We start from the raw sequence: 57,671 nt of genomic DNA, 5'->3' as shown, positions 1-57,671 counted from the left end.
GGCCGGTATTCTGGGGATTGCCCTTCAGCGCCTCGCGATTGCGCCGGCCAAACAGGCCGATGTGGTTACCCTGATTATTATCACCATTGGCGCATCCATCTTTATTCGCGGTATCGCACAGGTAATCTGGGGCAAGGAGTACCACGTGATGCAGAACTTCAGCACCGACCAGCCTATCCGGGTGTTTGGTGCGGTGCTGAACAGCCAGAGCCTGTGGGTTCTGGGTATTGGCGCGATCCTGGTGGTGGCTTTGGTGCTGTTCTTTACCAAAACACTGATTGGCAAAGCAATTCTGGCAACCTCCATGAACAAGGAGGCGGCGCGTCTGGTGGGTATCCGCACCCAGATGGTGCTCATGCTGGCATTCATGGTGTCTGCGTTGCTTGGCTCGGTAGCCGGTATTGTGGTAGCACCGATTACCTTCACTTCCTATGACATCGGGATCATCCTCGGACTGAAAGGCTTTGTTGCCGCAGCTATCGGTGGTCTTGGCAGCGGTGTGGGTGCTGTTGTCGGTGGCCTTGCCCTTGGCATTGTTGAAGCCATGGCAGCCGGTTACATTTCATCCGATTACAAGGACGCCGTCGCGTTTTCCATGATCCTGCTGGTACTCTTCTTCATGCCCCGGGGACTTTTCGGCGCCAAAGTAGTGGAGCGTGTCTGATGTTGAACCGGTTTATGCAGTCGCGCCTCCGGGGCCTGCTGGTCCTCGCGTTCATCCTGATTATCCTTCCGGCATTTCTGGGCAATCCGTTCCATTATGAGCTGGTCATCCAGATGGCCATCATTGCCGCCACCGTAATCGGCCTGAACCTATTGGTGGGCTTTGCCGGCCAGATCAGCCTCGGCCACGCCGGCTTCTTTGGCCTGGGTGCTTACTTCACGGGTATCGCAACCGGGACTTACGGCTGGTCTTCTGTCCCTGCGCTGGTGGTCGGTGCCATTGTAGTTGGCATCATTGCCTGGATTGTGGGTCGCCCGATCCTGCGTCTGAAGGGGCATTACCTGTCCATGGCAACCCTCGCGGTGGGTTTCATTATTGCCATTATTCTGAACAACGAGCGTGCCATCACCGGCGGTCCGGACGGCATGCCGGTTCCGGCCTTCGATCTCTTTGGCTGGGAGCTCAGTACCTTTGGTCAGTATTCGTTGTTTGGGCTTGAGATCTCGGGTGTCCAGGCCTGGTATATCCTGGCCAGCGTGGTGCTTCTGCTGGCGGTCTGGTTTGCCCAGAATCTGATCGAATCGCCCATTGGCCGGGCGTTACGCTCCGTGAAAGGCTCGGAAGTGGCTGCCAGTGTGGTGGGCGTTGACACTGCGAAGTACAAAAGCCTCGTATTCGTGATCTCCGCGATCTATGCCAGCGTCATGGGCGGCCTTTACGCCCATTTTCAGGGTTTTATCACCCCTGCGGTGGCAAGCTTCGAGTTCTCCATTCTCTTTATCACCATGGTCGTCCTTGGCGGTATGGGTTCCACGTTCGGTGTGATTCTGGGTGCCGTGGTATTGAAACTGTTACCGCAGGTTCTGGCGGATTTCCAGGAACTGGAAGCCGTGATGTTCGGCCTGATCCTGATGCTGACCATGATCTTCATGCCCAAGGGCCTGTTGCCCACCATCACCGCAGTCGTTTCCAAAAGAATGCGCAGGAAAGCGGGAGGTAAGGCATGACAGCACTGGTTGAAGTAAAGGGGCTGGATAAGGCCTTTGGTGGTGTTCATGCGGTGGAAGGTGTCAGTTTCGCCGTGGAGGCCGGGCAGGTCTATTCCGTGATTGGCCCGAACGGTGCCGGCAAGACTACATTGTTTAACCTGATTACCGGCCTCTATGTCCCCACGAAGGGTGAGATTCTGCTGAACGGCGAGAGTACCGCCAGGCTGGCACCGAACCAGCTTGCGGAGCGAGGCATGTGCCGGACCTTTCAGCAGATGCAGGTCTGTATGAACATGACCGCCATGGAAAATGTGATGCTCGGTCGGCACCTACAGCTCAAGAGCAGTCTGCTCACTACGCTGTTCCGGTTGCCGGCTTTGCGTCGGGACGAGGAGTCTGCCTATAAACGCGCCGCGGACCTTATGGAGTATGTGGGTTGTGGCGAGTACGTGGGTGCCGAGGCCTCTGCGATGTCCTACGGTGCGCTCAAGCGGCTCGAGATTGCCCGGGCACTGGCGGCCGAGCCAAAGGTCATCCTGCTGGATGAGCCGGCAGCAGGCCTCAACGCTGTCGAAACGGCGGCTCTGGAAGACCTGATCCGGAAAATTGCCGATCAGGGCACCACCGTGATGCTGGTTGAGCACGATATGAAACTGGTGATGGGGATATCCGACCGGTTGCTGGTGCTTAACTATGGTCGCGTTCTGGCCGAGGGTACGCCCGAGGAAATCCGTCAGAACCCGGACGTTATCGCCGCCTATCTGGGTGGCTGAGCAAGGAGACATTTCACATGAGCGAGCAACACACTGAAATGGCGCCTGCCCGGTCACGCAGTGAGCAGGCCGTGCGAATTATTGTTCAGGAACATCAGGCGCTGTGGCGGATCCTGGATCTGCTGGATCAGCTTCTGAGCGATATGAACGTCAACGACCAGCGGCCGGATGAGCGGCTGCTCAGGACGATCTTTGATTACATTCAGCACTTCTCCCGGCGGGTACACAGTACGCCCACGGACATCGAGCTCTACAAGCGGCTCAGTGAGAAGTCCCCCGAGACAGCGCCCCTGCTTGAGAAGCTGGCCAGGGGCTACGTGATTGGCCATGAAAAACTGCTGGAGTTGCGCAAGCTGCTGGCAGCGTGCGAAGAGGGCTGGCCGGAAGGTCGGGAGGAATTCAGTCATGCCCTGGCACGTTTCACTGAAGCCTTGCGCAAGCATATCCGCAAGGAAGAGGGCGTGGTTATTCCCCGGGCCCGGAAACTGCTGACCGAGCAGGACTGGCAACAGATCATCGAAGCGCGGGATGTGGAAAACGATCCCCTGTTTGGTGAGCGGGTGCGGGAAGAGTTCCGGGAGCTGCGTCACCAGATTGTCAGCTATACCCCGGAAAAGTTCGGGGGGCTGGGCCTCAAACACGCCGACCGGGTGTCTGCGCCTCATGCAAAGCAGGAAATGCTGTCCATCAAGGGGCTGGTGACATCTTATGGCCAGATCGAGGTGCTGCATGATGTGGATATCCACATCAACAGTGGCGAGATCGTGTCGCTTGTCGGTGCCAATGGTGCCGGCAAATCGACCCTGCTGATGACCATCTCCGGGTTACAGCCTGCCGACCGGGGCGCTATAACCTTTGAGGGCAAGGACCTGGCGAAGATCCCTGCTGATCAGCGTGTGGCCGATGGCATTGTGCAGGTGCCTGAGGGCAGGCAGGTGTTCAAGGACCTCAGTGTCCACGACAACCTGCTGCTGGGTGCCTACACCCGGGGCAGGACACCCGAGGCGATGGACGATCTGGAGCGCATGTACACCAAGTTCCCCATCCTTCGCCAGAAGCGCCATAACCTGGCGGGTGAGCTCTCCGGTGGCCAGCAGCAGATGCTGGCGATGGGCCGGGCCCTGATGGCCAAGCCAAGGCTGCTGCTTCTGGACGAGCCCAGCATGGGCCTGGCGCCGTTGATCATCGAAGAGATTTTCAACATCGTCAAAGAGCTGAAGGAAGAGGGCATTACCATCTTCCTGGTGGAGCAGAATGCCTCACAGGCGCTGGCACTGGCTGACCGTGGCTATGTGCTTGAAACCGGAAAAGTAGTGATTGAAGGCACTGGCCGGGAACTGCTCAGCAACGAGAAGGTGCGTGAGGCCTACCTGGGGATGTAATCGCCCTGTTTTTTCACGGCACCAATAAAAGGGGACAAATTTATTTTTTGCATATTTTTTTGCGTTGCCTGATTAATTAATCGGGTCGCGCCGGCGAGCTGACGCAGACAAAAGCCACGAAACCCTGCAGATACAGGGCTGGGCATGTACCAAGGCCATTTTCAAAGAGCATCGAAAACAGCTGAACCATTCACCTGTTTTATCGCCATGTTAATAGCAACGAGGGATAGGCCACGACGTGTTAGAGTTCATCATATAAAACTGATCAATAAGTGATTTAATATTTAAAACCAACAATTCAATAGAAAATTTAATATCCTGTTCGTTATAGAGGGCGTTATTCTGACTAGGCCTATTTACCAATCCAGCTCCAGGCATACCAGCTAATCGCCCCGCTCGCTCAACCAAACGGCTAATACCGTAGATCCTAGACAGGATACGCCCAAATATGACCATTTCAGCTTGCGAGTAGCGTTCAATACTGTCGCCTATTTTCTCCTTCAAAGGAGGTAAATATTTTAAAGATTGCTCCATGTATTTATCGGTTTTTGCGAATTCATAAAACGATTTAAATTCATTATCAATCATTTTTTGCTTAACAAGATTTGCTAAGTGTTGGCACAACAAATCATTGTTACCATCAAATAGAGTGTAAACTCTAGAATCTAATAATGCGTATGCTGCAATATTATTTTTAGTCCCAATTCGGTATCCATCTCCTCCACAAAGTTGTTGATAATCTATCGCCGACTCCAGCATAAGTTCAGTAGAAAGCACCTTTGTCGCCAATGAGGCAAACATACTTTTATCTATATCAGCTCGATAGTCCTCATTAATTAAAAGATGATAGTAGAGTGAATTACATATAACATAGTTTCCTTTTATTGTTGATAGTTTATATTTTACATAATCTATATCGTACAACGTCCCCTGTCCTATTCTTCGTCCTTCAGTATGCGCTTTTGCCTCAATTAATAATCTTCTCAAGAATCCACTTGACATAGCAGCTTTACTAAACCGAGAGGCACATAAAATCTCTGCTGCATCAAACAGATTATCTCGGTACTTGCAAAGTCTTCGATGGCCCGGAATATAGGCATCAATATCATTCAATCCATAACCTAAATTTTTTAAACCTAAGCTATCATATATCTCTTTTGTAATAAATCCACCATCAGATCTTTTGTGAACAAAATAGGAAAATTCTTTTTTATCAGGTTTTTTAGCACAAATGATCCACCAATCAGCTTGGGCGCTAAAAGCTTGCCAGTGTTTCATACCACGAACTCGATAGCCTTCCTTTTCTTCGCTATATGTTGTTTCCATTCGTGCCAGATTTGATCCACATGTAGGCTCAGTAAACGCGAGTCCTCCGATAACAGGGTTCTGTAAGAAATCTTCAAACACCTCATCCTGAACCTGCTGTGTACCACTCAAACTAACATTTCTTAGAAACAGCACAGTCACAATCATCGTATACATTCCCAGCGGTAAGTTATATTCTGATAACATTTCGATGATTTCACATATTTCCTTATGGCTCTCACGCCCTCCATGTCGCTTTGGAATTGCTGGAAGGCATACACCTGATTTCAGCAACTTTCCCCAATTTTCTTTTGAAAGAGGCTTTTGAGGTAATATTTTACTATCGAATTGTTCAAATATTTCCTGTATATTTTCTAGAAATTTATCCGTGTCAATTTCAGTTATATCTGCTGTGGACTCAATCATCATTATTTCTCCAATTTATTTTGAAAAATGGTGAAAGTTGTAATTTTTTGGCTTTACTGATTTCCCGTGTAACATTGTTTGAGAAATCGAAATGAACCATGGTGCAGGTTCCAGTCGCTATTACCTCTCCAAGCTGGCGCGCTTCTTGTGTAATCGTAATTGATGACCTTCCAATTTTGTCTATTTCTGTATCAATAATTACCTCATGAGAAGCTCGTATTTGATGTAGAAAGTCAATTTCATATCGTCGTAAAATAAGCGACAAATCAGACATATTTTCTGTACTACTGAAATATCGAAAGATTGGTGACCTGCCTTCTTCAAACCACACAGGTACTGCTGAATTGGTGACGTGCCCAAGGACGTCAACTTCCGAAAACCGTGGTGAGATAGATATGCGCATAAGATACCTTTTTTGTTAAATAAATTCGTACATCAAGATAATTGGAAATAAATCTGTGCTACTAACAGTTCTTATACATTTCCCTCTCTCAATCTCCTATCCGCTTTGATGGCACGTCGAGCAGCAGCGGGGGTGCGAACTAACCAAGGTAGAATCGCCGCGACTCCCAATAAAGCTGTGCCTAGCCACAATGAGCTGTTCAGCCCATAGTGGTCTGACAATGCCCCGGCAGCATAAGGGCCAATCGTCTGCCCGATTGCGAAAGAAAGATTGAATAGTGCCATCGCTTGAGCAAACCGGGAGGCCGCCAGGTTCTGTCGCAACAAGACGGCAATGGCAGCAGGAGCAATAAATACGCTCACTCCAAAAACGACTGACGAAGTGAGCACACTGATATGACCACCAATCAATGGAATCAATGTACCGAGTAGTGTTACCCCACAACTGATCGATAAGATCTGAGCACCCGGCAGGCGGCTTAATGGGCGCTGCCATAGAAAAGCCGATACCAGAATTGCAACACCCAGTAGTGTCCAGGCAGCAGTGCCAAACTGCCAAGACAAGCCTTGCCCACGTATCCAGGCAAAGATGAACGTCATGTAGATGATGTAGCTGGTAGCGAAGAAGAAGTAAGCCACCAAGCAGACACCAAGATGAGCCAAAGGTAGAGGCTCCGTCATATTTTCTGTCACCGTCACCGTCTTGGTTACAGCAGCCTCGTCGGTACACTGCGCCAATCGTAATGGCCATATGGCAGCAATGGCGCCCGCCACGCCCAATGCCAACCATGCAGTAGGCCATGCACTGTTACCGATTATCGCCAGTAACGGATTAACCAAAAAACCCGACAAGACAATGCCGATGCCAGCACCACCAAAGAACAGCCCTGTGGCGGCACCACGTTGTCGCGCTGCGTGCCGGTAGTAAAACAGCACTAATGCAATACCACAGGCGGACACCCAAGCCGCGCCAATACCATTAAGAATACGCTGTGTACTCAGCCAGCCAATATTCGCGCTCAGGCCCGTGACCGCTAGTGTCAAAAAACACAACCACAGCCCCACCACGAACAGAAGTCGGGCACTAAACCGACGTAACAGCAGATATCCGGAAGCTGCCCCCAATACATAGCCAAGTGCGTTGGCACTATTGAGCCAGCCGGCTTGGGCGTAGCTCCAATGCAAGTCAGCCGACATTCCCGGCAACAGTAAGGCATAAGCAAAACGCCCCAATCCATTGGCCAGTGCCATCGACAGGCCAAAACCGAAGGCCGGCCAAAGGGATAAACGCGGAGTGTAGTGTGATCCCGTGATCGAACAAGCCGGTGTGGAGCTCATACGGGATTCCTTCAAAGCGACTATAGAGTTGGTATTAGAGCTGATATTGTGCAAACTCCGAAGTGTCTAAAGAGACAAAAAACAATCCGGAATAGACATGTCAAAATTTACGATTGCGGTATTGGACGGAACACTCGCTGCGAGCGTCGGTGGGTCATTGGACGTACTCGACTTCGCCAACCGCGCCGCCACCTATCTGAACAAGGCTCCATTGCATTGGCGAGTGGTTGGCAATGGCCATCACGTACACTTGAGCAATGGACTCACACTTCAAGTGGAATCGCTAATCCCATCAATGGATCTGGGGCAAGACATACTGATCATCCCCAGCTTGGGGCTTGACGGCATCGCGGGAGAGGATGGATATTCACCTTGCGGGCTCAACGCTCGTTATACCGCCTCCACCGCACTACAGCGGCTGGCGATGCCCGACGTACGAAAGCTGATACAGCTCGTCCGTACGCATTACGACCGAGGCGGGAGTATTTGCGCCAGTTGCTCCGGAGTGTTGGTGCTGGCTGACGCGGGGATACTCGCGGGCCACCGCGTGACCACGCATTGGGCGCTGGCGCGCCTGTTCCGGCAACGCTATCCCGAGATCCAGCTCGAACCTGCCAGTATGGTGGTGGAGGACGGACGCATCACGACCGCAGGTGCGGCAATGGCACAAGTCGACCTGATGTTGCATGTGTTACGCATAACCATCGGCCGGGAAGTGGCCGAGTCAGTCATGCGCTATCTTCTGGTCGATAGCCGGACGACTCAGGCACGGTACATGGTTTGGCAGCAGCTGGATCGTGCCGATGATGATACCGTGAACCGCTTCGAAGCATTGATAGAATCCAGCTTACCCGATGCGGTTACGATAAAAGAGGCAGCACACCGCCTCAACATGACGGGAAAAACGTTGGCCCGGAGAATTGCTGCGGCTACAGGTTGCTCGCCGCGCGTCCTGATTCAAACCGTCCGGATGCGTCACGCCCAGCGCCTTCTGGAGATGACCGATTTACCCGTGGATGAGATTGCGGAACGAGTGGGTTATGCTAACGCTACCGCGCTACGCAAGCTGACGCTAAAAATGACGGGACTACCTCCGGCGTTGTTGCGTAATCGCCATTGAGGGTTAAAAACGTATAGCTACCGTAAAAACTCACCGACCCACAAAAATTCGGAAAACCGGGACAGGTCGCAAGACCCGTCCCTCTTTTATTTGCCTGTGACTTTCTCCCTGGGGTCCAAGACCGGGAGAAGGTCCGGGCAGCCCGGTGTTACCCGGGCTTTTTGGCAACCAGTGTCAGGATGTCGTAGCTCGCAACCATTTCGTCATTCTGGTTGTGAACCTGAACATCCCAGACCACCACACCCTGGGGGTGTCCGTCCGGTGATGTCCGGCCCTGATCGATCTTGCGCTTGCAGGTCAGCCGCGCCCGGATGGTGTCGCCCGGGGCAACCGGCTCGATAAAGCGCAGGGTGTCCAGGCCGTAGTTCGCCAGGACCGGACCTTCGCCCGGATAGACGAACAGGCCCGCTGCCGCGGAAAGCACAAAATAGCCGTGGGCAATGCGCTTGCCGAACTGGGAGTCCCGCGCCGCGATTTCATCAAAGTGCATGTAGAAGTGATCGCCGGACAGGCAGCCGAAGTTGACGATGTCCGCTTCGGTAACCGTGCGCCGGTGAGTCAGCAGGGATTCGTTGATCTGCAGATCCTCAAAATGACGACGGAATGGGTGCACTTCGGTTTCGATCAGATCCGCACCACGCACGTATTCGCGGGTGACTGCTGCCAACATGGTCGGGGAGCCCTGAATCGCAGTTCTTTGCAGGTAATGATGTACCGCGCGGATGCCGCCCAGCTCTTCACCACCGCCGGCGCGGCCCGGGCCACCATGCTTGAGCATGGGCAGTGGCGAACCGTGGCCTGTGGATTCCTTTGAAGCCTCTGCGTTCAGCAGGTGCAGACGCCCGTGGTAGGCGGCGAGCAAGGGTACGATCTTGCCGGCAATCGTGGGATCGCGGGTGGTCAGGGTGGTGACCAGTGAGCCCCGACCCTTCGAGCACAGGTCAACGGCATCCTCGATAGTGTCGTAGGGAATCACGGTGGCTACCGGGCCGAAGGCTTCGATGTCGTGGGCACCACAGCCATTTTCCGGGTTCCGGCACAGCAGCAGGTGTGGCTCGATGAAGGCGCCTTTCTCAGTGCCATCGCCGGTTGGCCTGAAGCTGCCGTCGCCACCGATGACCCGTTCGCTGGTTTTCAGCAGTTCCTGGATGTTGGCTTTGACGTCTTCCAACTGGTCGATGGAGGCCAGGGCGCCCATGCGAACGCCTTCCATGGAAGGATCGCCCACGGTGACTTTCGACAACCGTTCTTTCAGCTTGTCGCAAACCGCGTCTACCCGGTCTTTCGGCACCAGGATCCGGCGGATCGCGGTACATTTCTGACCGGCCTTTGCCGTCATCTCGCGGCCCACTTCCTTCACAAAGATGTTGAATTCTTCGTGTTCCGGGGTCACATCCGGCGCCAGTATGGCGCTGTTCAGTGAATCGGCCTCGGCATTGAACGGAATCGAACGGTTGATGATGTTCGGATGATTCTTGAGTTTGCGGGCGGTGGCAGCTGAGCCGGTGAAGGTAACCACGTCCTGCTCTTCAAGATGCTCGAACAGATCGCCGGTACTGCCAATGACCAGTTGCAGGCTGCCCTCGGGCAGGGCGCCGGATTCCTGCATCAGGCGAACCGCCAGTTCGGTCACGTAGCAGGTGGAGGTGGCCGGCTTCACAATGGACGGCATGCCCGCCAGGAAGGTGGGCGCGAATTTCTCCAGCATGCCCCACACCGGAAAGTTGTAGGCATCAATGTGTACCGCAACACCGCCCCGGGGTACCAGGATGTGGGTACCGGCAAAGTGGTTGTTCTTGCCAAGCGGCGTCACCGGGCCTTCGTGCACTACGTTACCGGACGGCAGTTCTCGCCGCCCCATGCTGGCGTAGGAGAACAGGGTGCCGAAACCACCATCAATATCGATGCCGTTATCGGCTTTGCTCGATCCGGTATGCATCGACAGTGCGTAAAGCTCTTTTTTGTGTTCCTGCAGGTACATGGCCATGGCCTTGAGGGCCAGGGCGCGCTCCTGGAAATCCATGGCCATCAGGTTCTTGCCGCCGACCTTGCGGCCATATTCAACGGCTTTCCTGAAATCGAGGGTGTCGTCGTGGGTATGGGCCACGATGTCGCCGTTAATGGCGCTGGGCAAGGCCTTGGCGGCCTTCTCACCGACCCACTGGCCGGCAATGAAACTTTTCAGGACTGACATGGGAAACTCCATTAGTGTCTGAAACGCCAAGGCAAGCCCCGCGGAAACGGGACTTGCCTTGCTCGTGTCTTACTGTTGGCTGGCCCGAAGCTACATCTCGTCGTAGTTCAGAACCACCTTGTCGCTGATCGGGTAGCACTGGCAGGAAAGCACGTAACCGGCTTCCACCTCGTAGTCTTCCAGGGCAAAGTTCTGGTCCATCTCCACTTCGCCTTCGACAACCTTGGCGCGACAGGTGGAGCAGACACCGGCCTTGCAGGAGTAGGGCAGATCAGCGCCTTCCTCGTTACCGGCTTCGAGGATGCTCTTGGTATCACGAACCAGCGGGAAGGTCAGGGAGCGTCCATCGGCAATCACGGTCACTTCGCTGACCGACTTCGGATCAACGCGGGCGGGGTCCCTGTCTTTCCGAGCCTGGGGCACGCCACCGGCCGGGGTAAACAGTTCGAAGTGAATCCTGTTCTTGTCCATGCCATGCTTCAGCAGTGAGTCCTGCACGGTTTCGGTCATCAACTGCGGACCACAGATGAACGCAGCAGTCAGGTCTTTGGCATTGATCCAGTGGTCGAACAGTTTGTCGCACTTCTCGTGATCAATCCGCCCGTTGTACAGGTCAATGTCCTGTTCTTCCCGGGTGAAGATGTACACCAGGTTCAGGCGGGCCATGTACTCGTTCTTCAGATCCTGAAGTTCATCACGGAACATGGTGCTGCTGGTGGCCTTGTTGCCATAGAACAGCGTTACCTCGCTCTTGGGCTCGGTTTCCAGAGTGGTCTTGATGATCGACAGGATCGGGGTAATGCCACTACCGGCGGCGACCGCCAGATAGTTGCCTTCCCGCTCGGGATCCAGTTCGATGGAAAAATGGCCCTGGGGCGGCATGACTTCCAGCGTTTCACCGGGCTTCAGCTGCTCATTGGCAAACGTGGAGAAACGGCCACCGGGCATCTTCTTGATGGCGATGCGCAGTTCCTGATCGTTGACACTGCGGCAGATCGAGTAGGAGCGGCGAACTTCCTCGCCATCCATTTGGGTTCTGACAATCAGGTGCTGGCCCTGCTTGTAGCTGAACTTGTCCGCCAGGTCTTCTGGCAGATCAAAAGCAAGTGATACGGCGTTTCTTGTTTCAGGTCTGACCTCTTTGAGGGTCAGTGGGTAGAATTTGTTCATGATCGTATCGGCTCTAGATGCATTTGAAATAGTCGAAGGGCTCGAGGCATTCCTTGCAACGGTAAAGGGCTTTGCAGGCGGTGGATCCGAATTCGCTGATCCGCTCCGTGTCCTTGCCACCACAGTGGGGGCAGGCAATGACCTGCGGTCCCCCGAGCAGGCTCATCTTGCTGGAACTGCCCTCGGGCGGAGCGATTCCGAACGCCCGAAGTTTCTCTTTGCCTTCGCCTGTGATCCAGTCGGTGGTCCAGGCAGGGGTCAGCACCTGATTGATCTTCGGATCCCGGAAGCCTGCGGCACGCAGGGCTTCGGCAATCAGTTCCTCAATCAATTCGGTGGCCGGGCAGCCGGAGTAGGTCGGGGTTACATCAACGGACAGCTCGTTGCCGTCCCAACGGACAGCGCGAACAATGCCGAGCTCCACGACACTCACGGCCGGCACCTCGGGGTCTTTGACCTCTTTGAGAAGTGCCCAGATGTCATCCTCTGTCAGCAGGTCGGGGCGGGCGTTTGCCGGCACCCGATCACTGGCAATCAGGATATCGACGGCTGACCGGGTGTCTGAATCACCATGTTGTGGCATCGGGATAGGCCCTCTGCAGGAACTGCATTTCTGCCAGGATGAAACCAAGGTGTTCGGTGTGCTCGCCGTGCTTGCCGCCCATGTACATCCAGGCGTCTTCATCGCCCGGCGTCAGGGTGGCCTGGGCAAGCACCTCGTTGACCATGCCGCGCCAGTCTTTGGCCAGCTGGTCGGGGTCCGGGCCAATGCCCGCCTCGGCCATGACACGGTCGGTGTCGTCCGGGGTGATCAGTTCGCCGGTGAAGCGCCAGAGAATATCCACGGCATCCTGCATGCGGCGGTGGCTTTCTTCGGTGCCATCGCCCAGGCGCTTGACCCACTCGGATGACCGGCGCAGATGATAGGTGGCTTCCTTCAAGGCCTTGGCGGCAATACCGGCAATGCGCTCATCGCTGGATGCCGTCAGGCTCTTGAGCGTGAAGTAGTGCCACACGTCAAAGAAGAACTGCCGACCCATGGTGACCGCATAATCCTCATTGGGCTGCTCGGTGAGCAGCAGGTTGCGGTAATTATGGGCATCACGGCGGAACGCCAGCTTATCCGCGTCACGACCATCGTCGATCAGCTCGGCGGCGTACTCGTACCAGTTGCGGGCCTGGCCGACGAGGTCGAGGGCAACGTTCATCAGTGCCATCTCCTCCTCAAGCGCAGGGGCCTTGCCGCACAGTTCGCACAGGCGCTGGCTCAGGATCATGTCGGAATCCGCCAGGCGCAGCAGGTATTCCTGTAATGCTTCTGCTTGTGTCATTGGAACCGCTCCTTACATGTGTCCGACTTCATCAGGCAGCTTGTAGAAAGAAGCGTGCCGGTAAACCTTGTCTTCCGACGGGTCGAAAAGCACTTCCTTTTCGTCGGATGCGGAGGCCGTGATGGTGTCGGAGGGAACCACCCAGATGCTTACCCCTTCGTTTCGGCGTGTGTACAGGTCACGGGCGTTTTCCATGGCCATCTCGGCGTCAGCGGCATGCACGCTGCCCACGTGTTTGTGGTTCAGGCCGTGCTTGGATCGCACAAAGACTTCGTAAAGGCGCCATTCAGACATATTGTATTCCTCCGGTATCAAGCGGCTTGTGCGCGCTGTTTTTGTTTTTCGGCATAGGCGACGGCGGCTTCACGGACCCATGCGCCCTCGTCAATGGCTTTCTTGCGAGTGTTGATGCGCTCGCGGTTGCAAGGGCCATTGCCCTTGAGAACGTCATAGAATTCCTGCCAGTTGATTTCACCGAAATCGTAGTGGCCGGTTTCTTCGTTCCATTTCAGGTCCGGATCCGGCGCTGTGCATCCCAGGAATTCAAGCTGCGGAATCGTCTGGTCAATGAACATCTGGCGCAGTTCATCGTTGCTCTTGCGCTTGATTTTCCAGGCCATGGACTGCTGTGAGTTCGGGGATTCGTCATCGTGCGGGCCGAACATCATCAGCGCCGGCCACCACAGACGGTTGATCGCGTCCTGCACCATGGCTTTCTGCTCCTCGGTGCCTTCGCGCATCATGTCCAGCAGGATCTGGTAGCCCTGGCGCTGGTGGAAGCTCTCTTCCTTACAGATCCGGACCATGGCTCGAGAGTAGGGGCCATAGGAAGTACGCTGAAGCACAACCTGGTTGACGATCGCGGCGCCATCCACCAGCCAGCCAACCGCACCCATATCGGCCCAGTTGAGGGTTGGGTAGTTGAAGATACTGGAATACTTGGCCTTGCCCTGATGCAGTTTCTCGATCTCTTCATCGCGGTCTGCACCGAGGGTTTCCATGGCGCTGTAGAGGTACAGGCCGTGACCTGCTTCGTCCTGGATCTTGGCCATCAGTTGGAGCTTGCGCTTCAGGGTGGGGGCCCGGGTAACCCAATTACCCTCGGGCAGCATGCCGACCACTTCGGAGTGGGCGTGCTGGGAAATCTGGCGAATCAGGGTTTTCCGGTAGCCTTCCGGCATCCAGTTCTTGGGTTCGATCTTGGTTTCGGCGTCGACCTTTTCCTGGAACTCGCGCTCTTCAGGCGACATCTCTTCTTTGGTTTTCAGGCGCTTGGCGCCGGTTTCAACGAGCTGGGCGTACATAAACAAATACCTCCGGATCTGGCTTGTTGTTCTGTTATCCGTGAACAGCGATGCCCTCAGTTTGGTCTGAGGGCCATTGACTTGATACTATATGATACTGAATAAATATCAAGGATTCTCTTTGCGTGTCATGTTAAATAAAAAAGCTTCAAAAAATAATCTTAAGGTACTGATTTTAATTATTAAAAACATGATACGTGAATAAATTCTATTGAGATCATCGAAAGTAAAGTAAATTTAAATCGGTGGTTCCGGGGTGTTGCTGACGGGCAACGGCGAGAGCCAGCCGCAATGATTGCGGGCTGACTCTCCGCCGGTCTGCGGGCTTACTTGTTCCGGCGGTCAAACACATGCCTGGCTTTGCCTTCCGAGCGAGCCAGGCAGTTGGTCTCCACAACCTCGACACGGGTGCTGATGCCAATATAGGACTTGATGTGGTGAGCCAGTTCCTTGGCCGCCACGGCACGGCTCTCCGCATTGTCGGGAGCGCCCGGTTTCAGCTCGGCCCGGATATCCACACAGTCCAGATTGCCTTCCCTGTAAACCTCGATCTCGTAGTGCGGTGCCAGTGCTTCGCATTTCAGAACCTGCTCCTCGATCTGACTCGGGAACACGTTGACACCACGGATAATCAGCATGTCGTCGCTGCGGCCGGTAATCTTGTCGATCCGGCGCATGGGGCGTGCGGTTCCGGGTAGCAGGCGGGTGAGATCCCGGGTGCGGTAGCGCAGAACTGGCAGGGCCACCTTGGTCAGCGAAGTGAACACCAGCTCGCCGTATTCACCATCGGGCAGCACTTCACCGGTGTCGGGATTGATGATTTCGGGATAGAAATGGTCTTCCCAGATGGTTGGGCCATCCTTTGTTTCGATACACTCCATACCCACGCCGGGGCCCATGACTTCGGAAAGGCCATAAATATCCAGAGCCTCAATGCCAAGACGCTCCTCGATCTCGGTGCGCATGGCGTTGGTCCAGGGCTCGGCACCGAAGATGCCGAGGCGCAGGGGCAGTTTGTGCGGGTCAATGCCCTGCCGCTCCATCTCGTCGGCGATGTTCAGCATGTAGGACGGCGTGACCATGATGATGTCGGGCTCGAAATCCTTGATCAACTGGACCTGCTTCTCGGTCTGGCCGCCGGACATGGGGATGACGGTACACCCAAGCCGCTCGGCCCCGTAGTGGGCGCCAAGGCCACCTGTAAACAGGCCGTAGCCGTAGGCAACATGGACCTTGTCGCCACGGGAGCCGCCGCCGGCCCGAATGGACCGTGCCACAATGTCGGCCCAGGTATTGATATCGCTCTGGGTGTAACCGACCACGGTCGGCTTGCCCGTGGTGCCGCTGGAGGCATGCACCCGGACCACGTCGGACAGGGGTGTGGCAAACATGCCAAACGGGTAGTTATCGCGCAGGTCCGCTTTGGTGGTGAACGGTACTCTGGCCAGGTCATCCAGAGAGTTGATGTCCATCGGCTTGAGACCGAGATCGTCAAAGGCTTTGCGATAGAAGGGTACGTTGGTATACGCATGGACCAGGCTCCAGCGCAGCCGCTGCAGCTGTTCATGACGGAGCTCGTCAATGCTGGCCGTCTCCATGCGGTCAAGTTTGCCAAGTTTTTGTAATGGTAAGCTCATGATTCTGTCCTGCTTTGTTCTTGTAAGGTGGTCGTTCTGGTCCGGGCGGTGGCGTCAGGCCACGGCATCTGTCCGTTCAATGATCAGTGCAATACCCTGGCCAACGCCGATGCACATGGTGCAGAGGGCGTAACGGGCTTTCCGGCCTGCCGCGTGGCGGCGCTCCAGTTCGTTCAGGGCGGTAGTGACCAGCCGTGCACCGCTCATGCCCAGAGGGTGGCCCAGGGCGATGGCGCCCCCGTTCGGGTTTACATGCCCGGCGTCATCCGGCAGCCCGAGGTCGCGGGTGACGGCAAGGGCCTGGGCGGCGAAGGCTTCGTTCAGTTCAATCACGTCCATATCGGCCAGTTCAAGACCTGCGGTCGCCAGAACCTTGCGGGTGGCAGGCGCGGGCCCGAAGCCCATAATTCGTGGCTCAACGCCGGCGGTGACCATGGCAACGATCCGGGCGCGGGGCTTGAGGTTATACTGCTTGAGGGCATCGGCGCCTGCCAGCAGCAGTGCGCAGGCACCGTCGTTCACACCGGAGGCATTGCCGGCAGTAACCGTGCCGTTTTCGCGGAACGGGGTTGGCAGCGAGGCCAGCTTTTCCAGACTGGTTTCACGGGGGTGCTCATCGGTATCCACCACCAGTGGGTCCTGCTTGCGACGGGGGATGATCACCGGCGTGATTTCCGCGGCCAGTCGGCCTTCCTTCTGGGCTGCGGCGGTGCGCTGCTGACTGCGCAGGGCGAAGGCATCCTGGTCTTCCCGGGAGATGCCGAAATCGGCCGCCACGTTCTCGGCTGTTTCCGGCATGGAATCGATCCCGTACTGCTTCTTGAGCAGCGGGTTGACAAAGCGCCAGCCCATGGTGGTGTCGAAAATCTCTGCCTTGCGGCTGAATGCGGACTCGGCCTTGCCCATCACAAACGGAGCCCGTGACATGGACTCGACACCGCCGGCAATCATCAGTTGGGTTTCGCCGGTGCGGATTGCCCGGGCGGCACTGCCGACCGCATCCATGCCCGAACCGCACAGGCGGTTGATGGTGCTGCCCGGTACATCCACTGGCAGACCAGCCAGAAGCAACGACATGCGGGCCACGTCCCGGTTGTCTTCGCCGGCCTGGTTGGCGCAGCCATAGAGCACATCGTCAATTTTAGACCAGTCCATATCCGGATGGCGCTCGGTCAGCGCCTTGATGGGGATGGCACCCAGGTCATCTGCGCGCACGGCGGAGAGCGCACCGCCGTAGCGACCGATGGGGGTACGGATGGCATCGACGATATAGGCCTCTTTGAGAAGATTGTCCGCGCTCATAAATTATCCTCCGAATTGCGTACGGTGCCACGAACCTCGTAGGAGCGGCCCCGGAACAGGGCAACCTTGCGGCCGTCCTGGTTGGTTAATGTGATGTCGTAAACGCCGGTGCGGCCGCCGCGGGCCTGCTCTTCGGCAGTGGCGGTCAGCCGGTCGCCTTCTTTGGCGCCGGACATGTAATCAATGCTGCAACTGGAGGCGACGGTGGCCCGGTCATAGCTGTTGCAGGCGAAAGCAAAAGCGGAGTCGGCCAGGGTGAACAGATAGCCGCCGTGGCAGGAACCGTGGCCCTGGATCATGTCGCCGGTTATGATCATGGTCAGTACCGCTTTGCCCGGGGCAACGGACTCAATGTTCATGCCCAGCTTCTGGCTGGCTTGATCCCGCGCGAACATGGCTTTTGCGCATTCCTCGGCGAGTGTTTGTGGGTTCATCTTGCTCATGAATAAAACCCCTTCTGTGCGAATGCATTCTTCCGAAGCAGCAGGGCAGGGCGATAGCGATCTTCTGCGTAGCTGTTCTGGATGTTAGTCAGCACGTTAAACACCTGGCCGGCCCCGAGCCGGTCACTCCAGCTCAGCGGACCATCGGGATAGTTCAGGCCCGCTTTCATGGCCAGATCGATATCCGCGACCGTCGCCACGCCGTGCAGGGCCGCATCGGCGGCTTCGTTGGCCAGCATGGCAACGGTGCGCATGACGACCAGTCCGGGGTGATCGGCGATCAGGCTGACGGCAATACCCGCTTTTTGCAGTAAAGCACAGGCACAGGAAACCGCCGCCTCGGAAGCCTGGTCGGCCGGAGCCAGGGCAAGTCTGGTGGCTTTGCTGTAGTCGAAGGCCAGGTCAAAAAGTACCAGGTTGGCGATGCCGTCGCTGGCGGCGCGCTCGGTGGCCATGCGACCATCGGTGAGTGCCAGCACGGCATCGCCGAACCGAATCTGGCCCGGGCCGTCGCGCTCGATAATGGTCAGGCCGGCTGCTTTCAGTCGCTCCAGCAGCGGGGCGGCGACGCCGGGATTGCCTTCGGCAATGACCACGGACTCATCGGATTGATGTGCCGGCTCGGTCTTTGGCTGCGGCTTTTCCGCGCTCTCGCCATAGGGATAGAAACCCTGGCCACTCTTGCGACCCAATCGGCCAGCTTCCACCAGCTCCTTCTGGATCAGTGAAGGCAGGAAGCGCGGGTCCTGATAGTAGGAGTTGAACACAGAATTGGTCACGGCGTAATTGACGTCGTGGCCGATCAGATCGGTCAGCTCAAACGCGCCCATGCGGAACTGGCCGGCTTCGCGGATGATGGCATCCAGCGTTGCGGCATCGGTGGCCTGTTCCTGCAGCAGGCGCAGGCTCTCTGCGTAAAACGGACGGGCAACACGGTTAACGATAAAGCCGGGAGTTGAGGTGGCATAGACCGGCTTCTTGCCCCAGGCGCTTGCCGTGGCGTGAACCGTCTCAGCGACGGTTTTGCTGGTGGCCAGGCCCATCACTACTTCTACCAGTGCCATCAGGGGTGCCGGATTGAAGAAGTGCATACCCACCAGGCGCCCGGGTTTTTTCATTCCGGCGCCGAGGGCGGTGACGGAGATGGACGAAGTGTTGGTGGCGAGGATCGTGTCCCCGGCACAGAGTTCTTCCAGCTTAGCCAGCAGTTGGCGTTTGATTTCGAGATCCTCAATGATAGCTTCAATCACCAGCCCGGTATCGGCTGCTTCACTAAGGTTTTCAATCGGCTGGATCCGGCCGATGATGGCGTCCAGCTCCTGCTGCTGCATCTTGCCCTTATCGACCCGACGCTGGAGCTGTTTGGCAATACCGTCACGGCCTGCCTCAGCAGCACCTTCTCTCTGGTCGTGCAGGTAAACATGATGGCCTGCCTGGGCGGCTACCTGGGCAATACCGGAGCCCATGGCCCCGGCGCCGATGACGGCAACTTTGGTTTGGGTGTCCAGTGCCGGCATGGCTTATTTCCCCTTGAAGTTCGGCGTGCGTTTTTCCATGAAGGCGGCAACGCCTTCGCGGTAATCCTCGGTCTGCCCGGCTGTGCGCTGGAGGTCCCGCTCCAGATTGATCTGCTCTTCAAAGGTATTGCTGGCGCTGGCGTGCAGTGCGCGCTTGATCAGGGCGAGGCCCTTGGTGGGCTGGATGGCGAAATGCCGGGCCAGTTTCATGGTTTCTTCCATGAGCTGCTCGTTATCCACGCAGCGCCAGATCATGCCCCAGTTCTCGGCCTGTTCGGCACTGATTTTTTCTCCCAGCAGTGCCATGCCTTTGGCCCGGGCCATGCCGGCCACGCGGGGCAGGATCCAGGTGCCGCCCGAGTCGGGTACCAGGCCCAGCTTGCAGAAGGCCTGAACGAAATTGGCGGAGCGAGCCGCGAGGGTGATGTCGCAGGCCAGGGCGATGTTGGCTCCGGCGCCGGCCGCCACGCCATTGACGGCGCAAAGCACCGGCATCGGCAGATCCCGCAAGCTGCGCATCAGCGGGTTGTAGTAGTTCTCCAGTGAGGCGCCGAGATCCGGCATTTCCTGGTCCGGGGATACGCTGCGGTCTGAAAGATCCTGACCGGCGCAAAAACCCCGGCCAGAGCCGGTAATAACCAACACCCGGACAGACTCATCCTTGCGCACAGTGCTGATGGCATCGCGCATGCGTTCGTGCATTTCGACATTGAAACTGTTCAGGTTGTCTGGGCGGTTCAGGGTTAGCAGAGCCACGCCCTGATCGATTTCAAGAAGAATGCTCGGCTGAGTCATGGCGTTGTTGTCCTGTTGTTTGTGTTTGTTTTGGGGGATAGCTTGAAAGGCGTCTTGGACCGGTACGGCGCTATCAATTGCGAAAAATGAGTATATCTTAGAATTGATACTCGTCAAGGACTGTGCTTTTCAGATTATGTATCGCTTTGATCTTAACTTATAAAGTGTGGTTTCTATGTCTATGAAATAATTTATCAAATTTCAAATGTGGTTGGTTTGGATCAGATTTTTCCCTGCTATTTTGTGTTGCAAGCCCCTTTCAGGGCATGCAAATTTCTCCGGAAAACGATAATGTGATACAGAAAACGAATTACAAAAACGTTTTGGGTCCCATTTCTGTCGGCCTTGCTCAGGAGAGCGTTATGCCCAGTTACAGTATAGAAGGCGTTGTTCCCGTCGTTCACCCGTCTGCCTACGTGCACCCGACAGCTGTGCTGATCGGCGATGTCTGGATCGGTCCGGATTGCTATGTCGGGCCGGCGGCGTCGCTGCGCGCCGATTTCGGCCGGATTATTCTCAAGCAGGGTTCGAACGTTCAGGACACCTGCGTAATGCACGCCTTCCCGGGCATGGACACCATCGTTGAGAAGAATGGCCACGTCGGGCACGGCGCAATCCTCCATGGCTGTGTTGTTGGCGAGGACGCCATGGTGGGCATGAATGCGGTGGTGATGGACGAGGCCCGTATAGCGCCCCGTTCGATTGTTGGAGCCTGTGCTTTTGTGAAGGCAAAGTTTACTTGTGAGCCGGGATCACTGGTTGTCGGATCGCCGGCGAAAGTGATGCGGATGCTCAGCGACAAGGAAACCGCCTGGAAGAAACAGGGAACCGAGGAATACCAGAGACTGACACTGCGCTCCCTGGCCAGCCTGGAGGAAGTACAGCCACTTGCAGACGCTGAAGAGGACCGGCCCCGGGTGGATGCCGGGGGGTACAAGCCGAAGTACGAGCAGTGATGGGGCGCCATGGGGCCAGACCTTCCATTGGCCGGGCCCCATGCGATATCAGGACAGGTGATGGACCGGCTGCAATCCGTAAACAGGCGTTTCCAGCCCCTCCATCCGCGCTTTCAGCTGTAACGCCAGGTACAGCGAGTAATGTCGAGACTGGTGCAGGTTGCCGCCGTGGAACCAGAGTGCTTCCTGCTGGGTTGGTTTCCACATGTTACGCAGCTCGCCCTCCCATGGGCCGGGGTCTTTGGTAGTATCCGAGCCCATGCCCCAGCATTTGCCGACCTTGTCGGCGACCTCCTGGGAAATGATGCGGGCGGCCCAGCCATTCATTGAGCCGAATCCGGTGGCATACACGATAAGGTCTGCGGGCAGTTCGGTGCCGTCGGTCAGGGTCACGGATCTGGGGTTGATGCGCTCAATGGTCACACCGCTTTTCAACCTGATTTCCCCCTGGGCCACCAGTTCCGAGGCGCCGACATCAATGTAATAACCGGAGCCCCGGCGGAGATACTTCATAAACAGGCCGGAGCCATCATCACCAAAATCCAGCATAAAGCCGGCTTTCCCAAGTCGGTTGTAGAAATCCGCATCCTGTTCCTGCACCTGCTCGTAAACCGGCTTGTGGACGTCAGGCATGATTCGGTAGGGGAGAGAGGCGAAGGTCAGATCCGCCTTTTCGGTAGTGATGCCATTCTCTACCGCCTGTTCGGAGTAGAGGCCTCCGAGCGCCAGATCCATGAGCGTATCGGACTTGATGATATGGGTGGACGAGCGTTGAATCATGGTAACGTCGGCATCGTTTTCCCAAAGGGCGGCACATATATCGTGGGCTGAATTGTTGCCGCCGAGAACGACGCATTTCTTGCCCTTGTAGGCTTCTCCGCCCGGATGTTTGCTGGAGTGATGCTGCTCACCCTCGAAGCTGTCCATGCCGGGAATGTCCGGAATGTTCGGGATGCCAGACATGCCCGTAGCCAGCACCAGTTGCTTCGGGCGCAGAGTCACTCGCTCCCCGTCCCGGATCACATTAACGATCCACTCCTGTTTGGCCTCGTCATACTGCGCGCCGGTGCATTCGGTCGAATTCCAGTAGTTCAGCTCCATGATCCTGGTGTACATCTCCAGCCAGTCCCCGATCTTGTCCTTGGGGCAAAACACTGGCCAGTGCTCCGGGAATGGCAGATACGGCATGTGGTCGTACCAGACCGGATCGTGCAGGCAAAGGGATTTGTAACGGTTGCGCCAGGAGTCGCCCGGCCTGGGGTTGCGCTCAATGACGATGGTTGGTACATCCAGTTGTCGTAGACGGGCTCCCAGCCCAATACCGCCCTGGCCGCCACCGATAACAACACAATAGGGCTGTTTGCTGTAACCGAGCTCCCGCTCCTCTTTCTGCCTGGCGTCCAGCCAGGTCTTCCGGGACTTGGCGGCCCCATGCTGTGCGCCATTGGGTCGGAGATGTTTGCGTTTTTCCGGGAATTCCCGCAATTCCTGCATGGTGGTGAGCAGGGTCCAGGCTTTTCCGTTACGGAGCCGCAGATGTCCTTTGCAGAATGCGTCAGCGGTTTCGAAGGTGATCCAGGCTTCTGTTATCCCGTCCTGTTCAGTCGCGTCTTCGGCAATCTGCCAGTTATGGGGGTGGCGGTCCATGGCCATGCTGGCGAGCATGTCCCGGATCTCGGTCCGGCCCTCCATAGTCTTTATGTTCCAGGTCATCGAAACGAGGTCTCGCCAGAATCCTTCGTCCTCAAAGTGGTTGGCAGCCTGTTCGGGGGTGTTTGATTGCAGGGTCTCGTTGAAACCTGCGAGCCATTGTTCGATGCGTTGAGTTGGCGTAACCGGGTGTTGTGCCATGTTCGTTCTCCATGCTGCATAGTTTTTGTTCGCAGACTGGCTACTGCAGTTGCTGTGCCACATCGTGGTCTCCGCCCCCCCCCCTGGGGCGTGCAGGTGCCTGAAAGCCTTGGTGTCTTCTGAAAAACGCAAGGAGCGGATGCTCAAAGTGCCGGCCAGCACTCCTTGCCCGGGGCGTTACATTTGTCAGACACTGCAGGCCGTTGGGTTTACAGGTGTAATACAGAAGCTGGTACTAAGGAAGGATGCGGCGGGAGGTGTAAAGGGTATAAGCTTGAGTAGCGTTGCAGTAGTCCCTCTGACAGATGACAACAACAAGACCCCATCGGTTCAGGAGCTTTGCATGACCACGCAACAACTTGCCCAGCGTCATCATATTGATACTGTTCTCAGTTACGCTGAGGGAGACCGGTCGAAACAGGCATCCCCGGCGACGGAGCTGATCGGGCGATCGTGGAAACGCTGTATTAAGGAGTACGGGCTTGATCCCAGTCGGCCCCGCAGCGCCCGTATCGTTACGCAACAAACCCTACGCGAACATCAGGATTCGGTAGATGAGTTCCTCAATGTTGCCAGAGCCGGTGTGGAGCAGTTGTACGGCATGGTTTCCCAGCTCGGTTACGTCTTGCTGCTGACCGACCATCGGGGGATCACTGTGCAGTACCTGGGCGACCGGCGGTCCGATAAACGTCTGCGCCAGGCAGGCCTCTACCTTGGCGCTGACTGGAGTGAGCAGTATGCGGGCACCTGTGCCGTTGGAACCTGCATACAGGAGCAGCAGGCGCTTACGTGTCATCGGGTTGATCATTTTGATGCGAGTCATATCAGCCTGACCTGCACGTCTGCGCCAATCCGGGATCCTTCCGGGGAGCTTCTGGCGGTTCTGGATATATCCGCCCTGGATTCACCCCGGGCCAGCTACAGCCAGACCTTTGCCCTCAACTTGACTCAGCTATACGCTCGCATGATTGAGGATGCCTATTTCCTTCGCAAATACCGCAACCAGTTGATTTTCCGTTGTGATGTTTCCCGGGAGTTTGTCCAGGTCAACGGCCAGCATCTCTTTGCCATCGACGAGAATGGCGGGGTCGAAGCGTGCAATACTGCCGGTCGTTTACTCTTATGGGATACACCTGTACAGAACATCGTGGGCCAGGAGCCCGATCTTACCCAATTGTTCGAGTGCCAGTTGGAAGATATCTGGAGCATTCCCTACGATCAGGATGATCAGGTGCGGGCTTTTCGACACCAGGGAAGCGGGAGGACCTTCTTCGCCGCCCTGATACAGCCCCGGATTGGCTCACCGAGACCGGTCAAGACAGCCACGCTGCCTGCGGATGAGAGTGTTCCCGGGCTGGATGCCCTTGCCGCTGACGATCCGGTTATGCGTCGTACCCTCGGACTGGCCAAACGGCTTAGAAACCGGGACGTTGGTTTGCTGATACTGGGTGAGACTGGCACCGGCAAAGAGGTTCTGGCCCGGGCGATCCACGACTCCGGCAACCGGTCCAGACGGGCATTCGTGGCTGTCAATTGCGCGGCGATTCCGGAATCACTGATCGAAAGTGAATTGTTTGGTTATGTTGCCGGTTCCTTCACGGGGGCGCGGACCAAGGGTATGCGCGGGCTGATTCAGCAAGCGGATGGCGGCACGCTGTTCCTCGACGAGATTGGCGATATGCCGCTGCAGCTTCAGACCCGATTGTTACGGGTTCTGGCCGAGGGCGAAATTCTGCCAATCGGTGCGGACCGGCCTGTGCGCGTGAACTGCAGGGTCATCGCTGCAACCCACCAGGATCTGTCCCGGTTGATCGAGCGTGGTGACTTCCGCGCAGACCTTTACTATCGACTCAATGGTGCCTCCCTGAAATTGCCGCCGTTAAGACAGCGGGCGGACCGCCCCCATGTTATCCAGTCGGTGCTGGAAAACCTGATTGTCACCGGAAGCCTTCCGGAGGTCCGGTTGCGTGCCGATGCCGTGAGTGCACTTCTGGCTTTCGACTGGCCGGGAAATATTCGCCAACTGGTCAATGCCCTGACCTTTGCTGAGGCGACATGCGATGGTAGTGAGATAACCGCTTACGATCTGCCGGAGGAGTGCGTATCTGATCGCATGCCACCCGTGGCTGATGACCTGCCCGGCACAGATATCGAATCGACCCCCTTGCTGGATGCGCTGTATGCCAATCAGTGGAATATTTCCGAGGTGGCCCGGCAGTTCGAGGTCTCCCGGCCAACGATTTATCGCTGGGTTGAACGGCAGGGAATTACGCTGCCCCGCTTTCTGGGGAAAGGTAATACTACCGGCAGGAAGCCTTAGGGCGCGGCTTGCCGTACGTCAGATGCCTGCATCCCTCACGTTTTCCATCACCACAAACGTGCTGGTCTGGAGCACGTGGGGCAGTGCCGATATCTCCTCACCCAGGACCTGTCGGTATTCCTGCATGTTCCGGGTCCGGACTTTCAGCAGGTAGTCGAAATTGCCGGCAATCATGTGGCATTGCTCCACCGCGGATATCTGCTTCACGGCTTTATTGAAGGCCGCCAGGGCACCGCTGCTGGTGTCGTTCAGGGTGACCTGGGCAAAGGCGATGTGGCTGAGGCCCAGCTTGGTCTGGTTGACCAGGGCCGTGTAGCCGGTGATGTAACCCTGTTCTTCCAGCCGGCGCATCCGTACCTGGCAAGGGGTTTTGGAAAGGCCCACCCGGGACGCGAGCTCGGTAACGGTGATCCGGGAATTTTTCTGCAACTCGCGAATAATGGATTTGTCAATTCTGTCCAAATCGGCCATGTGGTCGGTTCCAGGCTGGATTATTGGCTAAATCATCCGGTAAATATAATCAAAACTCCTCGATTCCGAAACTATACGGTCAAAGCGACTTCCGGGGCTTGCGTATACTGTCAGCTACGCTATTGCCGAAAGAACGTGTAAAAAGCCCGGAGAGTTTCGATGACCGATCCGCACACATTACAAAAACAAACCCTGCTGGAACAGCTTGCCGATGTCCTTCAGAACCAGTCCGCCGACAATGACGATTCCCTTGAACTGCGTGAGATTGTGGCCCGGATGGTTCAGGAATCCCGATCATGGGACGACGATCTGCACGCCGAGCTCGTTCGGGTTTTCGGAGCATCCCTGGGGGGACGTTACGCCCAGGTGTTCAGTGGCGGGTTTCCCTCGGCCTACCGGGCCAGGTTTCCGGTAGCGGAAGCACTGGCCGATATTGAACAGATCCAGTCCATCGCCGTCAGCACCGATGTGCCCATGCGCTTTTACCAGCCCCGGGATTCTTCCGAAACGGGATTTCACTTCAAGCTATACAGCGAGGGGCAGCCGGTTGTTCTGTCCGATGTGATCCCGATCCTCGAGAACCTGGGCATGCGGGTGCTCGGTGAACATCCCTACCGGGTGCGGCGCCGGGACGGTGAAACTTTCGGCGTCAGTGACTTTACCGTTGAGCTCCATGCCCGCTGCCGGGATGCCGACCTGGACGCAGCCAGGCCGCTGATCCAGGGGGCTTTCCGGGAAATCTGGAATGGCTTTGCGGAAAACGACGATTTCAACCAACTGGTCATGCTGTGTAACCTTGGCTGGCGTGAGGTGGCGCTGCTCCGGGCCTATGCCCGCTATATGAAGCAACTGCGTTTCGGCTTCAGCCAGCCCTTTATTGCAGAGACCCTGGCCCGCCACCCTGGCATCACCTCCATGCTGGTTGCCTTCTTCCAGAAACGGTTTGATCCTCGGTTGCAGGGGAGAAAGAAAGGCCGGGTCTCAGCAGGCAAGGTTGAGGCAGAGATACTTGACGCCCTTGAAGCGGTAGCGAGCCTCGATGATGACCGGATTCTCCGGCGCTTTTTCGTGCTGATCCGGGCTACGCTCCGAACCAGTTATTTCCAGCGCCAGGAGGATGGCGGATTCCGGAGTTACCTCTCGCTGAAGCTGGACCCTTCCTCCATTCCGGACATCCCCCGACCGCGGCCGAAATTCGAGATTTTCGTTTACTCGCCACGGATTGAGGGTGTTCATCTGAGGTCTGGCCCTGTCGCCCGGGGTGGCTTGCGGTGGTCTGACCGGATTGAGGATTACCGCACCGAGATTCTCGGCCTGGTAAAAGCCCAGCAGGTAAAGAACTCGGTAATTGTGCCGGCAGGTGCCAAGGGTGGCTTCGTGGTGAAGCAGCCGCCGCAGGATGGGTCCCGGGAAGCGCTGCGGGAGGAGGGCGTTGCCTGCTATCAAACCTTTATCAGGGGGCTTCTGGACATTACCGACAACCTGGAAGACGGCAGGGTTGTGCCCCCGGAAAGCGTGGTCCGTTACGACGGCGACGACACCTACCTGGTTGTTGCCGCAGACAAGGGAACCGCCACGTTTTCTGACATTGCCAACACGCTTGCCGCAGAATACGGCTTCTGGCTGGGTGATGCCTTCGCCTCCGGCGGCAGTGAGGGCTATGACCACAAGAAAATGGGGATTACCGCAAGGGGCGCCTGGGAGTCGGTAAAGCGACATTTTCTGGAAAAGGGCACAGGCACCCAGGCGGACGAATTCACTGTGGTGGGCATTGGCGACATGGCAGGCGATGTGTTTGGCAATGGCATGCTGTTGTCAGAGCGGATTCGCCTGGTTGGCGCCTTCAATCACCAGCATATCTTTATTGATCCGCAGCCGGATACCGGGGCGTCTTTCCGTGAGCGTCAGCGCCTGTTTAATCTGCCGGGGTCAACCTGGGCCGACTATGACACACAGCTGATCAGTGATGGTGGCGGTGTGTTCGCGCGCTCCATGAAGTCCATTCCGGTGTCTCCGGAGATGCGGCGGATGCTCGGTACCAAGGCCCGGACGCTGCCACCCGCCGAGTTGATCAGCGCCCTGCTCAGGGCGCCGGTGGACATGTTGTGGAACGGTGGTATTGGCACCTACGTGAAAGCGCCCTTTGAATCCCATGAAGATGTGGGCGACAAGGCCAACGACGCCCTGAGAATCGACAGTAACCAGCTGCGTTGCAAGGTGCTGGGTGAGGGTGGCAACCTTGGCGTGACCCAGCGGGCGCGGATTGATTTTGCCCGCCTCGGCGGCTCCGCCAACAGCGATTTCATCGATAACGCCGGTGGAGTGGACTGCTCGGACCATGAGGTCAATATCAAGATCCTTCTCAATGATCTGGTACACCGGCAGCGGATGACCCTGCGCGAGCGTAACGGGATGCTCCGGGCAATGACCCCGGAAGTGGCGGACCTGGTGCTGAGAAACAACTATCGGCAGGCCATGGCGCTGAGCCTGGCGCAGAACACAGCGGTCGCCAGCGCGGATCAGTATGAGCGGCTGATGCGGCGGCTGGAGACTGAGGGCAAACTGGACCGCGGCCTTGAGTTCCTGCCCTCCGATGAAGAACTGCAGGTCCGCCGGGAGCGCGGTGCCGGCCTGACCCGGCCGGAACTGGCGGTACTGGTGTCCTACGCCAAGATCGAGCTGAAACAGGCTTTGGTGGCAGCTCCAATTGTGCATGACCCCCGGTTTAATGCTGCGCTTCACTCGGCGTTTCCGGCGTCCTTGCTGGCGGCTTTTCCGGAAGCGGTAGGTGCTCATCCGCTGCGGGCCGAAATTTCAGCAACCCAGATTGCCAATGATCTGGTGAACCGCATGGGAATCACCTGGTTCGACCGGATCCGCAGTGCCACCGGCGCGGATGCGGGCCGGATTGCCGCGGCTTACCTGATCTCCCTCCGGGTTCATGACGTAGACGCTCACTGGGAAGCCATTGAAGCGCTGGACGGAAAAGTCAGCGCGGATGTGCAGGCAGAGCTGTTTGCCGATGCCATCCGCCTGGTGACCCGAAGCACCAGTTGGCTGTTGCAGAACCGTCGCCAGGCGCTGGACCCGGTGTCGTGTATTGATCATTACCGGGCGCCGCTTGCCGATGTTCTGGCCTCCAAGGAGCGTCTGGAATCGGTGATTCCTGCAAGCCGCTGGCACGAAAGCTATGCTGAGTATTGTGAGCGGAAGGTTCCGGAGGGTTTGTCAGCCTGGTGCGCTTCCGCGGAAAGCCGTTACTGGCTGATGGATATGATCGAGATTTCCCGTCAGTTGGGCCAGGATCTGGGATCTGTTGCCTGGGTCTATTTCAGGCTTGGCGAAAGTCTGAACCTGACCTGGCTGGACCGGCAAATGCGGGCATTCCGGGCAATTGGCCACTGGCAGGTGCTGGCGACCATCCACTACCGGGATGAACTGGATCACCAGTTGCGAAACCTTACGCTCAGCGTGTTTTCCGAGCCGGTGGAGGGTGACGGAACCCCGGTCGAGCGGCTTGATGCATGGCGAGATGACAAACAGGCGTTGCTCGGCCGGTGGCAGCGCATGCTGAGCGATATGCAATCCGCAAGCGATGTGGATTGTGCCGTTTTCTCGGTGGCGCACGGAATGCTGAGAGAGCTGGCCGCAAAAGCCGGATAGCGGGAATGGGTCAGGCAAATCACCTAAAGAATACTATTTTTCGAGAAAATTATTAAACTCTGATCCATATAAAAAAGATGTAATGTCGTGCATGCCTGGTTTTTAAAGAGAAATAGTCTTTGTTGATCTCGGTAGAATGCCGGAGAGACAAACAACTAAGAGGGTACAGCTATGAGACCGCAGCAATCAGAGACGCCGGAGCTTGGTGATAGCCGGCAGGCGATCCGTGAATACATTCTTGCGGATGAGCACAAGGTGATCCACGAGATGATTGCTGGCGCCCAGTTGTCCCAGACTGAACGGGATGCCATTTCCGCCCGTGCCGCCGGCCTGGTGCGTAGCGTCCGCAAGAATGCCAAGTCCACCATCATGGAGAAGTTCCTGGCGGAGTATGGCCTGACCACCAGGGAAGGCGTTGCCCTTATGTGTCTGGCCGAGGCGCTGTTGCGCGTGCCTGACAACACTACGATCCACGAACTGATTGAAGACAAGATCACGTCGGGTGCCTGGGGTAGCCACGTGGGTAAGGCGTCGTCATCGCTTATCAACACCGCGACCGTCGCCTTGTTGATGACCAGCAACCTGCTCAAGGATTCCGAGCGCAACACCGTGGGCGAAACCCTGCGCAAACTGCTCAAGCGTTTTGGTGAGCCGGTGATTCGTACTGTGGCCGGCCAGGCGATGAAGGAGATGGGCCGCCAGTTCGTGCTGGGCCGCGACATCGATGAAGCCCAGGACGAAGCCAGGGGTTACATGGCCAGGGGCTATACCTATTCCTATGACATGCTGGGTGAAGCTGCCCGCACGGATGACGACGCCAAGCGCTACTACGACGCCTACTCCAACGCGATCAGCAGCATCGCCAGGGCGAGCAAGGGCGATGTGCGCAAGAATCCGGGCATTTCCGTGAAGCTGTCGGCCCTGTTGGCCCGTTACGAGTACGGCAACAAGGAGCGGGTGATGAACGAGTTGCTGCCCCGTGCCCGCGAACTGGTCAGGAAGGCGGCGGCCGCCAATATGGGGTTCAATATCGACGCTGAAGAGCAGGACCGTCTTGATCTGTCCCTCGACGTCATTGAAGCGCTGGTGTCAGACCCCGAACTGGCCGGATGGGATGGCTTTGGCATTGTGGTTCAGGCTTACGGCAAGCGCTCTTCCTTCGTGATTGACTGGATTTATGGGCTGGCCGAGGCGTACGACCGCAAGATCATGGTGCGCCTGGTCAAGGGCGCTTACTGGGATGCCGAAATCAAGCGTGCCCAGGTGATGGGCCTGAATGGTTTTCCGGTGTTTACCCGCAAGGCCTGCAGTGATGTCGCGTTCCTCTCCTGCGCCACCAAACTGCTGAACATGACGAACCGCATATACCCGCAGTTCGCCACTCATAACGCCCATTCCGTCTCCGCCATTCTGGAGATGGCCAAAACCAAAGGCGTGGACAATTACGAATTCCAGCGTCTGCACGGCATGGGCGAGTCCCTGCACAGCGAAGTGCTGAAAGTCAGTGGTGTGCCCTGTCGCATTTACGCGCCGGTTGGTCCCCATAAGGATCTGCTGGCGTACCTGGTGCGTCGACTTCTGGAGAATGGGGCCAACAGCTCCTTCGTTAACCAGATTGTCGATACCAGCATAACTCCGGAAGAAATCGCGAAAGACCCGATTGTCAGCGTGGAGGAGATGGGCGACAACATCTCCAGCAAGGCGATCGTGCACCCGTACAAGCTGTTTGGCGAGGAGCGTCGCAACTCCAGGGGCTGGGATATTACCGATCCGGTTACCGTGGACGATATTGAAAAGGGCCGGGGTGCGTACAAGGACTACCGCTGGAAGGGTGGCCCGGTGATTTCCGGAGAGGTGGCAGGCACGGAAGTGCAGGTCGTTCGTAACCCGGCGGATCCGGATGACCTGGTCGGGCAGGTAACCCAGGCCTGTGACGCCGACGTGGATACCGCCATTACCGCCGCTGCGGCCGCGTTCAAGAGCTGGTCCCGGAAGTCCGCTGAAGAGCGGGCGGCCTGTGTTCGCAAGGTGGGGGATCTATACGAAGAGAACGTCGATGAGCTGTTTGCCCTCACTACCCGCGAGGCCGGGAAGTCGCTGGCGGATGCCATTGCCGAAGTCCGCGAGGCCGTGGATTTTTCCCAGTATTATGCCAATGAAGCGATCCGCTACAAGGACCGTGGCGACGCCCGCGGTGTCATGTGCTGTATCTCACCCTGGAACTTCCCGCTGGCGATTTTCACCGGGCAGATCCTGGCAAACCTGGCGGCGGGTAACACTGTGGTTGCCAAGCCGGCCGAGCAGACGTCCCTGCTGGCGGTGCGGGCCGTTGAACTGATGCATCAGGCGGGTATTCCCGAAGATGCCGTCCAGTTGCTTCCGGGTACCGGTGCCACCGTCGGCGCGGCGCTGACCTCCGATTCCCGTGTCAGTGGTGTTTGCTTCACCGGCTCCACCGCAACCGCCCAGCGCATTAACAAGGTCATGACCGAAAACATGACCCCGGACGCGCCGCTAGTGGCGGAAACCGGTGGCCTGAATGCCATGATTGTGGATTCCACCGCATTGCCGGAGCAGGTTGTCCGTGACGTACTGGCGTCCTCGTTCCAGAGCGCCGGCCAGCGTTGTTCGGCGCTGCGCATGCTGTACGTGCAGAAGGACATTGCCGACGGTCTTCTGGAAATGCTTTACGGCGCCATGGAAGAGCTGGGCATTGGCGATCCCTGGTTGCTGTCCACGGATGTGGGGCCGGTGATCGATGAGAATGCCCGCAAGAAGATTGTCGACCACTGCCAGAAGTTCGAGCGTAGCGGCAAGCTGCTGAAGAAACTGCCGGTTCCCGAGAAGGGGCTGTTTGTGTCTCCAGCAGTACTGAGCGTGAGTGGCATTGAGGAGCTGGAAGAAGAAATCTTCGGGCCGGTACTCCATGTGGCCACCTTCGAGGCGAAGAACATCGACAAAGTGGTGGATTCGATCAACGCCAAGGGCTATGGCCTGACATTCGGTATCCACAGCCGGGTTGACCGTCGGGTGGAGCGCATCAGCAGCCGGATCAAGGTGGGTAACACCTACGTGAACCGGAACCAGATCGGCGCCATTGTCGGCTCCCAGCCGTTCGGTGGTGAAGGCCTGTCCGGTACCGGTCCCAAGGCTGGTGGTCCGCAGTACGTTCGTCGCTTCCTGAAAGGTAAGACAGTCGCGCGTGAAGCTGACTCAAGCGCCAAAAAGGTTGATGCAAAACAGCTCCAGAAGCTGATTGGCCAGCTCGACAAGCTGATCGCACCGAAGCCGGAAGCCCGAATTGAGACCCTGAAGCCCATCTTCGGGGATGTTCCCGCGCCGCTGGATGCCTACGTGGAAGCGCTGCCGGGGCCAACGGGCGAGACCAACCGCCTGTCCAACCATGCCCGCGGTATCGTGCTCTGTCTGGGGCCGGACAAGGAAACCGCTCTGGAGCAGGCCGGTGCCGCGTTGTCCCAGGGCAATAAGGTGGTGGTGATTGCACCGGGTGTTCAGGATGCCGTGAACCAGGCTGCGAAGGCAGGGCTGCCGATTACCGGCGTGGAAGGGCTGCTTGAGCCGGAAGCACTGGCCACGGTTGATGGCTTCGAGGCGGTGGTGAGCTGTGGTGTGCAGTCCCTGCTGAAGCAATACCGTGAGGCACTGGCCAGGCGTGACGGGGCACTGCTGCCAATGATTACCGAGCACACGCTGGATCAGCGGTTTGTGATTGAACGTCACTTGTGTGTCGATACGACCGCCGCGGGCGGTAACGCCAGCCTGATTGCCGCCTCCGAATAAGCGGCGGCAATCAATACCAGACGCGCCTGGTGTCAGTCAGCCCTGATGCCGGGCGCGCCTGTTTTCAGGCGCCTGTTAAACAGCAGTCGGCGGGCTTCGGCCTCGGCCACATCCGAAGGGTAGAAGCTGACCGATGTGCCAGGTGCCCTCTGGGACAAAAGACCGGCATCCAGGGCACTCAGGCAGCCTATTTTCGGGTAGCCGCCAATGGTTTGCCGGTCCTTCATCAGGACAATCGGCTGGCCGTCGCTGGGCACCTGGATGGCGCCATAGGCGATCCCTTCCGACACAATCCCGTCCAGATCCGAATGAATGGCATCGCCTTTCAGGCGGTACCCCATCCTGTCGATATTCTGGCTGACTTGGTAGTCGCCCGAGAAAAACTTCATGCGCTGGACCGCCGGAAAATCTCGGTACTGATAGCCGGGAATCACACCCAGGCTCAGGTGCTGGCGGTAATCGGGAATTTCCGGTTCGGGAAGGAGCGCCGCAACGAAGGTTTCAGCCCGGTCAAACTCCAGGCGATCACCTTTCGCGAGCTTTGCTCCATGCCCATCCAGGCCGCCCAGACCTTCACGGCTGACTGTGGCGCAGCTGCCCAGCTTCATGGCCGGTCGAAACCCGCCACTGACCGCCAGGTAGGCCCTTAGGCCGCTCACCGGTGCGGTGAAATCCAGGCGGTCGCCGCAGCTGATACGATGGGTCCGCCAGGGGGCAATTTCCCGGTCATTGATTCTGGCTCCGAGGTCGGCGCCAGTGATGGCAATACAGGCGTCGTGCTGCGCCAGCAGACTGAACCTGCCAAAGGTGATTTCCACCTGGGCCGCGTTGAGGTCATTATCCAGCAGACGATTTGCCCAGAAGAACGCAAACTCATCCATCGGCCCGCCTGTTGTTACGCCTATATGCTGGTAGCCGTAACGGCCGGAATCCTGAATCAGGGCCAGCATTCCGGGTTCGAGCACTTCAAAGCTCATCGAGGTTGCCTCCCAGCTCAATGAATTCGCTCCGGCTGATGGGGCGGAAGCGCACCTGGTCACCAACCTGAACCCGTGCCAGGGACTCGCTTTCCCAATCAATCATTTTCTGCGGGGTACGGCCAATAATCTGCCAGCCACCGGGGGTGGGGCTCGGGTAGATCGCGGTTTGAGTGCCTGCGATGCCGACACTGCCGGTTGGTACCTTCAGTCTCGGAGTGGACTTCCGGGGAATGGCGATCCGCTCGTCGGTGCTTCCCAGGTAGGCAAAGCCAGGCGCAAAACCAATGGCATAAACCTGATAGGATGGTTCGCTGTGGATGCGAACAACCTCATCCCTGGACAGGCCGGAGTACTCACAAACGTCATCCAGATCCAGACCTGCCTCGGGTCCATAGTAAACGGGCAGTTCAACAATGCGTGATGACTCTTCCCCGGCGCTGCTACTGTCCGGGGCGTCTACCGCTGCCCGCAACCGACGGGTAATGGCAAACCGATCAGCCTGTTCAAGATTCCAGGTCACCAGGATCGAGGTGTAAGACGGCACCAGATCGATGATGATGTCCGACATGTCGCGGCGCAGACTGTTGGTGGCCCGTTTTACCAGCCCAGCGGACTCCGCCCCGATCTGGTCGCCAAAATACACCATGCAGGTGTTTTCGTTGACCGGCTCGATCCTCATAGCGACTCAACCACCTGGCGCATGTGCCGCGCCGCATCAACGGCATGGTAGCTGTCACCGTGAATGCAGATGGTGTCGGCCTTGATCGGAATACGTTTGCCGGAAATGGTGGTGACGGTGCCTTCCCGGATGATCTGCGTGACCTGTTGTTCGATTGCCTCGGTGGTCTCGTGGACGGCGCCTCTGACCGACCGTTTCACCAGTCTGCCCTCATCGCTGTAGGCACGATCCGAGAAGGCTTCAAACCACACCTCGATGCCGTATTCGTCCGCCCGGTCCTTGACCTGCTGCCATTCCGGCGTTGCCATGACCACCAGGGGGCATTGCGGCGCATAGGAATGAACCGCGGACATCACAACGGACAGGGTGGTGTTATCAACCATCATCCGGTTATAGAGGGCTCCGTGGGGCTTCACGTAGGCAATGGAGGTGCCATGAACCTGGCATATTCCGTTCAGAGCGGCCATCTGGTACACCAGAATGGCCTTGAGCTCGTCTGGCCGGCAGTCCATGTCCCGGCGGCCGAATCCGAGAAGATCCGGATAGCCGGGGTGGGCGCCGATGGTCACGTTCTGAGCCATTGCCAGTTTCACCGTGTAGTCCATTGTCAGCGGGTCGGATGCGTGAAATCCGCAGGCAATACTGGCCATGTCAATGTAGGGCATGACCTCGGCATCCATGCCCTTGGTCCAGGTCCCGAAACTCTCACCCATGTCGCAATTAAGTTTCATCGCGTATCTCCGGAAAACGTTGTGTGTTGCATTATCTCTGACTCATGGTCTGAGGCAGGTAGGTGGCAATCTCCGGGAACCAGCCAATCAGGAAAAGCGCCGCCATGATCAGCAGGAAGAACGGCAGGGCTGCCCGGGCAACGTACAGAATGTCCTTGCCTGTCAGGGACTGGATGACGAACAGATTGAAGCCCACGGGGGGCGTAATCTGGGCCATCTCAACCACCAGTACGATAAAGATGCCGAACCAGAGCAGGTCGATGCCCGCCTGCTGAACCATTGGCATGACAACCGCCACGGTAAGGACGACCACCGAGATTCCGTCGAGAAAACAGCCAAGGAGCACGAACAGCACCGTCAGACTGACCAGCAGCTCAAACGAGGACAGGGACATGCCGCCAATCCAGGCAGCCAGTTCCCTGGGAATCCCGAGAAAACCCATGGACAGCGTCAGGAAGTGAGCGCCAATCAGGATCAGGCCAATCATGCTGGAGCTTATTACGGCACCCAGCAGGCTGTCCTGGAAGCTCCGGAGGCTCAGGGAGCCGGTCATCGCCGCAAGGATCAGGGCGCCGAAGACACCCAGGGCAGCCGCCTCGGTTGGTGTCGCAAAACCGGTATAGATAGAACCCAGCACAAAAATGATCAGGCCGAGAATCGGAAGCAGCATTCTCAGTGCCTTGATTTTGGCGCCGAACGAAAGGTGTTCCTTTCTGCTCCTGGGCAGTTGATCTTTGTTCAGGGTCGCCCAGATCATGGTGTAGCCCATGAACATGATGACCAGCATGAGCCCGGGCAGTGCGCCGGCGACGAACAGCCTGCCGATGGACACCTCTGCGGCAACGCCATAGACAATCAGAATGATGGAGGGTGGGATCAGGAGCCCCAGTGTGCCTGAGCCGGCAAGGGTGCCTACCGCCATTTTGTCGCTGTACCCCTGGGCTTTCAGTTCCGGCAGCGTCATGCGGCCGATGGTTGCCGCGGTGGCTGCGGAAGAACCTGAGACGGCGGCGAAAATGCCGCAGCTGAGAATATTCACATGCAGCAGCTTGCCCGGCAGGCCACCCATCCAGGGTGCCAGGCCCTTGAACAGGTCCTCGGACAGCCGCGTCCGGAACAGAACTTCTCCCATCCAGATAAACATCGGCAGTGCGGTCAGTGACCAGCCAGTGCTGGCGCCCCAGCTGGATGTGGCAAACAGCAGGCCAATCTGGTCATTTCCGGAGAGAAGCAATCCCAATACGCCGATGGCGACCAGGGTCAGTGAGACCCAGACCCCGAGCGCCAGCATCAGGATCATGGAGACGGCCAGGACAATGGAGAGAAACGCAGTGTCCATTACACGTCCTCCAGGTTGATCTCGTTTTCATGCTGCTGGTAGGACGGTGTGCGCTTGCGGATGATGGCAATCAGGTCGTCCAGGATGGCGATGTTCAGGGCCAGCATGCCCAGCCCGACCGGAATCTGGGGTATCCAGAGCGGTATCGGAATATAGCCGTGGGAGACTTCCCCGAAGATGTAGGATTCCCAGACCATGTGCCAGCTATAGAACGTCATGTAGCTGGCGAGTCCGAAGCCGAAAATCAGCACGGACAGTTCCTGGAAATAACGCGGGCGTCCGCTCCACTTCTGAATGACCAGTGTTACCCTGATGTGTCCGCCCTCATGAAAGGTGTAGGCCAGGCCGAAAAAGGTGGCGGCGGCGAGGGCGTAACCCGACACATCCTCTGCTGATGGAATGATAAAGCCGAACATGCGCCCAACGATCTGGGCAAGGATGACCACCATGATCAGCGCGATACAAAAGCCCGATGCGTAGCCGGATGCCAGGTAGAACCTGTCTCGAAGAGAGCTCATAACCGATGCCTCTCAGGGGAGCGCCTGAGCCGTCAGGAGGCTCCCTGTGAATGAATCTTCAGCGATAGCGGGACAGGATGGCGCCGACTTCCTCCGGAGCTTCCTGTTCCCACTCCTTGACCATGATGTCCCCGATCTTCTGAAGCTCGGCCATCAGTTCATCCGACGGTTCGGAGACGGTGATGCCATGCTCTGCAAGGGTTGCGGTGTCTTCGGCGGCGGTCTTGCGAACACCTTTCCAGCCTTTCTCTTCAGCTGCGGCGGCGGCATCAAGGACCACCTTCCGCTGCTCGTCGCTCAGCCGGCGGAACGCCCGTTTATTGACAACAACAACGTTCTTGGGAATCCAGGCCTTTATATCAGTGTAGTGGGAGAGGTAATCCCACGCCTGGCCGTTGGCGCCGGTGGACGGTGAGGTGATCATCGCGTCAATAATGCCGGTGCTGAACGCCTGCGGAATTTCGGGAACCTGTACCGTGGTGGGTGTTGTGTTCATCAGGTCCGCGAGGCGCGAAGTCGACGGGCTGTAGGCACGCATCTTCAGGCCCCTTAGGTCTTCCAGCGCGTTTACCGGTGCCTTGGTGTAGAGGCTCTGGGCCGGCCAGGGGACAGTGTACAGCAGCGTCAAGCCTTCCTTGTCCAGCTGTTTCTCAATCTCGGGTTTGGCGGCTTCCCAGAGCTTTTCGGCGTCTTCATAGGTTGTTGCCAGGAACGGGATGTTATCGTGCTTGAAGACGGGATGGGTGTTACCCATGATGCCGATGAAAATCTCTCCCAACTGCACCTGGCCGGTCCGGACCGCTCTCGGGATTTCCGGGTGCTTGACCAGGGACGCGCCAGAGTGAACGGTGATGGTGATGTCGCCATTCGTGCCGTTTTTGATGTCCTCGGCAAACTCATAGGCGATCTGGGTGGGCAGGTTGGCGTCGCCATAGGGCGTCGGCATGTGCCACTGGTCGGCCTGGACGGATGAGGTGAACAGCGCCCCGGTAACCAGGGTGGCTGTAGCGAGTTGTCTAAACATAATGAATCTCCCGTGCTCTTGTTGTTGTCACCTTCAAAGGCAACTGGTGGCTCAGAGTACCGCCAGTTCTTCATTCAGCCGCTCTGTCAGCAGCATTTTTCCCGGTACGTGGGTTATTGCGATCGGCAGGCGGGCATTTTCCAGAGCCAGCTGGGGGGTAACCCCGCAGGCCCAGAACAGCGGAAGCTCGCCCGGCCGGATGGTTACCGGATCTCCGAAATCGGGTGTGTTGATGTCCTGAATTCCAATCAGCTCCGGATTGCCAATGTGTACGGGTGCTCCATGGGCCTTGGGAAGGCGTGTCGTCACCTGAATCGCCCGGATGGCATCGGCACTGGCGAACGGACGCATTGAAACCACCATGTTGCCGTGGAATCGGCCCGAGGGCCGGGTGGTAATATTTGAGCGGAACATAGAGACATTCAGGCCCTGTTCGACGTTTCTCACTGAGAGACCTGCCCGGCTCAGGGCGTCTTCGAAGGAAAACGAACAACCAAGAACAAAGGTAACGAAATCCTCCTGCCACAGGCTTTTAATGTCGCTGACTTTTTCATTGCGCTCGCCATTCCTGAAGACCTGGTACTCGGGTACATCGGTGCGGATATCCAGGTCCTGGCCCAGGTCAGGGAGGGTTGGGTCGCCGGGCCGGGAAACGCCGATCAGCGGACAGGCAACCGGGTTATTCTGACAGTATAGAAGAAATTCTCCGGCCCACTCCGACGGCAGTATGACCACGTTGCCCTGAAGCAGGCTGCTTGCGACCCCGCTTGTGGTGGCGGTATGGGTGCCTGAGCGAATGCGCGCCCGCAGTTCTGAAGCTTGCTCAAGCAGGCTGGCCTTGAAATCGGAATACGCATTTGTGTGCATGTCGGTAACCCCTGATTGAAATTGTTATCTGCACCTGATTTTCAGGGTATACCGAGCTGTGAAAATGTCTAATTATCGTTTTTTAGACCTGGCGATAATATTTAGTGATGAGTGGCGCACGTATACTCACTGGAGACCCTGACGGCCAGGTTGACTGCCAGCTCCGTGATCGGGTTAAAGGGGGCGCCCGGGTAAGAGGCGGTAAAGGCAAGTTCCGATGGCGTCCATGATGTCTGGAGTTGAACCAGTCTGCCGTTGTCCAGCTCGTGCTCGATCACGCTCAGGGGGAGCGTGGAGATACCGATGCCATCCAGGGTTAATTGCCGGCAGGCGGCGAGGGAGCTGGACGAGTAGAACCGGGCGGGCAGTTCGTCGAGTTCACTGAACTTCTGGCTGATCTCGGCAAACGGTCTGGTATTTCTGGCGTAGGTGATGATGGGCCATTCCACCAGTTCCCTGAGATCCAGGAGACTGTCGGGCAGGTTCAGCTCCGGGCTGGCCACCCATACCAATGGAAAGCTGCAGAGCTCACGGTTTTCGATCTTCGGTTCGGAGACCGGGCCCAGCAGGAAGGCCAGGTCCAGGCTCCGGTCCAGCAAACCGGTGCGGAGATTCCCGGTAACATCCACGGTTATCTCAACATCAAGGCTGGGTGCTGTCTCGTGCAACTCCCGAAAGAAACGGGGGAGCCACGAATGGACAATGGTTTCCGAGACGCCCAGCCGAAGAATGCCGGACAGCAGGGCAACCCTGTCGGCCCGTTTACGCAGCTGCTGGGCCATGAAAACGATTTTTTCGGCGTAGGGCAGCAACTCCTGCCCCTTGCTGGTCAACTGGGTATGGCCTGACTCCCGCTCGAACAGCTTGACGCCCAGCTCTTCCTCGAGTGTGGCGATGCGGTTGGAAATGGCGGGCTGGGTTGTGTGCTGACGTTCGGCGGCCTTGCGAAAGCTCCCGAGTGTGGCCACCCAGATAAAGGTTTCCAGACGTTTGAAGTTCATTGATTTCTTACCTCAAAAAGGTCTATCGGGCAGCGTAACGCTCGTGGAGGATGCCAACCCTCTCGACATAGGCCTTCGTTTCGGCGTAGGGGGGAACGCCCCGGTAACGGCTCACAGCGCCGGGGCCGGCATTGTAGGCGGCGGTGGCCAGTCGGGTATCGCCGTTAAAACGGCTGAGCATCCTTGCCAGGTAGTGGACGCCGCCCCGGATGTTCTCTGCCGCAGCCAGTGCGTTCCGGACACCAAGCTCCTCGGCTGTGCCAGGCATAAGCTGCATCAGCCCCTGGGCGCCGACCGGCGAAAGTGCTTTCTCGTTGAAGGCGGATTCGGCGTGAATGACCGCTCGGACCAGGGCCGGATCGACGCCAAATTCCCGGGCGGCTGTCTGGATCTCTGATCGGAAAGGTTTGGTAAAAAGCGGTGTTTTTCGCCAGTCTATCGTGGACTCCGGATCACAGGCATAGCAGTGAAACCTGATGACATCGAACTCCGCGCCGGCTGGCTGAATGCCGCTGTAGGCAACAACACCGTTTTCATCCGTGTACCGGTAAACCGTATCGTTGCCGGTGGAAGCCCGGGGTTGATTGGTGTGTTTCACGTTGGTGAATTCGACCGTACCATCCGGGTGCGCAATGCGCTTGATTCCATCCGCCAGGCTGGGTGCGGAAAGGCCAAACAGCAAGGCTGCCAGTGATGGGATCAGTCGTGATCTGCCGATTATCATGATTCACTCGTGAAATGTGCGGTCAACGGTCGGCTCAAGGCATTCTTTCAAGCCGGCTTTCCCGGGATTATACGGCCTTGCGAGGTTGAATAAAGGGCGCACTTTGTCGGAAAAATGTTACGTTCCGGGTATTGTCAGCCAGTTCTCACTTACCCGGAAAAGTCATGGATAACCAGACCAACACCCGAAACCTTGTTCTTATCGGTATGCCTGGTAGCGGCAAGAGCACCGTTGGGGTGTTGCTGGCCAAGCGACTGGGTCTGGGGTTCATCGATACCGATCTGCTCATCCAGGAGAATGCCGGTCGCACCCTTCAGGAAATTGTAGACCAGGATGGCTATAAAGCCCTGCGCCGCATTGAGGAGCAGGTACTGCTCAAGCTGAATGTTCAGCATAAAGTTATCAGCACTGGCGGCAGTGCGGTCTACAGCGCCCGTGCCATGGAGCACCTCAAGGCGAACGGGACGGTGGTCTTTCTGGATATACCGCTTGATCTGGTCATGGAACGAATCGGTGATCACAGCATGCGGGGCATTTCCCGGCGGCCGGATCAGTCCCTGGAGGCGTTGTTTGAAGAGCGGTTTGCCTTGTATTCCCGCTATGCAGACCTGATCGTGAAAGGCGCAGGGCTGGGTCAGGATGAGGTCTGCGAGGCGGTCGCGGAGAGGCTTTGTTCAGATCAGCCGTGAGTCAGCATTAGGGTTAAGGTGCATGTAACCGCACAAGGCTGCTAAAGTTCAGGGAAACATTCAGGAGTGATTAATGATGATAAAGCCAATAGCTTATGTGTTTACCCTGGTGTTTGTGGGGATGTTCTCAGGGGTCGTTCTGGCCGAGTCCTCTCCAGATCCCTCCCCAGATCCCTCTTCAGAAGATTCGTCCGTGGAGGCGCTAAAGAAGGAAACCCGGGAGCTGGGCGAGGCCCTGAAGGAGTACGGTTCCGCTCAGAAAGAGCAGGCAGAGGATTCCATCAATAGGACACTGTCTGCTTTGGACCGGCGCATTGAGGAGCTTGAGCAACAGCTCTCGGAAAACTGGGACGACATGAGCGACATCGCCCGGGAGCGCTCCCGGAAGAGTCTGGAATCACTGCGGGAACAAAGGGCGCGTGTACAGAACTGGTATCAGGAGCTCAAAGCCAGTTCAGCATCTGCATGGGAACGTGCCCGTCGTGGATTTTCCGAGGCCTATGAAGCTCTTTCGGAGCAGTGGAGTGATACCGAGAAGGCGATTGACAGCGAGCAGGAGAAGCGAGCTGACAGCATCTGATCCGGTTTTACCTCCCAGTATCCGCTGACGCTACTGAGATCTCTGTCGCAGGCCTGAGCAAGGCATTGGGCCTGCCGGTGACTAATGTCATTCCGGTTGCTTGAGAATTCGGGAAAGCTTCATGGTGTCCAATCCGCTATGCTGCGTGTAAATCCCGGTAATAACACGAGGAAATGCCATGCCATTCTCTGTTGATCATCTCGCGGAACTCAATCTCCTGGGCCAGTTCCCGTCCACCTCAAACCAGGAAGGGCTGAAGGTGCATGCCCACTCGGCGGCTCCGGAAATGGTGAGGGCCGCGGAGAATCTGTATTCCAAGGGACTTATCAGCCAGAGGGATGGCGGCTACCTGACGCCACTCGGGGCAGAAGCGGTGGAGCTGACCCAGAAACTTCAGTCGATACTCAGTAACCCCTGAGCAGAAGGGCATCTGCCCGTCTCTTTGAGACCTGGTGCGTTGAGACCCAGTGCGCTCTCGCGTTAGGGTTAGGACATGGGTAACTGGAAGAAATCGCCGTTTCTGTGGCTGGCGGGCAGCATCGCCGGAGTCGGGCTGATTGTTGGTCTGCTCTATGCGTTAGGTGTTCACCAGCAGATCGTGGACCTGCTGCGCTGGTTTGATGCCCAGGGTGTCTGGGCAGCGGTTTTGTTCATCGGCATCATGGTGCTCGCCACGCTGCTCCTGTTCCCGGGCATACTGCTGACGACCGGCGCCGGTTTCGTGTTTGGCGTGCTTGAGGGCACCACCTATGTGGTGATCGGAACCACACTAGGGGCGGCAGCCGCTTTCCTGATTGCCAGGCACTTTCTCGGTGAGCACGCCCACGTGTATATCCGCAATCGTACACGGCTCTCCATGGTGAGCAACGAGATGGCGCCCCATGGCTGGAAAATCGTGTTGCTGACACGCCTGATCCCCTTCTTTCCGGGAAAACTTTCCAACTTTCTGTTCGGTCTCACCAATTTCTCGTTTGGTGGCTTCGTTGCGGGCACATTTTTGGGTGTTATTCCGTTCTCTCTCCACAACGTGTACCTGGGCTCACTCGCGGCAGATCTGTCGACTTTGGGAATGAGTGAGTCCGGCCGAACGCCTCTTGAGTGGGCTATTTACGGTGCCGGTTTCGCAGGCACGGTACTGGCGGTGGTGTTTCTCAATCGCCTCGCCCGACGGGCACTGGCTCGTTACAAAGTCGAGACCGAGCCAACGGAGCAGGAGACCAAGCAATGAGCTGGATGAAGTGGTTGCCCTGGCGGTATCTGGTGAAACGGGTGGCCCGCCGCCATGGTTTCTTGGATCCCATAGCGCTGTTGGCAAAACTGCACAGTTTTGCCCAGCCTTCGGAGGTGGGGGAGCCGATCGAATTGCTGAGGGCCGGTGTGGTGTTCCATGCCCGGGGACTGATCAACAGCCGGGTGATTCAGCATAACCTGGACTGGGTCTGGCCATACTGGGTTGAGCGGCAGTTTGATCCCGGGGACGTGGCGTTTATTCCCCGGGCGTTTTCCATTACCCATATCAACCTGAGTAACCGTAACTGGACGGCCGTCGGCCAGCCGGATGTGGCCGAACTGCCGGTGGTTGATCCCCGGGGCCTGCTGACGCCTTTCTATGATGGGTGGTCTCTGGACGCCTGGGTGCTGGCCGATGACGGCCGTTGTTTGCTGCCCTCCCGCTGCAAGACTGCCCGACAGCGCCAGGCGTTTGAGGATGGTCCCTGTGTAGTGACCAGTTCAGAGCTGGACGGGTTGGGCCTGACCAGTCGTTCCCGGGTCGTGGTGGAAAATGGCAAGCCGGTTTGTGAGCTGTTCCTGAGGGCGAGGTCAGAAACCTCTGGCTCACTGGTGCTTTCGCTGCGACCGGCAAACCCGGAGGGCATCAGTTTTATCAATCGGGTAAGTCTGTCGGAGCAGCGCGATGCCTGGACCGTTGACAGAAAGCAGGCCGTGTTTTTCAGCCGGCCGGCCGAGCGTCATCATGTCTCGGACTATCGGCAGGGCGATGTGCGGATTCACCTCCGGGACAACGAAGACCAGAGCCAGGGCAAATGCGATGTCGGCATGGTCACGGCAGCGGCGCTGTTTCCGATGCGGGCCGGAGAGGTTTCGGAGCTTACCGTAAGGGTTCCGCTTTCGGACGAGTCGGCTCCGGCGATTCGTCCGGACAGCTGGCTCGGTGCCCTGAAGGGTTATGCCCAGCTGGAATGCCCGGATGAATCCTGGCAGTTCCTCTACGATGCCGCTATTCACTCCCTGGTGCTGCACTCACCAGAGGATGTCTATCCCGGCCCCTACACCTATAAGCGCTTCTGGTTTCGCGATGCCGCGTTCATTATTCACGCCTTGCTCTGCGCCGGGCTGACGGACCGCGCCGAGCGCGCGCTGCATCAGTTTCCCCACCGGCAACTGAAAAACGGCTATTTCCGTTCCCAGGAAGGGGAGTGGGACGCGAACGGCGAGGTGCTCTGGATTCTGAGGCGTTTCCACGAACTGACCGGCCGGGCCCTGCACCGTCGATGGCAAGAACCGGTGCGCAAGGGCGCCCGCTGGATCCAGAAAAAGCGTCTGAGCGATACCCTGGACAAGCCCCATGCAGGTCTGTTGCCGGCCGGCTTCAGCGCCGAGCACCTGGGGCCCAATGACTATTACTACTGGGACGACTTCTGGGGGATAGCCGGCCTGAAAGCCGCTGAGGAGCTGCTCAGACCGGTCGACCGGGAAGCCAGCGAGCACTTCGGCGCCGGTGCCCGGGAATTTGCCCAGACCGTTGATCGCAGCCTGGCAACCTGTGCTGAGCGCCTGAAACGCCCGGGCATGCCGGCGTCACCTTACCGCCGGCTGGATGCAGGCGCCATCGGTTCGCTGGCGATAGGGTATCCCACCCAGCTGTGCAGGCCGGATGACCCGAGGTTGCTGGACTGTGTCGAATTCCTGCTTGAGAAGTGCTTTGTGAAAGGGGCTTTCTACCAGGATATGATTCATTCGGGCCTCAATGCCTACCTGACACTGCATGTCGCGCAAGTGTTGTTGCGGGCCGGGAATCCCCGTTATCTGGAGCTGGTGGACGCGGTCGCCGGGCTGGCATCGCCGACCGGGCAGTGGCCAGAGGCCATTCACCCCGGGACCGGGGGCGGCTGTATGGGGGACGGGCATCATGTCTGGGCGTCGGCAGAGTGGGTAATGATGGTACGCAACTGCTTCGTACGGGAGGAAGGCGACCGGCTGATTCTCTGTGCGGGCATCCCGCCACGCTGGCTCGAACAGGACAAACCCATCCGCTTTGGCCCGGCACCGACCAGTTTCGGAACCGTCTCCATAACCATTGAGCCCCGGCCAGGTGGTGCGCCTGAAGTGACCTGGGAGGGGAGCTGGCATCACGATGAGCCCGACATCGAGGTGAAGCTCCCTGAGGTTCGCCCGTGACCATCTGTACCGGTCCCGAAACGGGTTTTCTGTATCTGTTTTGTTTGCCTGCTAACTTATAAACTAAGCTGACTGACAGATACATCGAATCCGGTTGCGATCCATGCGCTCACTGTTCTACTCGTTTTTTGTCCCCGCACTCTTTGTCTGGCTGTGGAGTACCGGTTTTATCGGCGCCAAGTATGGTTTGCCGTTTGCCGAGCCCTTTACTCTGCTGCTGATCCGCATGCTGATGACGCTGGTGCTGCTTGCGGGCCTGGCCTGGATCATGAAGACCCGCTGGCCGGGCTGGCGCGGTGCCGGCCATCTGGCGGTTACCGGCGTGCTGGTGCATGGCTGCTATCTCGGCGGCGTGTATTACGCCATTCAGGGGGGCATGGCCTCAGGGATCGTGTCATTGATCGTGGGTCTGCAACCCCTGGTGACCGCGGCCGCGGCCGTTGCCATTCTCAAGGAATCCGTCAGTGCCCGGCAGTGGGTTGGGCTGGCCCTGGGCCTGGTGGGTGTTGCCCTCGTTCTGCTTGAAAAATTTGGTGCTAACGGCACCGGTTCAGGATTTTCACCCTGGAGCCTGCTCTGGGCGCTTTTTGCACTTGCGGGTATCTCCATGGGCACGGTTTACCAGAAGCGTCATGGCACCGGCGCCGATCTGGTGGCGGGCACCCTGATTCAGTACGCCGCCGCAGCCACGTTCTTTGTGATCGGCGCATTCACCCTGGAAACCCGCGAGGTGGAGTGGAGCCTGCAACTCCAGTTATCCATGGCCTGGCTGGTGTTCGGGGTGTCGATCGGCGCCATCCTGCTACTGATGTGGCTGATCCGCCAGGGCGCCGCCTCTCAGGTTGCCAGTCTGTTTTACCTGGTGCCGCCGGTAACTGCGTTTGAAGCCTATCTGCTGTTTGATGAGCGCCTCGGCGGGCTCGCTATGGCCGGCGGGCTGATCGCGATTGCTGGCGTGGCTTTGGTGGTCACCCAGAAAAAGTCAACTTAGTGCTGACCTGGGTAGCCCTCGGCCTTTACAGCTGGTCGTCCTGGCACTACCGGCCCCGGGTTCCGGCTGGCCAGACCTGAAGGGAAGCCCTCAGGCCAGGGTGGCCAGCAGATTATTGATCGCCCGGGCAAAAGGTACTGGCGAATCTTCCTGCAGGAAGTGACCACCTTTCAGGGTCACATGGGGCTGGCCTTTCGCGCCCGGAATTCGTTTTTGCATATAGGCATCACCCCCGCGGGTAATCGGGTCGCCGTTGCTGAAGGCGGTAAGGAAGGGTTTTTCCCAGCGCTCCAGGACCCTCCAGGCGTTGCGGTTGGCCTCACTCGCCGGGTCGTTGGGATGCATCGGGACCAGGCGCGGAAAAGCGCGGGCACCTGCTTTGCATTTCTTGTTCGGGAAAGGCGCGTCATAGGCACGCCGTTCATCAGGGCCCAGTTTCCGGAATGAGCCGATATTGATAATCCGGGCAATGGGGAACCACGGGCTGTGCAGCGCGAAGCTCTTCCAGACCCTGAAGGCCGGCGGCGGTTTCTGGTCTCCGGTTGGCAGCATCCCGTTACCCACCACGATGGCCCTGAAACGGTCCGGGTTTTCTGCCGCGAGCCGCAAGCCGAGCAAAGACCCCCAGTCCTGGCACACCAGCGTCATGTTTTCCAGCTCCAGTTGGTCAATGAACGCCTGCATCCAGTCCATGTGCTGCTGGTAGCTGTAATCATCGATAGCTGTTGGTTTGTCCGATTTGCCGAAGCCGATCAGATCCGGTGCGATCACCCGGTGGCCGGCCGCGGCACAGACCGGAACCATGTGGCGGTAAAGGTAGGACCAGGAGGGTTCACCATGCATCATGAGAACCGGACTGGCTTCTGCAGGGCCTTCATCCACGTAATGCATGCGTAGACCACTGAGCTCCACATAATGCGGGTCAAAGGGATAATCCAGCAGGCGTTCAAAGCGTTTTTCCGGGGTTCTGATAAAATCCATGGCGTTTGCCTTGTTGTTCGTTATTGAGAGCAAATGATTGTGGGAAGCGTGCCCGATTGAGTTTGCCCAGTCTCCCTTGAGGCGTCAATGAGGTGCCATTCGCTGGAAGGTGCCAGGGATCGGATAATTGCCAGTTACAAGGGTGATGTCATGCCTGGCCATCAGCACGGATTTGCAGCAGGCGCTGGATGAGGCACGCAAGGCGGGCGAAATCGACAGGATTATGGCTCGTTATGAATAATTGCTGGGGCTACCCCTGAAAGGAACTCAGAACCAGAGCCCGATTTGCGAATCGGGCTCTTTACGTTCTATAGCCACTCCACGGGATTCCAGAAGTTCAACGAGAATGGCGGTGTCGTCAATGTTGAGGAACTGCCCAAGAGGAACATCCGTATCTCGATGAGTGAGCGCCAGTATCGCCGGAGCAAACGGGTGCCCCGGGGCATTGACCCGCAGGCGGGCATACCGCCTCGGTAGGGTCCACTCCGCCTGTTTCCGCTTTCTGCCTTTCTCGATGTGGATGTCTGTATCGTCGATGGTCAGCACTTCCCGCCGCTGGCAATCGCGGGAAGTAAGGTAGATGCCGGATGCCAGTGCGATCAGTTCCAGGCCGGCAAAAGGAAGGATCACCCAGGCACCCGCGAGACTGAAGCCTGTGGTGGTGACGGCGGAGACAGCAAAAAGGCACAGCCAGACCCTGATGTTGCCTTTCCAGCTCAGGGAGCGGTTCGGGGTAAGCAGTAACCGGAGGCCCTCCGGGCATTGTAAGCGCTCCACCATAGGCAGTGCCTCAATCGTTTGCTGGCCATTTAACTTGATAATAGTCAATTGTACGGCAGGTGCCTGGCAAACAGACCTCTCAGTGGGTAAGGATTCGAAATACAGGAACCTGAATGAGCTGATGGATGCCGTGGCTGATGATCCCCGCTCCGTCAAGTTTGCCGATGGCAGCGCCCGGCATCGTTGGGATCACCTGAAAGTGCTGATCGCCGCCAAGGCAGCGGGCGCAGACGACCTGCTGCGTATTCCCGACCTGACCTGTTGTCAGTCTTTGCACCGGGCCTTGCCCGGTGCTTTTTTTTAGGCCCAGGTGGGAAGATCTGCATCACTGTCTGCCAGTGATGTACATGGAATGATGAACTCATTCCGGTGGGTCTTTGGTAGGATGGTGACAGGTTTATCCAGGGAAGAGCTGTTATGAAAGTGATGTTATTGGGTGCCACCGGCCTGACCGGTGGCAAGGTGCTGGAGGGCTTGCTGGCTAAAGATGAAGTTTCACAGTTGGTTGCACCGGTTCGGCACAAATTGCCGACCCTCCACGAGAAACTGAGGCAGCATGAAATCGACTTTGACCAGCTAGCGGACCATGCGGATCTGTTCAGCGTTGATAGTATTGTCTGTTGTCTGGGCACAACGATCAAAAAGGCCGGCTCCCAGCAACAGTTCCGCAAGGTGGATTTCGGCTACCCCCTGAAGGCGGCGGAGCTTGGCAGGTCGCAGGGTACGAGGGCCTTTATTCTGATGTCTGCCATCGGCGCGTCTTCTTCTTCCACGATTTTCTATAACCGGGTAAAGGGGGAGCTCGAGGATTCATTGAGGGAGCTCCGCTATCCCTATCTCTCCATCTACCATCCCAGCTTGCTGCTGGGTGATCGGCGAGAGCACCGAACGGCCGAGGCGCTGGGAATAAAAGCGATGCCATTGGTTAACCGATTGCTGATTGGGCCCCTGGACAAGTATCGGGGCATTGAGGCGAAGACGGTGGCCAGTGCCATGGTCAACGAAACGTGCAGCCTGGCCTCTGAACCGGTCAAGGAGCGGGTGGTTCAGGTTCGGGAATACGACGACATCGTCAGGCTGGCGGAATAAGTCTTCGGCCATATCGACCGCTGCCGCCCCGACGTTTCCCGATTTCTGGGATCACCGGCTCTTGGCATTTTTATCTGCCGGCCAGGATCCAGCGGGCGGCTTTCTCCGCAATCATCAGGGTGGGGGAGTTGGTGTTGCCGCTGGTGATGGTCGGCATAACGCCGGCATCGACCACGCGCAGGCCCGCCACGCCCCGAACCCGAAGATACGGATCCACCACAGCCAGTTCGTCATCGGAACGGCCCATGCGGGTGGTGCCCACCGGATGGAAAATGGTGGTACCAATATCGCCGGCCAGTTTGGCGAGTTCGTCGTCTGTCTGGTACTGCTGGCCAGGTTTGAACTCCTCCGGCTGGTATTGCATGAAAGAGGGTTGTTCAGCGATGCGCCGCGTTACTCGCAGCGAATCCGCGGCCACTTTCTGGTCTTCCGGCGTGCTCAGGTAATTGGGGGCAATGGCCGGTGCCTGTTTCGGGTCGTTGCTGCGAATTCGCACGGTACCGCGGCTGGTTGGATTCAGGTTACAGACGCTGGCGGTTATCGCTGGGAAATCGTGTAACGGTTGCCCGAAAGCGTCCAGGCTCAGGGGCTGGACATGGTACTCGATGTTGGCATGCCTGTGTTCCGGGGAACTGCGGGTAAACAGGCAAAGCTGTGACGGTGCCATGCTCATGGGGCCGGAGCGGGTGAGCAGGTATTCCAGGCCAATCCGGGCCTTGCCAATCAGCGAATTGGCCATGGTGTTCAGAGTGGTGACCCCTTTTACCTTGTATACGGACCGGATCTGCAGGTGGTCCTGCAGGTTCTCACCCACACCGGGCAGGTCAGCCACTACATCAATCCCATGCTCGTTAAGAAGATCGGCAGGGCCGATTCCTGAGAGCTGCAACAGTTGCGGTGAGCCGATGGCGCCAGCCGAGAGGATGACTTCCCGCTGAGCCCTGGCAACGACTTCACCGTTGCCGGGCCGGTCAACACGCACCCCGGTGCAGCGAGGGCCGGTGCCGGAGGCGTCCGTTTCAAGACCAAGCACGTGCGTTGAGTGCCAGAGCATGAGGTTGGGGCGCTTTTCCGCCTCCCGCAGGAAAGCCTTGGAGGTGTTCCAGCGCCAGCCGGCTCTCTGGTTGACCTCGAAATAATCCACGCCCTCGTTGTCGCCCCGATTGAAATCCCGGGTCCGGGGAATGCCGGCCTCCACGCAGGCCGTGGCGAAATCTTCCAGCACCTTCCATTTGAGGCGCTGATGCTCCACGCGCCATTCGCCACCGTGGCCGTGGTATTTGTCGTGTTCCGGATCAGCGTCTCCGCCGTCATCCAGACGGTAATGGTCCTCGTGACGCATAAAATCCGGCAGACAGTTGTTCCAGGTCCAGGCGTCCTCACCGGTGATCTCGGCCCATTGGTTGTAATCCCGGGCCTGGCCACGAATGTAGAGCATGCCGTTGATACTGGAACAACCTCCCAGGGTTTTGCCCCGTGGGTAGATCAGCGAACGCCCGTTAAGACCGGCGTCCGGGTCCGTGCGGAAGCACCAGTCGGTGCGCGGGTTGTTGATACAGTAGAGATAGCCCACCGGAATGTGGATCCAGTGGTAGTTGTCCCGGCCACCGGCTTCGATCAGCAATACCCGGTTGGCCGGATCTGCACTGAGGCGGTTGGCGAGCAGGCAGCCGGCGGTGCCGGCACCTATCACGATGTAGTCGAACTCTTGCTGTCCCTGTGTCTTTTTGTTGTCGGGCATGGCGTTTTCTCCGCAGCTTGTTCGGTCGTTATCTGGCAGTTGGCATGACAAATTCCGCACCGGCATCGATGGAATCGGACCAGCGCTGCATGATGGATTTCTGGCGTGTGTAGAACTTCACGCCTTCCTCAGGGCCTGCACATCCGGGTGCTCAATGAGCGCTTCCACTGCTTCCTTATCACCCTGAACCACGTTGAACACGCCCTCGGGAAGGCCCGCCTGACGCAGCAGATCGGCAATCATCAGTGAGGCGCTCGGGTCCAGCGGGCTGGGTTTGAGGACAAAGGTGTTGCCAGCAGCGATGGCGACCGGAAACATCCACATGGGCACCATGACCGGGAAGTTGAACGGGGTGACACCAGCAACCACACCCAGGGGCTGGCGGGTGGTCCAGTTATCAATGCCGGTGCTGACCTGCTCGGTGTAATCGCCTTTCAGCAACTGGGGGATGCCGCAGACAAACTCCACAACGTCGATGCCTCGGGCCACTTCCCCCTGGGCGTCGGTGAAGACTTTGCCATGTTCGGCGGTGATGGCCCGGGCCAGGTCGTCCTTGTGTCTGTTCAGAAGCTCCAGAAACTTGAACATAACGCGAGCACGCCGGATCGGCGGAGTATCCGCCCATGCCGGGAAGGCAGCATCGGCGGCGGCAATGGCGGCGTCCACATCCGCACAATTGGCGAGAGCAACCTGACCGGTCACCTGACCCGTGGCCGGATTGAACACGTCCTGAGTCTGGCTTGCGGTGCCTGGTGATATTTCACCATTGATATAATGGAGAATGGTCGCGTTGGTCATGAATGCCTCGGTTTTCCCGTGAATCCCTCAAATGACGCCGGTTATTGAGTCTTTCAGAGCTTTTTTCAGTACTGGTGAATCGTTGATCCTACAGGCTAGAGTGGATCAGGGGCCAAAGCAATTGAGATTTCTAAAACCCAGATATAATGTAGGCTTATATCACTTTGAGTACCCTGCGGGGCCGGTTGAGTATCGGCACCATTGTGGATCCCGAGTTCATTCGTCTCGTGGCGTTTCTGCACCGGCTGGTGGAATGGGCACCCCAACTGGAGACCGAACTGCGGCAGGGGATGAGTGGCAGTGTTCTGGAGCAGGTGCGTGATGGCCGGCTGGATGTCGGGTTTTTTCTGGCCCCGCCGGGTGTTGGCCCGGGTGCGCTGGCGCCCGAAGTGACCCACCGTGAATTGACCCGGTTTCACTATTATGTCGTTGCGCCGGCAGGCTGGGGGCAGAGGATTCTGTCTGCACAGTGGTCGGATCTGGCGACCATGCCCTGGATTGTGACACCGGAGGACTCGGTTCACCACCGGTTACTCAAGGGAACCCTGGAACCGCTGGGCCTGGCACCCCGTGGGGTCGCCCAGGTCGACCAGGAGGCCTGCATGCTGGATCTGGTTCGGGCCGGCGTTGGCCTCAGTCTCGCCAGGGATGCGCTGGCCATGGCTGAGCGCCAGGAACAGGGACTGGTAATCGCCGAAGGGGTTCAGTTGCCCTGTGCCTTGAGCTTTATCTGGCACCGTGACCGGCAGGAGGAGCCTCTGATTGCAGAAGCGCTGGAAGCGCTGGCAGGGGTCTGGAATCTGTCTGTTGCGATCTAACCGGGGGCGCCAACGCCCGTGGCAGGCCTGCAAACAGACTGGCCAGGGTGCCCGGCCAGACAATACTGATTTCAGGGGGTCATGGCTCGGCTCGTGGCTCCCTGTGCTGAGTTGTTCAGATAATGGTTCAACCGTTGAAACAGGCGTTCCTGAAACTGCCCTGCCAGAGGGTACAGGTGGCCTGCGTCTGGCATCAGGGTCAGGTCGGCGTCGGGCAGGTTGTCTGCAAGATGACAGGCATAGTCCACGGGGATGAAAGGATCCTGTTTGCCCTGGTAGACGAGGATCGGCACCTTCACATCCTTGAGTTTGAAGCCCCAGTCTCCCAGTTCGGTCAGCAAATCGGTGGCAATGGCCCTGCCGCCACTTTGCAGGCACTCCAACTGGTCGCGCCGAAAGTATTCGCCCCTCAGGCAAGCGCGGAGCAGGGCCCTGTCCTGTTCACTTACCAACTGCTTTGCCTCACGCATATACAGGCCCGGGTGGCGGAGGGAAATCCGGACGACCAGCCAGACGACGAGCTTCAGCAGGGCCGGGCTCAGCCGTATGAGGCCGGGGCCGGGCCATCGCGTGCCCTCAATCAGTCTGTGATGGCCGGGAAATTCGCTGAAGTGGGTGTAGCCTGAAAGGCAGACTCCGAGATCCATCCGGTCCGAGAGGGCATAGCCGCAGGCCAATGCCCGGGAGCCGCCACTGGACCAGCCTATATAGGAGAAGCGCGGCAGCTTCAGGGCATTGATCAACTGCCGGATATCCTCCGGATAGTCCCTGAGTGCCCGGCGCTCCCGGTAATCCGATAACCCGATCCCCGGACGGTCCGGGGTAATGATGCGGAATCCCTGGTGGCGCGCCCGTTCATGCAGGAAGTGGCCTTCCAGCCTGCAACCGGGCATGCCATGACCGAACAGTATGGGATAGCCCCGGGGATCACCCAGGTCGGTGTAGGCCAGCCGCCTGCCATCCTGAAGCGGGATGTGGTGGTCGCTGTTGCCGGTAGCAGGGGGTGGGGTCGGGTCCACTGAACTAGTTAGCCTCCTTACATAAACAATAAGAATTAGCCTATTCACTTTGCTGATAATGTCAATCAGGCTTCGATAGATCGCCCCTGTCAGTGGCGGAGGGGGTTGTTGGCGAGAAGTCTGTTTTTGGCAACTGGAGCAGGCTGCTGGCCGTTCCCGGATGCCGGTTGGCGTAGTCGCGCGATCAGGCGGGCATCGCGGTTGTAGATGTCGTTCCGGAACTGAACGAACATTCGTTTTGGCCAGACAGGCCACGGCCCGGTGTATCGTACAGTCGATCCCCGGGTGGGGCAGATTCCGTAGTCGGGTTTGCCAACGCTGCAAGCCTGCGGCGAATTCCCCCCCCCCGACCTCTCATCGCGGTCCCCGGGCGGAATGGTGGGTTGTGAGGCCAGGGACAACCATGGCTGCCCCAGCAGTGTTGCCCAGAACCCCTACCGGAAATCCGCCATCAAGCGCTTCCGCCCTCGCAACGAGGGCTTCATCTGCCGCTGAGCACAGGGGGCATAGGGTGGTGGTAAGCAGGGTAAGCAGTGCTGTGGCACGAGAAATACGACTTGGCCCATGCATCCGTGGTCTCCGTTTGGTTACCCATTTGAGTACCGCTGCCCCATTTGTTCACCTCGGGGCCGGTCCAGCTCTTCCCGGAGCATGGGGGCGGCGTTGGGCTCGGCGATCAGGCGGGTTTCGAAATCCAGGCCCCAAGGCATGTCCCGGTACCCGCGGGTCGGCCGGGCAAAACAGCAGATGCAGGCATGCTCGCGCACCTCCGATATGGGTTGATCGGCTGCTCAACGGGCACATCCGGGGGCGTATTGCGGCCGATGATTGACCAGGTGTTTTCATGGGCCACGCAGGTCGCCAGGGTGTCCGGATTCAGCCCATCCTCCGGATCTATAGCCTCGCATGTACGGTTTATGCTGGCTCCAGGGTGCTGGCAACTGGGAAATGGTCGTTGCGACCATGAACCTGGAGAAATCAGAAAGAACTCATAAATTCCTTTTTGAATCAGTGTCCTGGCCTGGCTCTATTGAGCGAGGATAGTAGTCTTACTGATCATTTTTGTTTGGAAAACGAGAAGGAAAAGTGATGGGAAGTCATTGACCTGAAGGGATTTTCTGCCTATTTTTGAGAAATATTCGGAATGAGATATGAGTCGCTGAGAAAACGGTCGCGGTGACATATATACAAATGTTAAAGGCCTAGCTCCGGTGTTCTTTGGTTTGGTGTTTAGGCGCGGTTTCGGTGGTTGCCTGCGGGCGGAAAACAGCCCTCAGTCTGGTATCGGTTTTGTCGGCCAATCTGGTGTTCAGGTCGCGGGGCCATCTGGCGCATTTTCTAAGCCGGTCCGCTCATTCAGTGTCCCGGTTCCTGGCGCCATGGGTCGCGCTGGTGCAAGGTATCGGGAGTCGGCATTCAGCATTGGGTGCCAATACAAAACAACGGGTAACCGGCTCTTAACCAGTCGGTCAACCGGACGCCAAAAGCGTGGCGCTTTTGGTTCCCTCCGCTGACGCTCCGGCGCCGGTTACCTCAGCGTTAAATGCCTGGCTCCGGCGGTTTTGGGTTTGGTGTTTGGCCGCGGCTTGGCAGTGGTTATCGGGCAAAACACAGCCGCCAGTCAGTCACAGGTTTTGGCTGGTAGCTCGGTGTTAAGGTTGCGGGGCAATCCGGCGTAAATTCCGTGCATCATTTGCGCATAGGGTGTTCTGGTTCCTAGCGCCATGGATTGGGTTGGTGCAACGTATCGGGAGTAGGCATTCAGGTTTGGGTGCCACAATAAAGTGCCGGGTAACCGGCATCTAACAATTCGCATCAGTACGCGGCCTGCGGCCGCCGGACGCCCTTTACGTGGCTCCTTCGTCGCCACTCCAAGGTCGCCGCTGTGCTCCGCGTTATACGAGGTGCTCATGCTAGGCATATTTTTCAGGCGACACCTCTCAACTGAGACGTGCTTGAAACGCCATCGCCAGTTCAGCGCTGCCTACAAAATCGAAGCGTGCGTCGTCCCTGGGGAGACGAAATTCCTTCTCGATGGACAAACCGTATCCTATTCAAAGGCCGCAATGTTTCTGTGTATCAAGCATTCAATAGGCGACGTTGACCGAATCAAAGCGTGGGAGTCTCCTGAGTATAAATTCAGCAGCGATGCAGAGAGCGTCCTCGCAGCAGAGTGCCAAAGAGTTTCTGAGCTGATCAGCAAGCGAATAGAACGCATCGGGTTTGACGACGATACAAAGGAATATGTTGTCCAAGAAGTATTTAACCCGAGTGATCGGCAGTACTGGCTAGAAGAGACCAACCTGTGAAACGTATAACCAGGCCAGTCACGGCGACGGCTACTACATTGCGGCTTCGCCTCCATTTCGTAGCCGCGCGTGCTGAGCGGCGTTAAATGCCTGGCTCCAGTGTTCTTGGGTTTGGTGTTTGGGCGCGGTTTGGGTGGTTGCCGGCAGGCAGAAAACCGCCTTCAGTCTGGCAAGGGTGTTGGCGGCCAATCGGGAGTTCAGGTCGCGGGGCAATCCGGCGTATTCATTGGTCAGCTTCCGTCCATTCGGTGTTCTGGTTCCTGGCGCCATGGGTCAGCCTGGTGCAAGGTGTCGGGAGTGGGCATTCGACTTTGGATGCCCAAATAAGTAATCGGGTGAACGGCCCTTAACCAGGCGCATCAATACGCGGCCTGCGGCCGCCGGACGCCCTTGTCAGGGCGCCGTTGTGCGCAGCGTTATATGCCTGGCTTCATCGCTTTTGAGTTTGGTGTTCGGGCGCGGTTTGGCAGTTGGTTTCTGGCAAAACACAGCCGCCAGTCGGTCATCGGTTTTGCTGGGTAACTCGGTGTTCAGGTTGCGGGGCAATCCGACGCAAACATCGATCAGTTTCTGAGAGATCGGTGTTCTGGTTCCTGGCGCCATGGGTTGCGTTGGTGCAAGGTATCGGGAGTAGGCATTCAGATTTGGGTGCCAGAATAAAGTGCCGGGTAACCGGCATCTAACAATTCGCATCAGTACGCGGCCTGCGGCCGCCGGACGCCCTTTACGTGGCTCCTTCGTCGCCACTCCAAGGTCGCCGCTGTGCTCCGCGTTAGGCCGCATTTGTGACAATCAATGGAAGTAAAAGTCATGAAGAATTTGCTCTTTTTATTCGGGATATTCGCTCTGTTAGCAGGTTGCACGTTTGCGCATGTATCCTCAACGCCAATGCATATTGAAGGGGTTGGAAAAGTCTATCGTTACGAAGGACGATCCAATTTTTCCCATCAATTAGAAAAAGCTGATGAGATGATGGCTTCGACCTGTAAAGAGGAAAATGGCGGGTATCCCGTAATTGTTGATCTTCGGCAAAAGGACCTTGGTGTTGTCGTCCTCGGCTCGGGCCAATCAACAACGAATCTCAGCGCGAGCTCATATGGCAACACTGCATACGGTACGGCGACAACTTCATCCTATGGATCTGCCAACGCGATGAGAAACCAGAATCAGGTAGTTTTGTTCAGGTGTGAAACCGAATAACCCCGGGACATCAGGCAATCCGGTGCTTGCCGAGAACTAAGTTGCCTAACCAAGCCAGGCACAGCGACGCCTTTTTCGTTGCGGCTTCACCTCCACTACAAAGGCGCGCATGCTGGCAGCGTTAAAGGCCTGGCTCCAGTGTTCTTGGGCGCGGTGTTTGGTGTCGGTTCCGGTGGTTGCCTGCGGGCGGAAAACAGCCCTCAGTCTGGTATCGGTTTTGTCAGCCAATCTGGTGTTCA

50 protein-coding genes and 3 pseudogenes (1 of these 53 running past the window's edge) are annotated in these 57,671 nt (G+C 57.6%); 21 read left to right on the top strand and 32 right to left on the bottom strand.

Going from position 1 to position 57,671, the window contains the following annotated elements:
- From QPL96_RS09205 to QPL96_RS09185, 5 genes and pseudogenes are all read left to right on the top strand, one after another.
- On the top strand, positions 1-664 hold the 3' portion of the coding sequence (locus QPL96_RS09205) for a branched-chain amino acid ABC transporter permease (RefSeq protein WP_303287094.1). 212 nt of this gene lie to the left of the window's left edge; only the last 664 of its 876 coding nucleotides appear in the window; the start codon falls outside the window, past its left edge; it ends in the stop codon at positions 662-664.
- On the top strand, positions 664-1,671 hold the full coding sequence (locus QPL96_RS09200; RefSeq protein WP_303287093.1) for a branched-chain amino acid ABC transporter permease: 1,008 nt from the start codon (positions 664-666) through the stop codon (positions 1,669-1,671). Before QPL96_RS09205 ends, QPL96_RS09200 begins: the two co-directional genes overlap by 1 nt.
- A complete protein-coding gene (locus tag QPL96_RS09195) occupies positions 1,668-2,426 on the top strand; it encodes an ABC transporter ATP-binding protein (protein ID WP_303287092.1) in 759 nt (252 codons plus the stop codon). The genes QPL96_RS09200 and QPL96_RS09195 overlap by 4 nt, the downstream gene beginning before the upstream one ends.
- Positions 2,427-2,443: 17 nt before the next feature.
- Positions 2,444-2,893: pseudogene (locus QPL96_RS09190) on the top strand (hemerythrin domain-containing protein); the annotation flags it as partial.
- Positions 2,894-3,103: 210 nt separating this feature from the next.
- A complete protein-coding gene (locus QPL96_RS09185) occupies positions 3,104-3,808 on the top strand; it encodes an ABC transporter ATP-binding protein (protein WP_303287201.1) in 705 nt (234 codons plus the stop codon).
- A gap of 210 nt (positions 3,809-4,018) precedes the next feature.
- On the opposite strand, the gene QPL96_RS09180 is transcribed toward QPL96_RS09185, so the two are convergent.
- The 3 genes from QPL96_RS09180 to QPL96_RS09170 form a co-directional block, all read right to left on the bottom strand.
- Positions 4,019-5,542 (bottom strand): acyl-CoA dehydrogenase family protein, encoded by a 1,524-nt coding sequence (locus tag QPL96_RS09180; protein WP_303287091.1) that lies wholly within the window; start codon positions 5,540-5,542, stop codon positions 4,019-4,021.
- Positions 5,532-5,942, bottom strand: a complete 411-nt coding sequence (locus QPL96_RS09175; RefSeq protein ID WP_303287090.1) for an acyl-CoA thioesterase — start codon at positions 5,940-5,942, stop codon at positions 5,532-5,534. The genes QPL96_RS09180 and QPL96_RS09175 overlap by 11 nt, the downstream gene beginning before the upstream one ends.
- A 71-nt stretch (positions 5,943-6,013) precedes the next feature.
- The gene (locus QPL96_RS09170; RefSeq protein WP_303287089.1) at positions 6,014-7,279 is read right to left on the bottom strand and encodes a YbfB/YjiJ family MFS transporter; all 1,266 of its coding nucleotides are present in this window, start codon (positions 7,277-7,279) and stop codon (positions 6,014-6,016) included.
- A 97-nt stretch (positions 7,280-7,376) separates the two neighbouring features.
- On the opposite strand from QPL96_RS09170, the gene QPL96_RS09165 reads away from it, so the two are divergent.
- Positions 7,377-8,399, top strand: coding sequence for a GlxA family transcriptional regulator (locus tag QPL96_RS09165; RefSeq protein ID WP_303287088.1), 1,023 nt, complete (start codon positions 7,377-7,379; stop codon positions 8,397-8,399).
- Between the two features lie 148 nt (positions 8,400-8,547).
- Here the strand turns inward: QPL96_RS09165 and paaZ are convergent, their stop codons facing one another.
- The 11 genes from paaZ to paaG form a co-directional block, all read right to left on the bottom strand.
- Entirely contained in the window at positions 8,548-10,593 is a 2,046-nt protein-coding gene (gene paaZ, locus QPL96_RS09160) for a phenylacetic acid degradation bifunctional protein PaaZ (protein WP_303287087.1), read from the bottom strand.
- A 90-nt stretch (positions 10,594-10,683) separates the two neighbouring features.
- On the bottom strand, positions 10,684-11,763 hold the full coding sequence (gene paaE, locus QPL96_RS09155) for a 1,2-phenylacetyl-CoA epoxidase subunit PaaE (RefSeq protein WP_303287086.1): 1,080 nt from the start codon (positions 11,761-11,763) through the stop codon (positions 10,684-10,686).
- 13 nt (positions 11,764-11,776) lie between these two features.
- Complete coding sequence (gene paaD, locus QPL96_RS09150) at positions 11,777-12,346, bottom strand: 1,2-phenylacetyl-CoA epoxidase subunit PaaD (RefSeq protein ID WP_303287085.1); 570 nt, start codon at positions 12,344-12,346, stop codon at positions 11,777-11,779.
- Positions 12,330-13,094 (bottom strand): 1,2-phenylacetyl-CoA epoxidase subunit PaaC, encoded by a 765-nt coding sequence (paaC, locus tag QPL96_RS09145; protein WP_303287084.1) that lies wholly within the window; start codon positions 13,092-13,094, stop codon positions 12,330-12,332. The genes paaD and paaC overlap by 17 nt, the downstream gene beginning before the upstream one ends.
- Before the next feature lie 12 nt (positions 13,095-13,106).
- Positions 13,107-13,388, bottom strand: a complete 282-nt coding sequence (paaB, locus tag QPL96_RS09140) for a 1,2-phenylacetyl-CoA epoxidase subunit PaaB (protein ID WP_008173800.1) — start codon at positions 13,386-13,388, stop codon at positions 13,107-13,109.
- 17 nt (positions 13,389-13,405) lie between these two features.
- Positions 13,406-14,398, bottom strand: a complete 993-nt coding sequence (gene paaA / locus QPL96_RS09135) for a 1,2-phenylacetyl-CoA epoxidase subunit PaaA (RefSeq protein ID WP_303287083.1) — start codon at positions 14,396-14,398, stop codon at positions 13,406-13,408.
- Positions 14,399-14,724: 326 nt separating this feature from the next.
- Positions 14,725-16,035, bottom strand: coding sequence for a phenylacetate--CoA ligase PaaK (paaK, locus tag QPL96_RS09130; protein WP_303287082.1), 1,311 nt, complete (start codon positions 16,033-16,035; stop codon positions 14,725-14,727).
- 54 nt (positions 16,036-16,089) lie between these two features.
- Positions 16,090-17,337 carry a 3-oxoadipyl-CoA thiolase gene (pcaF, locus tag QPL96_RS09125; protein ID WP_303287081.1) on the bottom strand — a complete coding sequence of 416 codons (1,248 nt, stop codon included), beginning with the start codon at positions 17,335-17,337 and terminating at the stop codon, positions 16,090-16,092.
- The gene (gene paaI, locus QPL96_RS09120) at positions 17,334-17,780 is read right to left on the bottom strand and encodes a hydroxyphenylacetyl-CoA thioesterase PaaI (RefSeq protein WP_303287080.1); all 447 of its coding nucleotides are present in this window, start codon (positions 17,778-17,780) and stop codon (positions 17,334-17,336) included. The genes pcaF and paaI overlap by 4 nt, the downstream gene beginning before the upstream one ends.
- Complete coding sequence (paaH, locus tag QPL96_RS09115) at positions 17,777-19,297, bottom strand: 3-hydroxyacyl-CoA dehydrogenase PaaH (RefSeq protein WP_303287079.1); 1,521 nt, start codon at positions 19,295-19,297, stop codon at positions 17,777-17,779. The genes paaI and paaH overlap by 4 nt, the downstream gene beginning before the upstream one ends.
- Before the next feature lie 3 nt (positions 19,298-19,300).
- Positions 19,301-20,092 (bottom strand): 2-(1,2-epoxy-1,2-dihydrophenyl)acetyl-CoA isomerase PaaG, encoded by a 792-nt coding sequence (gene paaG / locus QPL96_RS09110; protein WP_303287078.1) that lies wholly within the window; start codon positions 20,090-20,092, stop codon positions 19,301-19,303.
- A 362-nt stretch (positions 20,093-20,454) separates the two neighbouring features.
- Here paaG and QPL96_RS09105 point away from each other — a divergent pair, with 362 nt between their 5' ends.
- Positions 20,455-21,048 (top strand): phenylacetic acid degradation protein PaaY, encoded by a 594-nt coding sequence (locus QPL96_RS09105; RefSeq protein ID WP_303287077.1) that lies wholly within the window; start codon positions 20,455-20,457, stop codon positions 21,046-21,048.
- A gap of 48 nt (positions 21,049-21,096) precedes the next feature.
- On the opposite strand, the gene QPL96_RS09100 is transcribed toward QPL96_RS09105, so the two are convergent.
- Positions 21,097-22,899 carry an NAD(P)/FAD-dependent oxidoreductase gene (locus QPL96_RS09100; RefSeq protein ID WP_303287076.1) on the bottom strand — a complete coding sequence of 601 codons (1,803 nt, stop codon included), beginning with the start codon at positions 22,897-22,899 and terminating at the stop codon, positions 21,097-21,099.
- Between the two features lie 343 nt (positions 22,900-23,242).
- On the opposite strand from QPL96_RS09100, the gene QPL96_RS09095 reads away from it, so the two are divergent.
- Complete coding sequence (locus tag QPL96_RS09095) at positions 23,243-25,219, top strand: sigma-54-dependent Fis family transcriptional regulator (RefSeq protein ID WP_303287075.1); 1,977 nt, start codon at positions 23,243-23,245, stop codon at positions 25,217-25,219.
- Positions 25,220-25,237: 18 nt separating this feature from the next.
- Here QPL96_RS09095 and QPL96_RS09090 read toward each other — a convergent pair whose 3' ends face one another.
- Positions 25,238-25,690 (bottom strand): Lrp/AsnC ligand binding domain-containing protein, encoded by a 453-nt coding sequence (locus QPL96_RS09090; RefSeq protein WP_303287074.1) that lies wholly within the window; start codon positions 25,688-25,690, stop codon positions 25,238-25,240.
- 159 nt (positions 25,691-25,849) lie between these two features.
- On the opposite strand from QPL96_RS09090, the gene QPL96_RS09085 reads away from it, so the two are divergent.
- Both QPL96_RS09085 and putA read left to right on the top strand, forming a co-directional pair.
- Complete coding sequence (locus QPL96_RS09085) at positions 25,850-29,353, top strand: NAD-glutamate dehydrogenase (RefSeq protein ID WP_303287073.1); 3,504 nt, start codon at positions 25,850-25,852, stop codon at positions 29,351-29,353.
- Positions 29,354-29,524: 171 nt separating this feature from the next.
- A complete protein-coding gene (gene putA / locus QPL96_RS09080) occupies positions 29,525-33,154 on the top strand; it encodes a bifunctional proline dehydrogenase/L-glutamate gamma-semialdehyde dehydrogenase PutA (RefSeq protein WP_303287072.1) in 3,630 nt (1,209 codons plus the stop codon).
- Positions 33,155-33,186: 32 nt separating this feature from the next.
- Here the strand turns inward: putA and QPL96_RS09075 are convergent, their stop codons facing one another.
- From QPL96_RS09075 to QPL96_RS09035, 9 genes are all read right to left on the bottom strand, one after another.
- Positions 33,187-34,152: a biotin-dependent carboxyltransferase family protein gene (locus QPL96_RS09075; protein ID WP_303287071.1), complete on the bottom strand. Its 966-nt coding sequence runs from the start codon at positions 34,150-34,152 to the stop codon at positions 33,187-33,189.
- The gene (gene pxpB, locus QPL96_RS09070) at positions 34,121-34,813 is read right to left on the bottom strand and encodes a 5-oxoprolinase subunit PxpB (RefSeq protein ID WP_303287070.1); all 693 of its coding nucleotides are present in this window, start codon (positions 34,811-34,813) and stop codon (positions 34,121-34,123) included. Before pxpB ends, QPL96_RS09075 begins: the two co-directional genes overlap by 32 nt.
- Positions 34,810-35,544, bottom strand: coding sequence for a 5-oxoprolinase subunit PxpA (locus QPL96_RS09065; RefSeq protein ID WP_303287069.1), 735 nt, complete (start codon positions 35,542-35,544; stop codon positions 34,810-34,812). The genes pxpB and QPL96_RS09065 overlap by 4 nt, the downstream gene beginning before the upstream one ends.
- 31 nt (positions 35,545-35,575) lie before the next feature.
- Positions 35,576-36,883 (bottom strand): TRAP transporter large permease, encoded by a 1,308-nt coding sequence (locus QPL96_RS09060; protein WP_303287068.1) that lies wholly within the window; start codon positions 36,881-36,883, stop codon positions 35,576-35,578.
- Positions 36,883-37,401: a TRAP transporter small permease gene (locus QPL96_RS09055; protein ID WP_303287067.1), complete on the bottom strand. Its 519-nt coding sequence runs from the start codon at positions 37,399-37,401 to the stop codon at positions 36,883-36,885. The genes QPL96_RS09060 and QPL96_RS09055 overlap by 1 nt, the downstream gene beginning before the upstream one ends.
- A 58-nt stretch (positions 37,402-37,459) precedes the next feature.
- Positions 37,460-38,425: a TRAP transporter substrate-binding protein gene (locus tag QPL96_RS09050; protein WP_303287066.1), complete on the bottom strand. Its 966-nt coding sequence runs from the start codon at positions 38,423-38,425 to the stop codon at positions 37,460-37,462.
- Positions 38,426-38,476: 51 nt separating this feature from the next.
- On the bottom strand, positions 38,477-39,292 hold the full coding sequence (locus QPL96_RS09045; RefSeq protein WP_303287065.1) for a putative hydro-lyase: 816 nt from the start codon (positions 39,290-39,292) through the stop codon (positions 38,477-38,479).
- 101 nt (positions 39,293-39,393) lie between these two features.
- A complete protein-coding gene (locus tag QPL96_RS09040) occupies positions 39,394-40,293 on the bottom strand; it encodes a LysR family transcriptional regulator (protein WP_303287064.1) in 900 nt (299 codons plus the stop codon).
- Positions 40,294-40,315: 22 nt separating this feature from the next.
- Positions 40,316-41,017, bottom strand: a complete 702-nt coding sequence (locus tag QPL96_RS09035) for a lytic transglycosylase domain-containing protein (RefSeq protein ID WP_303287063.1) — start codon at positions 41,015-41,017, stop codon at positions 40,316-40,318.
- A 164-nt stretch (positions 41,018-41,181) separates the two neighbouring features.
- Here QPL96_RS09035 and QPL96_RS09030 point away from each other — a divergent pair, with 164 nt between their 5' ends.
- From QPL96_RS09030 to QPL96_RS09005, 6 genes are all read left to right on the top strand, one after another.
- Positions 41,182-41,706, top strand: coding sequence for a shikimate kinase (locus QPL96_RS09030; RefSeq protein WP_303287062.1), 525 nt, complete (start codon positions 41,182-41,184; stop codon positions 41,704-41,706).
- Between the two features lie 73 nt (positions 41,707-41,779).
- Entirely contained in the window at positions 41,780-42,286 is a 507-nt protein-coding gene (locus tag QPL96_RS09025; protein WP_303287061.1) for a hypothetical protein, read from the top strand.
- Positions 42,287-42,464: 178 nt separating this feature from the next.
- A complete protein-coding gene (locus QPL96_RS09020) occupies positions 42,465-42,704 on the top strand; it encodes a TIGR02647 family protein (protein WP_303287060.1) in 240 nt (79 codons plus the stop codon).
- A 75-nt stretch (positions 42,705-42,779) separates the two neighbouring features.
- Positions 42,780-43,514, top strand: coding sequence for a TVP38/TMEM64 family protein (locus tag QPL96_RS09015; RefSeq protein WP_303287059.1), 735 nt, complete (start codon positions 42,780-42,782; stop codon positions 43,512-43,514).
- Positions 43,511-45,706, top strand: a complete 2,196-nt coding sequence (locus QPL96_RS09010; protein WP_303287058.1) for a hypothetical protein — start codon at positions 43,511-43,513, stop codon at positions 45,704-45,706. Before QPL96_RS09015 ends, QPL96_RS09010 begins: the two co-directional genes overlap by 4 nt.
- Before the next feature lie 103 nt (positions 45,707-45,809).
- Positions 45,810-46,697: a DMT family transporter gene (locus QPL96_RS09005; RefSeq protein WP_303287057.1), complete on the top strand. Its 888-nt coding sequence runs from the start codon at positions 45,810-45,812 to the stop codon at positions 46,695-46,697.
- A 90-nt stretch (positions 46,698-46,787) separates the two neighbouring features.
- Here QPL96_RS09005 and QPL96_RS09000 read toward each other — a convergent pair whose 3' ends face one another.
- Entirely contained in the window at positions 46,788-47,678 is an 891-nt protein-coding gene (locus QPL96_RS09000; RefSeq protein ID WP_303287056.1) for a haloalkane dehalogenase, read from the bottom strand.
- Positions 47,679-47,945: 267 nt separating this feature from the next.
- A complete protein-coding gene (locus tag QPL96_RS08995) occupies positions 47,946-48,506 on the bottom strand; it encodes a DUF2244 domain-containing protein (protein WP_303287055.1) in 561 nt (186 codons plus the stop codon).
- A 34-nt stretch (positions 48,507-48,540) separates the two neighbouring features.
- Between QPL96_RS08995 and QPL96_RS08990 the strand changes: the two genes are divergently transcribed.
- Together QPL96_RS08990 and QPL96_RS08985 are read left to right on the top strand one after the other, a co-directional pair.
- Entirely contained in the window at positions 48,541-48,762 is a 222-nt protein-coding gene (locus QPL96_RS08990; RefSeq protein WP_303287054.1) for a hypothetical protein, read from the top strand.
- 113 nt (positions 48,763-48,875) lie between these two features.
- On the top strand, positions 48,876-49,547 hold the full coding sequence (locus QPL96_RS08985; RefSeq protein ID WP_303287053.1) for an NAD-dependent epimerase/dehydratase family protein: 672 nt from the start codon (positions 48,876-48,878) through the stop codon (positions 49,545-49,547).
- Positions 49,548-49,617: 70 nt separating this feature from the next.
- On the opposite strand, the gene QPL96_RS08980 is transcribed toward QPL96_RS08985, so the two are convergent.
- Positions 49,618-51,288, bottom strand: coding sequence for a GMC family oxidoreductase (locus QPL96_RS08980; protein WP_303287052.1), 1,671 nt, complete (start codon positions 51,286-51,288; stop codon positions 49,618-49,620).
- 129 nt (positions 51,289-51,417) lie between these two features.
- Positions 51,418-52,086, bottom strand: a pseudogene (locus QPL96_RS08975) (aldehyde dehydrogenase family protein); the annotation flags it as partial.
- 164 nt (positions 52,087-52,250) lie between these two features.
- On the opposite strand from QPL96_RS08975, the gene QPL96_RS08970 reads away from it, so the two are divergent.
- A complete protein-coding gene (locus tag QPL96_RS08970) occupies positions 52,251-52,904 on the top strand; it encodes a substrate-binding domain-containing protein (protein WP_303287051.1) in 654 nt (217 codons plus the stop codon).
- 71 nt (positions 52,905-52,975) lie between these two features.
- Here the strand turns inward: QPL96_RS08970 and QPL96_RS08965 are convergent, their stop codons facing one another.
- Both QPL96_RS08965 and QPL96_RS08960 read right to left on the bottom strand, forming a co-directional pair.
- On the bottom strand, positions 52,976-53,923 hold the full coding sequence (locus tag QPL96_RS08965) for an alpha/beta fold hydrolase (protein ID WP_303287050.1): 948 nt from the start codon (positions 53,921-53,923) through the stop codon (positions 52,976-52,978).
- A gap of 626 nt (positions 53,924-54,549) precedes the next feature.
- Positions 54,550-54,755: pseudogene (locus QPL96_RS08960) on the bottom strand (radical SAM protein); the annotation flags it as partial.
- A gap of 1,123 nt (positions 54,756-55,878) precedes the next feature.
- Here QPL96_RS08960 and QPL96_RS08955 point away from each other — a divergent pair.
- Both QPL96_RS08955 and QPL96_RS08950 read left to right on the top strand, forming a co-directional pair.
- Entirely contained in the window at positions 55,879-56,232 is a 354-nt protein-coding gene (locus QPL96_RS08955) for a hypothetical protein (protein WP_303287049.1), read from the top strand.
- Between the two features lie 810 nt (positions 56,233-57,042).
- Positions 57,043-57,432 carry a hypothetical protein gene (locus QPL96_RS08950; RefSeq protein ID WP_303287048.1) on the top strand — a complete coding sequence of 130 codons (390 nt, stop codon included), beginning with the start codon at positions 57,043-57,045 and terminating at the stop codon, positions 57,430-57,432.
- Positions 57,433-57,477: 45 nt separating this feature from the next.
- On the opposite strand, the gene QPL96_RS08945 is transcribed toward QPL96_RS08950, so the two are convergent.
- On the bottom strand, positions 57,478-57,671 hold a 194-nt coding region (locus QPL96_RS08945), incomplete at its 5' end, for a hypothetical protein (protein WP_303287047.1).

Origin of the sequence: Marinobacter sp. SS8-8, from assembly GCF_030540945.1 — a bacterium.
Classification (GTDB): Bacteria; Pseudomonadota; Gammaproteobacteria; order Pseudomonadales; family Oleiphilaceae; genus Marinobacter.
The sequence above is the reverse complement of the archived record's forward strand: the minus strand, read 5'-3'. Positions and strand labels throughout refer to the sequence as shown.

Bases quoted from the DNA above. Each gene is read 5' to 3' on its own strand.
- paaK (WP_303287082.1), bottom strand. From the start codon at position 16,035: ATGAGCTTACCATTACAAAAACTTGGCAAACTTGACCGCATGGAGACG.
- QPL96_RS09030 (WP_303287062.1), top strand. From the start codon at position 41,182: ATGGATAACCAGACCAACACCCGAAACCTTGTTCTTATCGGTATGCCT.
- paaE (WP_303287086.1), bottom strand. From the start codon at position 11,763: ATGAACAAATTCTACCCACTGACCCTCAAAGAGGTCAGACCTGAAACA.
- QPL96_RS09035 (WP_303287063.1), bottom strand. From the start codon at position 41,017: ATGATAATCGGCAGATCACGACTGATCCCATCACTGGCAGCCTTGCTG.
- pcaF (WP_303287081.1), bottom strand. From the start codon at position 17,337: ATGAGCGCGGACAATCTTCTCAAAGAGGCCTATATCGTCGATGCCATC.
- paaD (WP_303287085.1), bottom strand. From the start codon at position 12,346: ATGCCACAACATGGTGATTCAGACACCCGGTCAGCCGTCGATATCCTG.
- QPL96_RS09020 (WP_303287060.1), top strand. From the start codon at position 42,465: ATGCCATTCTCTGTTGATCATCTCGCGGAACTCAATCTCCTGGGCCAG.
- QPL96_RS09170 (WP_303287089.1), bottom strand. From the start codon at position 7,279: ATGAGCTCCACACCGGCTTGTTCGATCACGGGATCACACTACACTCCG.
- QPL96_RS09015 (WP_303287059.1), top strand. From the start codon at position 42,780: ATGGGTAACTGGAAGAAATCGCCGTTTCTGTGGCTGGCGGGCAGCATC.
- putA (WP_303287072.1), top strand. From the start codon at position 29,525: ATGAGACCGCAGCAATCAGAGACGCCGGAGCTTGGTGATAGCCGGCAG.
- QPL96_RS09040 (WP_303287064.1), bottom strand. From the start codon at position 40,293: ATGAACTTCAAACGTCTGGAAACCTTTATCTGGGTGGCCACACTCGGG.
- QPL96_RS09060 (WP_303287068.1), bottom strand. From the start codon at position 36,883: ATGGACACTGCGTTTCTCTCCATTGTCCTGGCCGTCTCCATGATCCTG.
- QPL96_RS09175 (WP_303287090.1), bottom strand. From the start codon at position 5,942: ATGCGCATATCTATCTCACCACGGTTTTCGGAAGTTGACGTCCTTGGG.
- QPL96_RS09100 (WP_303287076.1), bottom strand. From the start codon at position 22,899: ATGGCACAACACCCGGTTACGCCAACTCAACGCATCGAACAATGGCTC.
- QPL96_RS09095 (WP_303287075.1), top strand. From the start codon at position 23,243: ATGACCACGCAACAACTTGCCCAGCGTCATCATATTGATACTGTTCTC.
- QPL96_RS09055 (WP_303287067.1), bottom strand. From the start codon at position 37,401: ATGAGCTCTCTTCGAGACAGGTTCTACCTGGCATCCGGCTACGCATCG.
- QPL96_RS09005 (WP_303287057.1), top strand. From the start codon at position 45,810: ATGCGCTCACTGTTCTACTCGTTTTTTGTCCCCGCACTCTTTGTCTGG.
- paaH (WP_303287079.1), bottom strand. From the start codon at position 19,297: ATGCCGGCACTGGACACCCAAACCAAAGTTGCCGTCATCGGCGCCGGG.
- QPL96_RS09025 (WP_303287061.1), top strand. From the start codon at position 41,780: ATGATGATAAAGCCAATAGCTTATGTGTTTACCCTGGTGTTTGTGGGG.
- QPL96_RS09010 (WP_303287058.1), top strand. From the start codon at position 43,511: ATGAGCTGGATGAAGTGGTTGCCCTGGCGGTATCTGGTGAAACGGGTG.
- QPL96_RS09000 (WP_303287056.1), bottom strand. From the start codon at position 47,678: ATGGATTTTATCAGAACCCCGGAAAAACGCTTTGAACGCCTGCTGGAT.
- paaC (WP_303287084.1), bottom strand. From the start codon at position 13,094: ATGACACAAGCAGAAGCATTACAGGAATACCTGCTGCGCCTGGCGGAT.
- QPL96_RS09050 (WP_303287066.1), bottom strand. From the start codon at position 38,425: ATGTTTAGACAACTCGCTACAGCCACCCTGGTTACCGGGGCGCTGTTC.
- paaI (WP_303287080.1), bottom strand. From the start codon at position 17,780: ATGAGCAAGATGAACCCACAAACACTCGCCGAGGAATGCGCAAAAGCC.
- QPL96_RS09195 (WP_303287092.1), top strand. From the start codon at position 1,668: ATGACAGCACTGGTTGAAGTAAAGGGGCTGGATAAGGCCTTTGGTGGT.
- QPL96_RS09045 (WP_303287065.1), bottom strand. From the start codon at position 39,292: ATGCACACAAATGCGTATTCCGATTTCAAGGCCAGCCTGCTTGAGCAA.
- QPL96_RS09065 (WP_303287069.1), bottom strand. From the start codon at position 35,544: ATGAAACTTAATTGCGACATGGGTGAGAGTTTCGGGACCTGGACCAAG.
- paaB (WP_008173800.1), bottom strand. From the start codon at position 13,388: ATGTCTGAATGGCGCCTTTACGAAGTCTTTGTGCGATCCAAGCACGGC.
- QPL96_RS09105 (WP_303287077.1), top strand. From the start codon at position 20,455: ATGCCCAGTTACAGTATAGAAGGCGTTGTTCCCGTCGTTCACCCGTCT.
- paaA (WP_303287083.1), bottom strand. From the start codon at position 14,398: ATGTACGCCCAGCTCGTTGAAACCGGCGCCAAGCGCCTGAAAACCAAA.
- QPL96_RS09165 (WP_303287088.1), top strand. From the start codon at position 7,377: ATGTCAAAATTTACGATTGCGGTATTGGACGGAACACTCGCTGCGAGC.
- QPL96_RS09200 (WP_303287093.1), top strand. From the start codon at position 664: ATGTTGAACCGGTTTATGCAGTCGCGCCTCCGGGGCCTGCTGGTCCTC.
- QPL96_RS09090 (WP_303287074.1), bottom strand. From the start codon at position 25,690: ATGGCCGATTTGGACAGAATTGACAAATCCATTATTCGCGAGTTGCAG.
- QPL96_RS09180 (WP_303287091.1), bottom strand. From the start codon at position 5,542: ATGATGATTGAGTCCACAGCAGATATAACTGAAATTGACACGGATAAA.
- QPL96_RS08950 (WP_303287048.1), top strand. From the start codon at position 57,043: ATGAAGAATTTGCTCTTTTTATTCGGGATATTCGCTCTGTTAGCAGGT.
- QPL96_RS08980 (WP_303287052.1), bottom strand. From the start codon at position 51,288: ATGCCCGACAACAAAAAGACACAGGGACAGCAAGAGTTCGACTACATC.
- QPL96_RS08985 (WP_303287053.1), top strand. From the start codon at position 48,876: ATGAAAGTGATGTTATTGGGTGCCACCGGCCTGACCGGTGGCAAGGTG.
- pxpB (WP_303287070.1), bottom strand. From the start codon at position 34,813: ATGAGGATCGAGCCGGTCAACGAAAACACCTGCATGGTGTATTTTGGC.
- QPL96_RS09185 (WP_303287201.1), top strand. From the start codon at position 3,104: ATGCTGTCCATCAAGGGGCTGGTGACATCTTATGGCCAGATCGAGGTG.
- QPL96_RS09085 (WP_303287073.1), top strand. From the start codon at position 25,850: ATGACCGATCCGCACACATTACAAAAACAAACCCTGCTGGAACAGCTT.
- paaZ (WP_303287087.1), bottom strand. From the start codon at position 10,593: ATGTCAGTCCTGAAAAGTTTCATTGCCGGCCAGTGGGTCGGTGAGAAG.
- paaG (WP_303287078.1), bottom strand. From the start codon at position 20,092: ATGACTCAGCCGAGCATTCTTCTTGAAATCGATCAGGGCGTGGCTCTG.